This window comes from Lactobacillus kitasatonis DSM 16761 = JCM 1039, from assembly GCF_000615285.1.
GTDB classification, from domain to species: Bacteria; Bacillota; Bacilli; order Lactobacillales; family Lactobacillaceae; genus Lactobacillus; species Lactobacillus kitasatonis.
Window position 1 is genome coordinate 56,650 of the sequence record NZ_BALU01000005.1, and the last position, 57,455, is coordinate 114,104.

At 37.5% G+C, this 57,455-nt stretch carries 46 protein-coding genes and 7 pseudogenes (1 of these 53 running past the window's edge); 49 read left to right on the forward strand and 4 right to left on the reverse strand.

The window, feature by feature from the left end; translation table 11 throughout:
• The 6 genes and pseudogenes from xseA to JCM1039_RS04675 all read left to right on the forward strand — a co-directional run.
• A protein-coding gene (gene xseA, locus JCM1039_RS04650; RefSeq protein WP_025014842.1) for an exodeoxyribonuclease VII large subunit crosses the window boundary here: on the forward strand, positions 1–486 show its end. The gene continues 873 nt to the left of window position 1, outside the view; the window shows 486 of its 1,359 coding nt (coding positions 874–1,359); its start codon lies beyond the left edge, outside the window; its stop codon occupies positions 484–486.
• Positions 476–718 (forward strand): exodeoxyribonuclease VII small subunit, encoded by a 243-nt coding sequence (locus JCM1039_RS04655; protein ID WP_007125351.1) that lies wholly within the window; start codon positions 476–478, stop codon positions 716–718. Before xseA ends, JCM1039_RS04655 begins: the two co-directional genes overlap by 11 nt.
• A 2-nt stretch (positions 719–720) precedes the next feature.
• Positions 721–1,590: a polyprenyl synthetase family protein gene (locus JCM1039_RS04660; RefSeq protein ID WP_025014843.1), complete on the forward strand. Its 870-nt coding sequence runs from the start codon at positions 721–723 to the stop codon at positions 1,588–1,590.
• A pseudogene (locus tag JCM1039_RS10710) lies at positions 1,591–2,402 on the forward strand (TlyA family RNA methyltransferase). It abuts the gene before it with no gap.
• Between the two features lie 12 nt (positions 2,403–2,414).
• Positions 2,415–4,097: a DNA repair protein RecN gene (recN, locus tag JCM1039_RS04670; protein WP_025014844.1), complete on the forward strand. Its 1,683-nt coding sequence runs from the start codon at positions 2,415–2,417 to the stop codon at positions 4,095–4,097.
• Positions 4,090–4,530: an ASCH domain-containing protein gene (locus tag JCM1039_RS04675; RefSeq protein WP_025014845.1), complete on the forward strand. Its 441-nt coding sequence runs from the start codon at positions 4,090–4,092 to the stop codon at positions 4,528–4,530. Before recN ends, JCM1039_RS04675 begins: the two co-directional genes overlap by 8 nt.
• Here the strand turns inward: JCM1039_RS04675 and JCM1039_RS04680 are convergent, their stop codons facing one another.
• Positions 4,531–4,815 (reverse strand): hypothetical protein, encoded by a 285-nt coding sequence (locus JCM1039_RS04680; protein ID WP_025014846.1) that lies wholly within the window; start codon positions 4,813–4,815, stop codon positions 4,531–4,533.
• Positions 4,816–4,980: 165 nt separating this feature from the next.
• Between JCM1039_RS04680 and gmk the strand changes: the two genes are divergently transcribed.
• The 11 genes and pseudogenes from gmk (at position 4,981) to JCM1039_RS04735 (ending at position 15,882) form a co-directional block, all read left to right on the forward strand.
• Complete coding sequence (gene gmk / locus JCM1039_RS04685; RefSeq protein WP_025014847.1) at positions 4,981–5,595, forward strand: guanylate kinase; 615 nt, start codon at positions 4,981–4,983, stop codon at positions 5,593–5,595.
• A gap of 2 nt (positions 5,596–5,597) precedes the next feature.
• A complete protein-coding gene (gene rpoZ, locus JCM1039_RS04690; protein ID WP_025014848.1) occupies positions 5,598–5,822 on the forward strand; it encodes a DNA-directed RNA polymerase subunit omega in 225 nt (74 codons plus the stop codon).
• 50 nt (positions 5,823–5,872) lie between these two features.
• Complete coding sequence (gene priA / locus JCM1039_RS04695; protein ID WP_025014849.1) at positions 5,873–8,272, forward strand: primosomal protein N'; 2,400 nt, start codon at positions 5,873–5,875, stop codon at positions 8,270–8,272.
• A gap of 14 nt (positions 8,273–8,286) precedes the next feature.
• Positions 8,287–9,231: a methionyl-tRNA formyltransferase gene (gene fmt / locus JCM1039_RS04700; RefSeq protein ID WP_025014850.1), complete on the forward strand. Its 945-nt coding sequence runs from the start codon at positions 8,287–8,289 to the stop codon at positions 9,229–9,231.
• Positions 9,218–10,546 carry a 16S rRNA (cytosine(967)-C(5))-methyltransferase RsmB gene (gene rsmB, locus JCM1039_RS04705; protein WP_025014851.1) on the forward strand — a complete coding sequence of 443 codons (1,329 nt, stop codon included), beginning with the start codon at positions 9,218–9,220 and terminating at the stop codon, positions 10,544–10,546. Before fmt ends, rsmB begins: the two co-directional genes overlap by 14 nt.
• A gap of 4 nt (positions 10,547–10,550) precedes the next feature.
• Positions 10,551–11,306 (forward strand): Stp1/IreP family PP2C-type Ser/Thr phosphatase, encoded by a 756-nt coding sequence (locus tag JCM1039_RS04710; RefSeq protein ID WP_025014852.1) that lies wholly within the window; start codon positions 10,551–10,553, stop codon positions 11,304–11,306.
• Positions 11,296–13,324 (forward strand): annotated as a pseudogene (gene pknB, locus JCM1039_RS10715) (Stk1 family PASTA domain-containing Ser/Thr kinase). The gene JCM1039_RS04710 and the pseudogene pknB overlap by 11 nt, the downstream one beginning before the upstream one ends.
• Positions 13,325–14,214, forward strand: a pseudogene (rsgA, locus tag JCM1039_RS10720) (ribosome small subunit-dependent GTPase A).
• Positions 14,215–14,225: 11 nt separating this feature from the next.
• Entirely contained in the window at positions 14,226–14,876 is a 651-nt protein-coding gene (rpe, locus tag JCM1039_RS04725; protein ID WP_025014853.1) for a ribulose-phosphate 3-epimerase, read from the forward strand.
• The gene (locus JCM1039_RS04730) at positions 14,876–15,562 is read left to right on the forward strand and encodes a thiamine diphosphokinase (RefSeq protein WP_025014854.1); all 687 of its coding nucleotides are present in this window, start codon (positions 14,876–14,878) and stop codon (positions 15,560–15,562) included. The genes rpe and JCM1039_RS04730 overlap by 1 nt, the downstream gene beginning before the upstream one ends.
• Positions 15,563–15,681: 119 nt before the next feature.
• On the forward strand, positions 15,682–15,882 hold the full coding sequence (locus tag JCM1039_RS04735; RefSeq protein ID WP_025014855.1) for a hypothetical protein: 201 nt from the start codon (positions 15,682–15,684) through the stop codon (positions 15,880–15,882).
• 99 nt (positions 15,883–15,981) lie between these two features.
• Here JCM1039_RS04735 and rpmB read toward each other — a convergent pair whose 3' ends face one another.
• Complete coding sequence (gene rpmB / locus JCM1039_RS04740; RefSeq protein WP_005719372.1) at positions 15,982–16,167, reverse strand: 50S ribosomal protein L28; 186 nt, start codon at positions 16,165–16,167, stop codon at positions 15,982–15,984.
• 167 nt (positions 16,168–16,334) lie between these two features.
• On the opposite strand from rpmB, the gene JCM1039_RS04745 reads away from it, so the two are divergent.
• The 16 genes from JCM1039_RS04745 (at position 16,335) to JCM1039_RS10725 (ending at position 37,353) form a co-directional block, all read left to right on the forward strand.
• Positions 16,335–16,697 (forward strand): Asp23/Gls24 family envelope stress response protein, encoded by a 363-nt coding sequence (locus tag JCM1039_RS04745; protein ID WP_025014856.1) that lies wholly within the window; start codon positions 16,335–16,337, stop codon positions 16,695–16,697.
• Positions 16,698–16,718: 21 nt separating this feature from the next.
• Positions 16,719–18,380, forward strand: coding sequence for a DAK2 domain-containing protein (fakA, locus tag JCM1039_RS04750; RefSeq protein ID WP_025014857.1), 1,662 nt, complete (start codon positions 16,719–16,721; stop codon positions 18,378–18,380).
• A 1-nt stretch (position 18,381) separates the two neighbouring features.
• Positions 18,382–20,418: an ATP-dependent DNA helicase RecG gene (recG, locus tag JCM1039_RS04755; protein WP_025014858.1), complete on the forward strand. Its 2,037-nt coding sequence runs from the start codon at positions 18,382–18,384 to the stop codon at positions 20,416–20,418.
• Positions 20,419–20,437: 19 nt separating this feature from the next.
• Positions 20,438–21,439: a phosphate acyltransferase PlsX gene (gene plsX, locus JCM1039_RS04760; RefSeq protein WP_025014859.1), complete on the forward strand. Its 1,002-nt coding sequence runs from the start codon at positions 20,438–20,440 to the stop codon at positions 21,437–21,439.
• A 33-nt stretch (positions 21,440–21,472) separates the two neighbouring features.
• Positions 21,473–21,715 (forward strand): acyl carrier protein, encoded by a 243-nt coding sequence (locus tag JCM1039_RS04765; RefSeq protein ID WP_025014860.1) that lies wholly within the window; start codon positions 21,473–21,475, stop codon positions 21,713–21,715.
• A gap of 122 nt (positions 21,716–21,837) precedes the next feature.
• Positions 21,838–22,866, forward strand: a complete 1,029-nt coding sequence (locus JCM1039_RS04770; RefSeq protein WP_025014861.1) for an ABC transporter ATP-binding protein — start codon at positions 21,838–21,840, stop codon at positions 22,864–22,866.
• Positions 22,867–22,869: 3 nt separating this feature from the next.
• The gene (locus JCM1039_RS04775) at positions 22,870–23,856 is read left to right on the forward strand and encodes an ATP-binding cassette domain-containing protein (protein ID WP_025014862.1); all 987 of its coding nucleotides are present in this window, start codon (positions 22,870–22,872) and stop codon (positions 23,854–23,856) included.
• Positions 23,857–23,858: 2 nt separating this feature from the next.
• Positions 23,859–24,818: an oligopeptide ABC transporter permease gene (gene opp4B, locus JCM1039_RS04780; RefSeq protein WP_025014863.1), complete on the forward strand. Its 960-nt coding sequence runs from the start codon at positions 23,859–23,861 to the stop codon at positions 24,816–24,818.
• A 14-nt stretch (positions 24,819–24,832) separates the two neighbouring features.
• A complete protein-coding gene (locus tag JCM1039_RS04785) occupies positions 24,833–25,765 on the forward strand; it encodes an ABC transporter permease (RefSeq protein ID WP_025014864.1) in 933 nt (310 codons plus the stop codon).
• A 218-nt stretch (positions 25,766–25,983) separates the two neighbouring features.
• Positions 25,984–27,753 carry an oligopeptide ABC transporter substrate-binding protein gene (locus JCM1039_RS04790; RefSeq protein WP_025014865.1) on the forward strand — a complete coding sequence of 590 codons (1,770 nt, stop codon included), beginning with the start codon at positions 25,984–25,986 and terminating at the stop codon, positions 27,751–27,753.
• Between the two features lie 206 nt (positions 27,754–27,959).
• Positions 27,960–29,732 (forward strand): oligopeptide ABC transporter substrate-binding protein, encoded by a 1,773-nt coding sequence (locus JCM1039_RS04795; protein WP_025014866.1) that lies wholly within the window; start codon positions 27,960–27,962, stop codon positions 29,730–29,732.
• A 115-nt stretch (positions 29,733–29,847) separates the two neighbouring features.
• The gene (gene rnc, locus JCM1039_RS04800) at positions 29,848–30,534 is read left to right on the forward strand and encodes a ribonuclease III (protein WP_025014867.1); all 687 of its coding nucleotides are present in this window, start codon (positions 29,848–29,850) and stop codon (positions 30,532–30,534) included.
• 12 nt (positions 30,535–30,546) lie between these two features.
• Complete coding sequence (smc, locus tag JCM1039_RS04805; protein ID WP_025014868.1) at positions 30,547–34,116, forward strand: chromosome segregation protein SMC; 3,570 nt, start codon at positions 30,547–30,549, stop codon at positions 34,114–34,116.
• Positions 34,117–35,424, forward strand: a complete 1,308-nt coding sequence (gene ftsY / locus JCM1039_RS04810; protein ID WP_025014869.1) for a signal recognition particle-docking protein FtsY — start codon at positions 34,117–34,119, stop codon at positions 35,422–35,424.
• A gap of 42 nt (positions 35,425–35,466) precedes the next feature.
• Entirely contained in the window at positions 35,467–36,888 is a 1,422-nt protein-coding gene (locus JCM1039_RS04815; RefSeq protein ID WP_025014870.1) for a C69 family dipeptidase, read from the forward strand.
• A 117-nt stretch (positions 36,889–37,005) separates the two neighbouring features.
• A complete protein-coding gene (locus JCM1039_RS10725) occupies positions 37,006–37,353 on the forward strand; it encodes a winged helix DNA-binding protein (protein WP_051523210.1) in 348 nt (115 codons plus the stop codon).
• Positions 37,354–37,413: 60 nt separating this feature from the next.
• Here JCM1039_RS10725 and JCM1039_RS04825 read toward each other — a convergent pair whose 3' ends face one another.
• Positions 37,414–38,841 (reverse strand): APC family permease, encoded by a 1,428-nt coding sequence (locus tag JCM1039_RS04825; protein WP_025014871.1) that lies wholly within the window; start codon positions 38,839–38,841, stop codon positions 37,414–37,416.
• Between the two features lie 201 nt (positions 38,842–39,042).
• On the opposite strand from JCM1039_RS04825, the pseudogene JCM1039_RS10730 reads away from it, so the two are divergent.
• From JCM1039_RS10730 to JCM1039_RS10740, 9 genes and pseudogenes are all read left to right on the forward strand, one after another.
• Positions 39,043–39,762, forward strand: a pseudogene (locus tag JCM1039_RS10730) (GRP family sugar transporter).
• An 87-nt stretch (positions 39,763–39,849) separates the two neighbouring features.
• Complete coding sequence (gene ylxM / locus JCM1039_RS04835; RefSeq protein ID WP_025014872.1) at positions 39,850–40,191, forward strand: YlxM family DNA-binding protein; 342 nt, start codon at positions 39,850–39,852, stop codon at positions 40,189–40,191.
• A gap of 3 nt (positions 40,192–40,194) precedes the next feature.
• On the forward strand, positions 40,195–41,625 hold the full coding sequence (gene ffh / locus JCM1039_RS04840) for a signal recognition particle protein (protein ID WP_025014873.1): 1,431 nt from the start codon (positions 40,195–40,197) through the stop codon (positions 41,623–41,625).
• 89 nt (positions 41,626–41,714) lie between these two features.
• Positions 41,715–41,986 (forward strand): annotated as a pseudogene (rpsP, locus tag JCM1039_RS10735) (30S ribosomal protein S16).
• A gap of 66 nt (positions 41,987–42,052) precedes the next feature.
• Positions 42,053–42,568 carry a ribosome maturation factor RimM gene (gene rimM / locus JCM1039_RS04850; RefSeq protein ID WP_025014874.1) on the forward strand — a complete coding sequence of 172 codons (516 nt, stop codon included), beginning with the start codon at positions 42,053–42,055 and terminating at the stop codon, positions 42,566–42,568.
• Complete coding sequence (gene trmD, locus JCM1039_RS04855) at positions 42,558–43,277, forward strand: tRNA (guanosine(37)-N1)-methyltransferase TrmD (RefSeq protein ID WP_025014875.1); 720 nt, start codon at positions 42,558–42,560, stop codon at positions 43,275–43,277. Before rimM ends, trmD begins: the two co-directional genes overlap by 11 nt.
• A gap of 212 nt (positions 43,278–43,489) precedes the next feature.
• Positions 43,490–43,837, forward strand: coding sequence for a 50S ribosomal protein L19 (gene rplS, locus JCM1039_RS04860; protein WP_003629071.1), 348 nt, complete (start codon positions 43,490–43,492; stop codon positions 43,835–43,837).
• Between the two features lie 341 nt (positions 43,838–44,178).
• Complete coding sequence (locus JCM1039_RS04865) at positions 44,179–44,826, forward strand: uracil-DNA glycosylase (protein ID WP_025014876.1); 648 nt, start codon at positions 44,179–44,181, stop codon at positions 44,824–44,826.
• A pseudogene (locus JCM1039_RS10740) lies at positions 44,826–45,613 on the forward strand (SGNH/GDSL hydrolase family protein). Before JCM1039_RS04865 ends, JCM1039_RS10740 begins: the two are co-directional and overlap by 1 nt.
• A 34-nt stretch (positions 45,614–45,647) precedes the next feature.
• On the opposite strand, the gene lexA reads toward JCM1039_RS10740, so the two are convergent.
• Positions 45,648–46,274 (reverse strand): transcriptional repressor LexA, encoded by a 627-nt coding sequence (gene lexA, locus JCM1039_RS04875; RefSeq protein ID WP_013438156.1) that lies wholly within the window; start codon positions 46,272–46,274, stop codon positions 45,648–45,650.
• A gap of 151 nt (positions 46,275–46,425) precedes the next feature.
• Here lexA and JCM1039_RS04880 point away from each other — a divergent pair, with 151 nt between their 5' ends.
• The 7 genes and pseudogenes from JCM1039_RS04880 to JCM1039_RS12300 all read left to right on the forward strand — a co-directional run bounded on the left by JCM1039_RS04880 (position 46,426) and on the right by JCM1039_RS12300 (position 57,348).
• On the forward strand, positions 46,426–46,689 hold the full coding sequence (locus JCM1039_RS04880; RefSeq protein ID WP_081775143.1) for a DUF896 domain-containing protein: 264 nt from the start codon (positions 46,426–46,428) through the stop codon (positions 46,687–46,689).
• A 65-nt stretch (positions 46,690–46,754) separates the two neighbouring features.
• Complete coding sequence (locus JCM1039_RS04885) at positions 46,755–46,973, forward strand: YneF family protein (protein ID WP_013438154.1); 219 nt, start codon at positions 46,755–46,757, stop codon at positions 46,971–46,973.
• An 83-nt stretch (positions 46,974–47,056) separates the two neighbouring features.
• Positions 47,057–48,823: an ABC transporter ATP-binding protein gene (locus tag JCM1039_RS04890; RefSeq protein WP_025014878.1), complete on the forward strand. Its 1,767-nt coding sequence runs from the start codon at positions 47,057–47,059 to the stop codon at positions 48,821–48,823.
• A complete protein-coding gene (locus JCM1039_RS04895; RefSeq protein WP_025014879.1) occupies positions 48,816–50,612 on the forward strand; it encodes an ABC transporter ATP-binding protein in 1,797 nt (598 codons plus the stop codon). The genes JCM1039_RS04890 and JCM1039_RS04895 overlap by 8 nt, the downstream gene beginning before the upstream one ends.
• 92 nt (positions 50,613–50,704) lie before the next feature.
• Positions 50,705–52,648: a M13 family metallopeptidase gene (locus JCM1039_RS04900; protein ID WP_025014880.1), complete on the forward strand. Its 1,944-nt coding sequence runs from the start codon at positions 50,705–50,707 to the stop codon at positions 52,646–52,648.
• 446 nt (positions 52,649–53,094) lie between these two features.
• Positions 53,095–53,190, forward strand: a pseudogene (locus JCM1039_RS12590) (YSIRK-type signal peptide-containing protein); the annotation flags it as partial.
• A 3-nt stretch (positions 53,191–53,193) separates the two neighbouring features.
• Complete coding sequence (locus JCM1039_RS12300) at positions 53,194–57,348, forward strand: mucin-binding protein (protein WP_034532995.1); 4,155 nt, start codon at positions 53,194–53,196, stop codon at positions 57,346–57,348.
• The last annotated feature ends 107 nt before the right edge of the window (positions 57,349–57,455 follow it).

The following is a 57,455-nucleotide window of genomic DNA, read 5'->3' on the forward strand; positions in this document are numbered from 1 at the left end:
AAGCGTGATCGTTTAAAGAGAATAGAAAACTCAGTTATTATGCGTGAGCCAACTCGTTTGTATGATCAACAGATTGAGACAGTAGATCGTCTAAAGGATCGCTTGCATAATAGCATGAAAAATAAGGTAGATCGCTCAAAACAAAGTTATCTTTTATTGAAACAAAGATTGTTTAGTGCAAGCCCTGATAAGCAGATGCAGCAAATGCAGCAACAAGAGCACTTTTTGGCTAAGCGTCTAGCTGACAACATGAATCATTATTTGAAAGATAAGCGCAATAGTTTTAGTAAAATTGTGCAGCAGCTTGATGACTATAGTCCGCTTAAAACCTTAGAGCGCGGCTTTGTCTATACCACGGACGCTAATGGCAAAACTGTTAGCTCAGTCAAGCAAGTAAAGAAAAATGAAAGATTGAATTTGCACTTTAAAGATGGTCAAGTTGAAGCAACTGTTACAAAAATAGAGGAAGAAAATAATGCCAACTAAGAAAAATAATTTTGAAGAACAATTAAACAATTTGGAACAAATCGTAACTAATCTTGAAAATGGCAATGTTCCATTGGAAGATGCATTGAAGCAATTCCAAGAAGGCGTAAAAATTAGTCGTGACTTGGATAAAAAGTTAACTAGTGCCGAAGAAACTGTCGCTAAATTGATTGATAGTGATGGCACCGAACATAAATTGGATCCTAATAACGCATCAGCACCAGAGGAATAAAAATGACAGCATTTACTTACTTTAAAGATGATTGGACACCTGTTATTGATGATTATTTAGCTAAGCATTTGGCTGACGAAGTTGATAGTAAGAAGCTTAGTCAAATTATGTCATATTCAGTAATGGCTGGTGGCAAGCGACTTAGACCACTTCTTTTCTTAGCTACTTTGAACGCTTTAGGAAAGAAGATCGAAGAACCAGAAATTCGAATTGCCTGTGGAATTGAGCTAATCCATACTTACTCATTAATTCATGACGATTTGCCTGCAATGGACAATGATGATTACCGTCGTGGCAAGCTTACTAGTCATAAAAAATGGGGTGAAGCTGAAGCTATTTTGGCTGGGGATGCACTTTTACCTTTAGGAATTCAATGGATCGCCGAAGGCAGCAACTCCGCTGATTTAGTTAAGATTATTACGCAAGCAGTTGGCCCTAATGGCATGGTAGGCGGTCAATATTTGGATATAGATTCAACTAATAATGAAAGTGTTGCTGGGGATGCCAAGTTCATCAATAAGATGGAATGGCTTAAAACTGGCTGCTTAATTAAGGCTAGTGTTGAACTGGCTGCTGTTTATGCTAAAGCTACAGATATTGAGCAAGTTAAATTAATCGACTATGCCAAGGCCTTGGGCCGTTCTTATCAAATTTACGATGATTTGGTTGATGTGGTTGAAACTAGTGAAGAAGCTGGAAAGGCAACGCATAAAGATAAAGAAGAGGGCAAAAACAATACTTTGACTCTTCTTGGTATTGATAAGAGTCGTAAAGAATTGAAAGATTTGATTAAGCAAGCCAAAGATGATTTGCACGGCTTAAATGGTGAAGTTTTGGCAGGATTTTTGGATCTATATCAAAAGGTGTTATAAATGACAAAGCAAAGAGCGGATATTTTATTAGCAGAGCAAGGAATTTTCCATTCTCGTTCTGCCGCACAAAGAGCGATTATGGCGGGTCTTGTTTCTGATCATAATCATCAAAGAATTGATAAGAGCGGAACTAAATTTCCAGAAGGCGAAAAATTTTACGTTAAAGATGATGGTAAAAAGTACGTTTCGCGTGGTGGCTATAAGCTAGAAAAAGCTTTGAAAGTCTTTGATATTGATTTAAAAGATGAAATCTGTCTAGATATTGGTGCTTCAACTGGTGGTTTTACTGATGTTGCTTTGCAAAACGGCGCTAAGATGGTTTATGCATTAGATGTTGGTTACAATCAACTCGCTTGGCAACTTCGTGATGATCCAAGAGTTGTTGTAATGGAAAAACAAAACTTCCGTTACTCCAAGCCAGAAGATTTTGATCAAGCTTGCCTGATTTTGCGATGACTGACGTATCATTTATTTCACTTGATTTAATCATGCCACCAATGTACGCCATTTTGAAAGATAAGTGTGATGCAGTTTGTCTGATTAAGCCACAGTTTGAAGCTGGTCCTGAAAACGTGGGTAAGCACGGTATTGTGCATGACCATGAGATTCATAAACAGGTCATTGAACACACCATGCAAAAGGCGTTAGATATCGGCTTCAATGTTTTAGACGTTGATTATTCACCTATTAAGGGTGGCAAAGGCAACATTGAATTCTTAATTCATTTGCAAAAAGATGAAGCAGATGGTGGTCACAATTTATGGCAAGGTACCCCAGTAGAAGTAGTAGAGCGTGCTGTAAACGGACTTTAGGAGTGATATAACATGTTAGTCGAACTGGATATTAAAAACTTTGCGATTATTAAAAGTCTGAAGGTTCGCTTTCAAGAAAAGATGACGGTCATTATCGGTGAAACTGGTGCTGGTAAATCCATTATTATTGATGCGGTTTCACTGCTGATGGGTGGCCGTGGTCAAAAAGAAATGATCAGATCAGGTGAAAAGAAGGCTGTCATTACAGGTCTATTTGAACTTGATGATCAAAAAGAAAAGATTGCTCAACTATGCGATCAGTATGGTTTGCCTCACGATGATGATCAATTGGTAATTAGTCGTGAACTTGCTGTTAAAGGAAGAAACGTTGTTCGAATCAATGGTCAATTAACAACGATCAATGTTTTGCGTGATATTGGTCATTATTTGGTTGATATTCATGGCCAACATGATCAGCAGATTTTGATGGATCAAGATCGTCAAATTGATTTGGTTGATAATTATGCGCCTGCTTCCTTTAAGGATGATTTAGCAGACTATCAAGCTGATTTTGAAAAATGGCAAAAATTAACAAATCAATTGCGTCATTTGCGTCAAGATGCGCAAGAATTAGCACAAAAGCAAGATATTTTGCAATTTCAAAATAATGAACTGGAATCTGCTGATCTAGAAGATCCTGAAGAAGATGAAAAGCTCGAAGAGGAATATAACGAGTTAAATAATTATCAAAAGATCGCTGATACGGCTAATTATTTTATGCAGCTTTACGATGACGATGAGCACGGTATTGCTACGCTGTTGGGGGATGCACAAAATGCGGCCACTGATTTAACGGAATTTGGTTCTAAGTTTAAGGACTTTGCTAAAACTGTTGATGACGGTGTCTATGCTTTAAATGATGCTCGTAGCGAATTATCCAATTTGATGGATCAGATGGACTTTGATGAAGAGCGTTTCCAATATGTAACTAATCGTCTGGATACTTTGAATTCTTTGAAGAAAAAATACGGTCCTACACTGAAAGATGTGTTTGATTTTTACAGCAAGGTGCAAAAAGAACTCAGTCAATTTGAAACTGGCGGACTTGATGAAGAAAAGATTCAAGCTGAAGTTGCGGAAGTAGAAAAACGCTTGACGCAAAAGGCTCGTAAGTTGCACTTAACGCGTGAAAAAGTAGCTCATTCGCTAGAAGAACAAATTAAGCAAGAACTTGCTGATTTGTATATGGAAAAAGCACGTTTTTCAATTAATTTTGATGAAACGAAGACTTATACCAAGAAGGGCACTGATGAAATTGTCTTCTTGATCGCACCTAACCCAGGTGAAGATTTAATGCCATTAGTAAAGATTGTATCTGGTGGTGAACAGTCAAGATTAATCTTGGCTTTGAAGGCAATCTTTAGTCGAGTTGAACCAGTAGGAACTATGATTTTTGACGAAATTGATACCGGTGTGTCTGGTCGTGTTTCTGCTGCTATCGGTAAGAAGATGCATTCTATTGGTAAAAATAAACAGGTTATTGCGATTACGCACTCACCTCAAGTAGCAGCTGCTGGGGATCAACGTTATCTTGTAGCTAAGCAAGTAAAAGATGGTTCAACATTTACTCAAATTGGACCATTGAGTAAGGAAGAAACAATTACTGCCATTGCCCAAATGATGGCTGGACAAGATGTTACAGATGCAGCCAAGCAGAATGCGGCTGATTTAATTAAGAGCATAAAAGATGAATAGTATTAGCAAATTTTGGAATGAATTTTGTCAAAAAAATAAAATAGCTCCTTCAGCATTAGAAGGAGCTTATGCATTCGGTTCCAATAGTTATGATGCAGATGTTTTAAGTGATTTGATTAATAGAGGAATCAAGACAGCTACAACTAGCATTTATACTTCTGCAGATGATGTTCCTGTAGTAGGGATGTATTCAATCGTTTTAGATGGAAATAATCAACCAGTATGTGTGATTAAGAATGAAACTGTAGAAATTATGCCATTTAAAAATGTAACTGAAAAACATGCCTATTTAGAAGGTGAGGGCGACCGCAGCTATGAATATTGGCGAAAAGTTCATGAAGCTTTTTTCACGTGGGAATGTAAGGAAGAATTAGGTAAAAAATTTACCGAAGACACCGAAGTGGTTTGCGAGACCTTTACTAAAGTAGGCTAATTAAAGATCAACGCGGAAAATATCATCGATATCGACTATCCGCAGTATCTTTTTGTCGACGTCGCGTAAAACATATCTTCCGATAGATATTCTTTTAGAAATCTGGCCTATTTCGTGACTGCCATCTTGAAAGGTAATTAAAATAAAGTTCTTGTGTAAAATAGCATAAGAAATACTTGCTAAAATTTTGCCATTAAATTGGCTATAAATACTAAGCTTATCAGTATTGTATTCAAACAAATAGTGGTAAGCTTTTTTTAGTTGTGTGGTTAAAAAATTAGTCATATTAATCATCCTTTGTTGAACCGTTGTTCGATAAAACAATTATACGAACTTTAGTTCTATAAAACAAGTGTTTGATACATACAAAATAATAAAAAGTGAAAACTTGAAAATCTCGCGATTTTAGTGCAAACTAGATATATTAATAGTTACTAAGAGGAGTTCAGCATGGCAGATAAAGGTTTATTACTTGTACTTTCCGGTCCCTCAGGTGTTGGTAAAGGGACTGTAAAAAGTGCTATTGTGGAGAACAAAGTCTTTCCGTTTGAATATTCAGTCTCAATGACTACTAGAAAACCTCGTCCAGGTGAAGTAGACGGCAAGGATTATTTCTTTGTTAGCGAGGAACGTTTTCAAGAAGCTATTAAAAATGGGGAGCTATTAGAATATAATGAATATGTTGGACATCATTATGGCACACCCCTTGGTCCGGTGAAGAAGATGCTTCATGAAGGCAAGGATGTTTTACTTGAGATTGATGTCAATGGGGCACAAAAAGTACGTGAAAAAATGCCAGATGGCGTATTTATCTTTTTAACCCCACCTGATTTGCATACATTGCATTTACGACTAGAACATCGTGGTACAGAACCAGAAGAAGTGATTCGTGGACGTATCAAACAGGCCAGAAATGAAATTTTGGAAATGGCAGACTATGATTATGCAGTAGTTAATGATACAGTAGCTAATGCAGTAGATCATATTAAGGCAATTGTTGATGCAGAACATGTCAGTGTTAAACGTGTAATTGATGACTATCGCAAGATGGTCAAGGAGGATTAATTATGAGAATTACTTACCCATCAATTGATAAATTATTGTCACGTGTTGACTCACGCTATTCATTATCTGTTCTTGCTGCTAAGAGAGCACATGAACTTGAAGCAGGTGATCCCCCAACACTTGAATACTTTAAGTGTGATAAGGCCGTTGGTAAGGCACTTGAAGAAATCGCTGCTGGTAAAGTTACAGTTGACCCAGCACATGCCGAGGTTAACCTCGAAGATTAATTGATTGACCTTCATCCTATGGGGTGAAGGTCTTTTTTACAGGTGATTAGATGATTGCTCAAGTGATTGTAGATGTTGCGGCGCGACAGACTGATCGCGTTTTTGAATATCATGTTCCTTCAGATCTTGAGAAGGAAATTAAGGTGGGTTCAAGAGTCGTTGTGCCTTTTGGACCAAGAAAAGTGCAAGGCTTTGTTGTCGGCCTATCTGAAACTAGCAATTTTAAAGGCAAAATGAAGGATTTGTTGGTAGTGGTTGATGAAATGTCGCCACTAACGCTTGAATTAGTTAAATTATCTGCAGATTTAGCACAAAATATTTATTCATACCGGATCAAAATTTTACAGGCTATGCTGCCATGGGTGATGCGGGCAGGCTATCGTAAACTATTGCTCCCTGCTAGTTCAAAGGCTAAAGAGATGCCGTTTTTTCAAGGCGATCCCATTGATTTAAATAAAATAACAGATTCAACACAAATCAAGAAAATCCGCAGTTTGCTAAAAAATGATGATGCCAAGATTGAGTATGTTGTCGACAATAAGGCTAAAAAGAAAAAGGAAAATCAATATGCATTGGCTCTGGCACCAGAAGAATATACTAAAATCTATAATACTTTGCGGCAAAATGCGGTAAAGCAAAAGCAGCTTTTGATGGATATCATTGAACATACCGATGCTTATCCCAAAACACAAAAGGAATTAGAAGCTGGATTGGGTTTAACCGCTGCAGTCTTGAATTCGGCTGTTAAAAAAGGTTGGCTAAAGAAAAAGGCAGTTGAAGTTTATCGTGATCCTTTAGCCGGCTTTAAAGATGATGAAAAACCAGCTCCAATCAAGTTAAATGATGAACAACAACATGCTTTAGACGAAATTGCCAAAGCTATCGATGAGAAAAAAGCTGAAACATTTTTGCTTGAAGGAATTACTGGTAGCGGCAAGACTGAAGTTTATTTGCATGCCATCAGTAAGGCTTTAGCCCAAGGCAGAACCGCCTTGATGCTGGTGCCAGAGATTTCGCTTACCCCACAGATGGTGCGTCAGGTAAAGGCCAGATTTGGTCAAGAAGTTGCTGTCTTGCACAGTGCGTTATCTGAAGGAGAAAAATATGATGAATGGCGCAGAATCCGCCGCGGCGAAACCAAAGTAGTAGTTGGTGCCAGAAGTGCGGTTTTTGCACCGCTTAAAAATATCGGCTTAATCGTGATCGATGAGGAACACGAGTCATCATACAAGCAAGAGTCTGATCCGCGCTATAACGCTCGAGATGTGGCTATCTGGCGCAGTAAATACCATCACTGTCCACTTGTATTAGGCAGCGCAACGCCGTCTTTAGGAAGCCGTGCAAGGGCACAAAAGGATGTCTATCATCTTTTACGACTAACCAAGAGAGCCAACAATAAGAAGCTGCCTAAGGTGCGCTTAATTGATTTAAAGCATGTTCAATTTGCGGGTGGTCAATTTGACTTGTCGCTTGAGTTAGTCGATGCGATTAAAAAGCGCCTCGAGAAAAAAGAACAAATCATTTTAATGCTTAATCGTCGTGGCTTTGCTAATTTCATGCTTTGCCGAGAATGTGGTTTTGTCTTAAAGTGTCCTAATTGTGATGTATCTTTGAACTTGCATAAAGATACTAATTGTATGCAATGTCATTATTGTGGTCATACTGAGCCAATTCCTACGCGTTGTCCTAATTGTCAAAGTTCTCAAATTCGTTTTCTGGGAACAGGAACACAAAAGGTGCAAGAAGAATTAGAGGAACTTTTACCAGGTGCTAGAATTTTACGAATGGACGTAGATACCACTCGCAGAAAGGGTAGCTATAAGAGAATTCTGAATGCGTTTGGCAATCATGAAGCAGATATCTTATTAGGAACGCAAATGATTGCGAAGGGACTAGATTTCCCTAATGTTACCTTAGTAGGAGTAATTAATGCTGATACAGGCTTATGGCTGTCAGACTACAATGCTTCTGAAAAAACTTTTGAACTTTTAACGCAGGTTGCTGGACGTGCCGGTCGAGCAGAAAAAGAAGGAGAAGTTCTGATTCAGACTTATAATCCGGAGCACTATGCCATTCAATTAGCCCAAACGCAGGATTATGAACGCTTTTACGGCTATGAAATGAACGTCAGACATGCCGGAAACTATCCACCATACTTCTTCACTGTTTTGATTTCGATTGCCGCTAAGAAAGAACAAAATGCTGCAAGAGAAGCTTTTAAAATAAAGCGTTACTTAACAAAGCAGCTTCATGCAGAAGCAATAATTTTAGGACCAACACCAAGTGCAATTTCTCGAGTAAAAAATCAATATTATTATCAAATACTGGTAAAATATAAAAAAGAACCAAATTTGAATAAATTATTGCACCATGTTCAAGACTCCGCCCAGGAAGCGAAGAAATATGGCTTAAGTATTATTATTGATAATGAACCAGAAAGAATAATGTAGAGGAGATGCTGCTAATGACATCAGTAATATTCATGGGGACACCGGAATTCTCAGTTCCAGTACTTGAAGGTTTAATTGAAAATAATTATGAAATTAAGGCTGTAGTAACTCAACCAGACAAGAAAGTTGGACGCAAACAAAAGATTACTAAGAGTCCTGCTAAGATTGCTGCAGAAAAGCATAATTTACCTGTTTATCAACCTGCAAAATTATCTGGCTCTGAAGAAATGCAAAAGTTAATTGATATGCACGCTGACTTAATTGTTACTGCAGCTTATGGTCAATTTTTGCCAACGAAGTTTTTAAACTCAGTTAAGATTGCGGCTGTAAATGTTCACGGCTCACTTTTACCTAAATATCGTGGCGGTGCACCAATTCAATATTCTTTGATTAACGGCGATAAAGAAACTGGTATTACCATCATGGAAATGGTTAAAAAGATGGATGCCGGTGATATCTATGCACAAGAAGCAATTAAGATTGAACCAGATGATAACGCTGGTACCTTGTTCGCAAAACTAGCAATTGTTGGGCGTGATCTTTTGCTTAAGACTTTACCTTCAATTATTGCTGGCACTGTAAAGAAAACGCCACAAGATCCTGAAAAGGTGGTCTTTTCACTAAATATTACTAAAGAACAAGAAAGAATCACGGTTGATATGACAGCTACCGAAGTTAATAACATGATCCGTGCACTTAACCCAGATCCAGGTGCCTACATGATGGTTGAAGGCAAACGTTTCAAAGTTTGGAAGGCAGAAGTTGCTGATGAAACTACAGATTTAAAGCCAGGTTCAGTTGTTGCAAATAAGAAGTGCTTTGCAATTAGTTTTGCTAATGGTACTGTCTTGAATTTGCTTGAAGTACAACCGAGCGGCAAGAAGCGCATGAATATTAAGAACTTTTTGAACGGTCAAGGTAGCAAGTTTACACCAGGAGAAGAAATTGTCGACAAGTAAAAGCGCTCGTGCAATCAGCTTAGAAACATTAATTAAGGTTTTACAAGATAAATCCTATTCAAATATCAGCTTGAACAACAGTCTTAATCATTCAGACTTATCACAAGCTGATCAAAACTTAGCCACAAAAATAGTGTATGGAACGATTCAATATCGACTCTTTTTGGAATATCAGTTAAAGGGATTAGTAAGAACTAAATTAACTGAGAAATATTTAAAGCCGCTTTTATTGATGTCCATTTATCAAATTGTCTTTTTGGATAAAGTGCCTAATCGTGCAGTTTTGGATGAAGCTAATAAACTTGCTAAGCAATTTGGTAAGCATCATTCATCAGGTTATCGTGTAGTAAACGGAATTTTACGTTCATTTATTAGACGTGGCGTAATTTTGCCTGATGTTAAAGATGAAATAAAATATTTAAGTGTCAAAGAAAGCATGCCGGAATGGCTAGTTAAATATTTTGCCAATCATTGGGGCATGGATCGTACGAAAAAATTGCTTGAAAGCATCAATCAGCCAGCTAAAAATAGCGTTCGTATTTCATCTTTGTGTGATAAACAGCAAGTTTTTGATCAGCTAAAGGCTGAGGGTTACGAACCAGCATGGTCTAACTTATCTGACAATAACGTGATTTTGGGTCATGGTGGCGTGAGTCAAAGTGATTTATTTAAGCGCGGAAAATTGACAATTCAGGATGAAGCCGCTAGTTTAGTTGTAGAATCTTTTGATTTTGGTCCCAATAAAGAGCATATTTTAGATGCATGCAGTGCTCCAGGCGGTAAAACTGTGCAGATGGCAGAACGAATTGTCGCTGGCGATGCGACAGCTTTAGACATTCATGAAAAGAAGCTACATTTGGTTAAAGAAAATGCTAAAAGAATGAATGTAGCTGATAAAGTTAAAACTAAAGCTTGTGATGCACGAAAAGTACAGGATATTTTCAAGCAGGGAGAATTTACTAAGATTTTGGTAGATGCACCTTGTTCTGGATTAGGTTTATTAAGACGTAAGCCTGAGATTCGTTATACTAAGACTGAACGTGATTTGCATAATTTACAAAAAATTCAATTGGCAATTTTAGATTCAGTTAGTCCTTTGTTAAAGGAAGACGGCGAGTTAGTTTACTCCACTTGCTCTATTTCAGTAGAGGAAGATGAAGCCGTTGTCGAACAATTCTTAAAGCAGCATCCTAATTTTGAATTAAAGCCATTTAAGCTCAGCAAATTGGAATCAAAGACAGGGATGCTAAAAATAATGCCTGACCAAGATAATAATGATGGATTTTTCATTGCTAAATTTAAGATGCGAGGTTAGATTTTTGATTGAAACAGCATACGCTTCTAGTATCGGTAAGGTACGAAAAAGCAATCAAGATTTTGTACAAGTTTTTAAAAATCGCAAGGGTATCACTTTAGCGGTCGTATGCGATGGCATGGGTGGACATCAAGGCGGAGATGTAGCTTCAACTATGGCGGTTACGCACCTGGGGCACAACTTCGGAATAACTGATTTCACAGACGCCAACATTGCGCACAAATGGTTGGATGTTCAGTTGAATTCTGAAAATGAAACTATTTTAAAGACGGCTGATAAGTTTCCTGATTTAAATGGAATGGGAACCACCATTGTTTTAGCCTTTGCTTTTGACGACAATGCTTTAATTGCCCATTTAGGTGATTCACGTGCTTATAGCTACTCAGAAGGAAAGTTTGTTCAACTTACAGAAGATCATTCTTTAGTTAACGAATTGGTTAAAATGGGACAAATTACCAAAGAACAAGCTAAGCATCACCCACAAAAGAATATTATTACTCAAGCTTTAGGTGTATCTAGCACGATTGACCCAGAAATTAATGAAATTAAATTGGGCGATAATGACATTATTTTGCTTTGTACTGATGGATTAACTAATTCTCTCAGTGACCCACAAATTCAGCAAATTCTTGCAACTAAAGAATTGAGTTTGAAAGAACGTTGCAATAAGTTAATTAGTGAGGCTAATCGATTAGGTGGTGGTGACAATATTACTGTCTGCCTAATTTGGAATAAGGAGGACGAAAGCAGTGATCGATAAAGGTTATCTGCTTGGAGAGCGCTACCGCATTATTGATACTTTAGGCGAAGGCGGGATGGCCAATGTTTATCTGGCTGAAGATATTATTTTGCAGCGTAAGGTTGCTGTAAAAATTTTACGCCTAGATTTGCAAAATGAGCCTCAAACTCAAGCTCGTTTTCAAAGAGAAGCATTAGCTACCAGTGAACTCAGTCATCCTAATATTGTCTCTGTTCTTGATGTAGGTACGGATCATGGACTTCCTTATATGGTAATGGAATATGTCGACGGTCCTGATTTAAAAGAGTACATCCGTAAGAATTCTCCATTGGATTTACCTGAAGTAATTCGGATAATGGATCAAATTTTGAGTGCGGTTGCTCTGGCTCACAAGCATAATGTGATTCACCGTGACTTAAAACCACAAAATATTCTGATGGATAAAAGAGGCAATATTAAAATCGCTGATTTTGGTATTGCAGTTGCACTTAACCAAAGCTCAATTACTCAAACTAATTCGGTGATGGGGTCTGTTCATTACATGTCTCCAGAGCAAACAAGAGGTGGATTGGTTACTAAGCAATCCGACATTTATTCTCTTGGTATTATTCTTTATGAATTAATTACAGGAACTGTGCCATTTAATGGAGATACGCCTGTTTCCATTGCTCTAAAACATGCGCAAGAACCTATTCCATCTATCAGAAAGAAAGATAAAAGTGTTCCGCAGGCGTTAGAAAATGTTGTTTTAAAGGCAACCGCTAAGGATCCGCGCGATCGTTATGCTTCTGCTCAAGCAATGAAAGCAGATCTTGATAGTAGTCTTGATCCTGAAAGAAGCGATGAACCTGTCTTTGTTCCGAATCATGGAAATAGTGATGATGAAACAATAGTTTTATCAGGTTTCAAGCCGCAAAAAACAAATTCAAAAGAGCCGCAGAAAGAAGAAAAGGCGGAAGCAGAAAAAGAACCTGCGAAAAAGAAAAAGAGTTTTTGGCAGAATGTTAAAGCTCATAAATGGTGGTGGATTTTCTCCATTATTGCTGCTGGTTTAATTATTTTCATTATGATTTTTGCTTTAAGTGGCAATGATAATAAGCTAAGCAGGTTAATGTGCCTGACGTAACTAATATTGCGGAAAAAGCCGCAGAAGATAAGCTAGAGGCGGTCGGACTTCAAGTGGGCAGAATTATTCGTCGGCAATCTGATGATGTCAAAAAGGGTTATGTCATAGCCACAAACCCAACTGCTGGTAATTCACTTGATCAAGGGAAAACAGTTAACTTAATTGTTTCTAGCGGAACCAGCATGGGGAAAGTACCTGACGTGGTCGGTGATGACTATGATAAGGCTGCCGAAAAACTTGAAAATCAAGGCTTTGATGTAGTCCGGGAAGATCAATTCTCTAACAAGATCCCTCAAGGCAACATTATTTCACAGAGTATTGCAGCTGGCGTAGAAGTAAAGCAACACAAACTACAATTACTTTGGTAGTGTCTAGAGGTAGAGCTCCGCGTCACAGAAGCAATACGGTTACATTGAAAGATCTTCATAATTACTCTTTAAAGAGCGCACAAGATTATGCTAGAGAACATGGATTAACTTTGCAGATTAATCAAGAATATTCTGATGATGTCGAAAAGGGCATGATCATTTCAATGGATCCAGGTCCTGGAACCAAAGTTGATCGTGGATCAACTGTTGCAATTAGAGTTTCGCGTGGACCTAAGGAAGAAAAGGAAACTACGATAACTAAGAACTTTACTGTAAGTTACGTTGGATCGGTAACCGACGGCTCAGATAAGACTGATAATGATAAAGATGAAGATAGCTCATCCAGCAAATCAAGCGAGAATAAGGGTGATCATGTTCAGATTTATATCAAGGATGACGATCACTCATTAAGTAATATTTATCGTGATCTTTATATTAAGCGTGATATGAGCTTCTCAATTCCATTTTCAATTAAAAATGGTCCTGGACAATTAAGAGTAGTCCGCAATGGAGAAACTATCTTGAATGAAAAGGTGACTAAATAAATGAAACTAGCACAAGGAACCGTTATTGGTCTAATTGCTGGTTATTATGACGTAGAAACCGCTACGGGTATCGTGAGAACGCGTGCTCGTGGCGTTTTTCGTCAAAAAAAGCAAAAACCAGCGGTAGGAGACAGAGTAGAAATACAAATTGATGATAAAGGCATGAGCTATCTGGTTAAGATTATGCCGCGTTTAAACAGAATTGGCCGACCAGCTGTAGCCAATGTTAGCCATGTTTTGCTGGTGATTTCTGCAGTTGAGCCAGATTTCTCATTAGAATTGTTAGATCGCTTTTTGACTTTCTTTTCTTGGCAAAAAGTCAATGTAACTATTTATTTGTCTAAAACAGATTTGCTTAATAATGATAAACTTACTGAAATAAAAAGATCTTTAGCATACTATCAAGAAATCGGCTATCCTGTCTTTACTGATTACCATGATGTACAAGCTAAGATTCCAGAAATGATTGGCAAAGACCAAATTTGGACTCTAGCTGGGCAGTCTGGTGCAGGTAAGTCAACTTTGCTTAATCATCTAAAAGAAGACGCTCATCAAGCTACAGGAGCCATTTCAACTAGTTTAAACCGTGGTAAGCACACTACTAGAAAAGTTGAATTATTTAAATTGGGTGAGGCTTTCTTGCAGATACGCCAGGCTTCTCTTCGATTGATTTAACGCCGATTAAACTTAATGAATTATGTAATTATTTTGTTGAGTTTAAACGTGCTAGTGTGAAATGCAAGTTTCGCGGCTGCCAACATTTGAAAGAGCCAGGCTGCGAAGTCAAGAAACTTCTTGAAGAAGGAAAAATTTTAGCTAGTCGATATGATGATTATTTAGCAATACGAACTGAGATTAGTGAAGGTCGTATCCCTGAATATCTAAAATAACGGAGGAAATAATGCTTATTGCACCATCAATTTTAAATGCAGACAATCTAAATTTAGAAACTGATATTAAAGATGCCATTGCTGCAGGAATCAGTCGTTTCCATATTGATATTATGGATGGTCATTTCGTGCCTAATCTTTCCTTTGGTCCACAATTAGTTGAAGATTTTAAGCGCGAATTTCCGATGACAGATGCAGAAATTCATTTGATGAGTGATAATCCAGATGATCTTGTGCCAGCTTTTGTCAATGCTGGTGCAGATTTGGTTGAGCTTCACTATGAAGCTATGAGTGAAAAGAAGCTTGATTACTGGCTTGATTACTTAATTTCTAATGATGTAAAAACTTCTTTAGCAATTAATCCTGACACTCCTAGTGATGTTGTAAGTAAGTTTGCATCAAAGCTTGATCAAGTATTGGTTATGACAGTTCGTCCTGGCTTTGGTGGACAAAAATTTATTACAGACTCTGCTGAGAAGATCAAGCAAGTTCGAGAAATCGTGGGACCTGATACAGCAATTGAAGTAGATGGCGGTGTTAATGATCAAACTATTAAGATAGCTAAAGATGCCGGTGCCGATATCTTTGTAGTAGGTTCATATTTATATAAAGATGGCGATATAGCTAATCAAGTACGTAAATTAGAAAAAGTCATTGAATAATGAAGGCATATGCATTATTAGGTGGACCAACTGATTTATGGCCTAAGGATATTAAAAAACAATTGCTAACTGCTAAGCAAAATGATGAATTGATCTTTGGCGTAGATCGTGGCGCACTATTTTTAAAAGAGCTGGGCATCACGCCTGATGTAGCAATTGGCGATTTTGATTCGCTACAAGCTAAAGATTTGGCGTTAATTGAAAAGAGTGTAAAAGATATTCGCTATTCTAATCCGGTTAAAGATTGGACAGACTCTGAATTAATGCTTCAAACGGTTTTTAAGGACTATCAAGCGGATAGATTAACTATCCTAGGTGCAACTGGTGGCAGAATTGATCATTCCCTGATTAATTTATTGATGCTGCTCAATCCATCAATTAATCAATTTGCTCAAAAAGTAGAATTGCTCGATCAACAAAACAGTATTGAATTTTTTAATCCAGGGATGCACGTGATTAAGAAAAAGGAAGAATATTCCTATATTGGTTTTGCTTTGCTTTCAGCAACCAAGGATTTTAATATAACTGGCGCAAGATATGATTTGAAACATTATTCAGGCAAGTACCCGCGAGTATTTTCTTCAAATGAATTTTTGCCCAATAGTGATCATTTTAAGATCTCTTTTAAGCAGGGAATGATTGCTGCAATTTATTCTAAAGATGTAGATCGCTTTCATAATCTTTAGAAAAACGTGTAAAATAGGGTAAAGAAAAAGAAACTAGGAAAAACTATGAAGTATACTGATTTTGAAATGGTCGTTATGAATCAAGACTTGATCGTGCTAAGAGAAATGTAGAAGACTACATGCACAAGAATCACGTTCATGTTTTTGATAAAAAGAAGCACAAGGAAGTTGCTACAATTAATAGTGCAGCAAGAAACGTTACTTACCAAGATTTAGGCTTGCCAACTAAGCTTGGTGAAATGATTACTGAATATGCTTATACACTAATCGATGAAAGAAACATTCCAGATGATGACAAGCATCACAACATTATGAAGTAAAAGAAAAAAGGACAGCTTTAAGCTGGCCTTTTCGTTTACTTATTTTTATGCAAAAAAATAATCTATCAGATCAAAGATCCAATAGACTCTTTTTGGTTATTAGGCACGAGTAACTTTACCAGACTTTAAAGCCTTGGTTGAAACCCAAACGCGCTTTGGCTTACCGTCAACAAGAATGCGAACTTTTTGAAGGTTTGGCTTCCAAGCACGACGAGTTGAGTTCAATGAGTGTGAACGTTTGTTACCGAATGTAGTCTTCTTACCTGTTACGTAATCTTTTGCCATTTGCTAAACCTCCTTTATTTGTGGTGTCATACTTAATTAGATTATCATATGTTTTGGAGCAATTCAACTCTAAAAGGATTTTTTTAACACGTATTTTGTTTATTGGTTAAGTAAGTACTATGATAAAATAATAAACGTATACATAGATAATGAGACGGAGGACAAACATGGCTGTTAAGATCAAGACAAAAGATGGTTTGATTGATATTTCAAACGGTGTAATTGCAACTGTTGTTGGTGGCGCAGCTACGTCTAATTATGGCGTTGTAGGAATGGCATCTAAGAATGCTATTCGCGATGGCTTTGACGGAATTCTTAACCGCGCCAACTATAAACGTGGCGTTGTCGTAAAATCAGAAAATAATGAAATTACTGTTGACGTGTACATTATTGTTGGTTATGGACTTAAGATTTCTGAAGTAAGTAAGAATGTTCAAGACAGTGTTAAATTTAACCTTTCAAATCAATTAGGAATTAACACTAAAGCCGTTAATGTAATCGTTCAAAGCGTGAAAGTACTTGACGAATAACGTAAGCGGAGGTTTTAAATAGTGGTTTTAAATGAAATAGATAGTAAGCAATTTAGAGATATGGTGCGTGTTGCCACCCACAGAATTGGCAAGAATGCTGAATTTGTTAACTCATTGAACGTGTTCCCAGTTCCAGATGGTGATACTGGTACCAACATGAACTTAACTATTGAAAGTGGTGCTAGAGCCGTTTCTGAAAATCCTAGCAGCAATGTTGGTGATTTGACTGAAAGTTTAGCTAAAGGAATGTTGATGGGTGCACGTGGTAACAGTGGTGTTATTACTTCACAATTGTTCCGTGGCTTTTACAAGGCAACTCAAGGCATGAAGACTTTGACTGCTCAAGAATTAGCTAATGCTTTTTCGAACGGTGTAGCTACTGCTTATAAGGCAGTTATGAAGCCAGTTGAAGGTACCATTTTGACAGTAGCTCGTGTTGCTGCTCAAGAAGGTGCTTCTAAGGCTAATGATACTGACGATGTTATTGAAGTAATGAAGGCTGTTGTCGAAGGTGCTAAGAAGGCCCTTAAGTCAACTCCAGATTTGCTTCCAGTATTGAAGCAAGTTGGTGTTGTTGACTCCGGTGGTCAAGGACTTTTGTTCATTTATGAAGGCTTCTTAGAAGGTCTTCTTGGTGAAAACTTTGCTGATCAATATCAACCTGATGAAAATGAAATGGACGAAATGATCAATGCAATGCACCACCAATCTTCTGTACAAAGTCAATTGGCTACTCAAGATATTAAGAATGGCTACTGTACTGAAATCATGGTCGACCTTAACGCTGATGTGCCAAACAAGAAGAAGTTTGACTTGGAAGAATTCAGAAAGCACTTATCAAGCTTAGGTGATTCACTTTTGGCTGTTTCTGATGGTGAAATTGCTAAGGTTCACGTTCACACTGAACACCCTGGTGATGTCTTTAAGTACGGCAGTCAATTTGGTCAATTAGGCAAGATCAAGATTGACAACATGCGTATTCAACACGAAAGCATTGTTGATCAAGATGAAGAACAACAAGAATCAGTAGACTTCGCTGTTATTGCCGTAGCTTCAGGTAACGGTATTAGAAAGTTGTTTGAAAGTGAAGGCGTCAACCGTATTATCTCTGGTGGTCAAACAATGAATCCATCAACTCAAGACTTCATTGATGCTATCAAGAAGTCAGGTGCTAAGAAGGCAATCGTCTTACCAAACAACGGTAATATCGTAATGGCCGCTAAGCAGGCTGCTGAAGTTAGTGATATTCCTGTAGGTATCGTACCAAGCAAGACTATTTCACAAGGTCTTACTGCAATGCTTTCATTTAACCCAGATGCTTCTGTTGATGACAACGTTGAAGCTATGTCGGAAGATCTCGATACTGTAGTTTCAGGTGAAGTAACCCAAGCTACTCGTGATACTGAAATCGATGACGTAGAAATTCATAAGAATGATTATCTTGGTATTGTTGATGGAAATATTAAAGTTGACAATCCCGATTTAATCAAGACCACTACCAAAATGATTGAAAAGATGCTCGATGACGATTCAGAAATCATCACAATCATGTACGGTCGTGACTCAAGTGAAGAAGAAGCACAAGAAGTGGTTAGCCAACTTGAAGAAAAACATGATGATCTTGAATTTGAAATTCATGATGGTGGTCAACCAGTATATCATTTCTTAGTATCAGTTGAATAAAATGATAGATAATGCATTATTTGCTCCGGTAACAGATTTAAAAGGCGTAGGGACAAAGACTGCAGCTGATCTAGGAAGCTTAGGCATTTATAGCATTTATGATTTACTCTTTTATTTTCCTTTTCGATATGACGAACTTCAAACTTTACCATTAGATCAAATCATGGATGGTCAAAAGGTAATGTTGAAAGGAATTGTGGCAACTGAGCCTTTTGTTAGTCGGTTTGGATATAAAAAGAGCAGATTAAGCTTCAAAATTAGAATTGACCATGATATTGTCATGGTCAATTTTTTTAATCAACCTTGGCTAAAAAGTAAGATTGAGATCGGGCAAGAAGTTGCAATTTATGGTAAGTATAATGTTGCTCGGCAAAGTCTTTCTGCATTTAAATTTGTGGCTGCTAAAGAAAATGATAGCGGTATGGCGCCAATTTATCCTGTTAACCGACATGTTAAGCAGAAAAAGCTGGTCAGTTTAATTAATCTGGCAATTGATAGTTTTTTAGATCAGGTTCAAGATATTGTTCCTAAAGAAATTAGAGAAAAGTATCGTTTGTTGCATGATCAAGAAATTATTCAAAAAATGCATCATCCTAAGAATGGTTGCGAAGCTGAAGTAGCTAAAAGAAGTGCAATTTTCCGTGAATTCTTTATTTTTGAATTGCAGTTAACTTTATTAGCCAATCATGATGGTAAACAGCAAGGTTATCCTAAGAAGTACGATTTAAAGGAAATTGCTAATTTGACTAAATCATTACCATTTGAACTTTCAGATGATCAAAAAAAGGTGGTAAATGAAATTTATGCAGATATGCATTCAGATGGTCAGATGAAAAGACTGCTTCAAGGTGATGTAGGTTCTGGTAAAACCGTTGTAGCCGTTTATGCAATTTTTGCGGCAATTACTGCAGGTTATCAAGCCGCTTTAATGGTGCCGACTGAAATTTTAGCTACGCAGCATTTTAAAAAGATTGATGAACTGCTGCGACCACTTGGTGTAAGAGTAGCATTGCTTACAGGTAATACTAAAACACTCGAGCGGCGCGAGATTTATCGTGAGTTGACAGATGGCACGATTAACGTTGTTATCGGTACACATGCTTTGATCCAGAAAAATGTAATTTTTAAGAAATTAGGCTTGGTTATTATCGACGAGCAACATAGATTTGGTGTTGGTCAAAGACAAGCTTTGGTTAATAAAGGTGATAATCCAGATATTTTAGCAATGACGGCGACACCAATTCCTCGAACTTTAGCTTTAACTGTTTATGGCGATATGACAGTATCTGAAATTCACCATATGCCGGCTGGTAGAAAGCCAATCATTTCTGCCTGGAAGACAAGCAGTCAGATGAAAGATGTTTATAAATTAATGCATGAGCAGCTAGATCAAGGTTTCCAGATTTATGCTGTTACGCCATTAATTACAGAATCAGAGACCTTGGACTTAAAGAATGCTGAAGAATTGCATAAAAAACTAAGTCATGATTTTCCGGATAAAAACGTAGTTCTTTTACATGGTCAAATGGCAGGAGCTAAAAAAGATGAAATTATGTCTGTCTTTGCTAGTGGCGAGATTAATATCTTAGTAACTACCAGCGTAATTGAAGTCGGGGTTGATGTAGCTAATGCTAATATGATGGTCATTTACAACGCTGATCGTTTTGGTTTAAGCCAGTTGCACCAACTTCGAGGAAGAATTGGTCGTGGCAAGACACAGAGTTACTGTGTCTTTATTGCTGATCCTAAAACAGATTCAGGTAAGGCGAGAATGAAAATTATTGCCGAAACCAAAAATGGCTTTAAGTTAGCTGAAGAAGACCTTAAAATGCGTGGTGAAGGTGATTTATTTGGTAAAGCACAGTCTGGATTGCCAGAATTTCGTGTTGGTGATGTTGTAAACAACTACAACACGCTGGTAGTGGCACAAAAAGTGGCCCGTGAGCTTGTTAAACAAGATCCAGAATTATCTAGCCCAGAACATAATTCGTTAAAGCAAGTGTTAGAATATAAACAATTAGAGCAAAATAGAATTTAAAAAGATGTGGTGAAAGTATATGAGAACAATTGCAATTGATGCAATGGGCGGTGAAAATGCCCCAAAAGCAATCGTCAAGGCTGTTTTAAAAGCTAAAGGCGAAATGCCTGACACTAAATTTTTACTATTTGGTGATAAAGAACAATTGCGTAAATTAATTCCAGCTGATCAGATTAATGATCAATTGGGCGTTGTACCTACAACTGAAGTTATTGCAGATGAGGATGAACCTGTTAAAGCTATCAGAAGAAAGAAAGATTCTTCAATGGTAGTTGCCGCAAATTATGTTAAAGAAGGGAAAGCAGATGCACTTCTTTCTTTAGGTAATACCGGTGCACTTTTATCATGTGGTATTTTTATCATCGGTCGAATTAAAGGAATTGTTCGTCCAGGTTTGATGCCAACTTTGCCAGCTCAAAATAGTGACGATGGCTTTAATATGGTTGATGTTGGTGCTAATGCTAAAAGTAAGCCAGAATATTTATTGCAATGGGCTCAAATGGCTTCTTACTATGCAGAAAAGATTCGCGGAATTGAAAATCCAAGAATCAGTCTTTTAAATAATGGTGCAGAAAGTGATAAAGGTGATGACGTTCACCAACAAGCTTATCAATTATTAAAAGACAGTTCATTGAATTTCCAAGGCAATATTGAAGGTAATGAATTATTACTTGGCAACACCGATGTAGTAGTTACTGATGGCTTTACCGGTAATGCCGTTCTTAAAAATATTGAAGGTACTTCAAGCGTGTTATTGCATCTGCTAAAAGACAGTCTCCTAAATGGTGGCGTAATGACCAAGCTAGGTGCTTTAATGGTAAAGGGATCTTTGTCTAGTCTTAGATCTAAGTTTGATACTGCTAAATATGGTGGTGCCGTATTGCTTGGCGTAAATGCGCCAGTAGTAAAGACTCATGGACGTTCAGATGAAAGACCGATTTACTACACTTTGAAGCAAGTTGATAAAATGATTAAAGAAAAACTTGTTGAAGATTTTAAAGACGAATTTGCTTCAAAATAGTAAAATGATTTATTAAAAAGGAGGATTATTTATATGTCAGAAGAAGAAATTTTTAATAAGATCAAAGATTTAATCGCTGATAATTTTGACGTTGATAAAGATAAGATTACTGAAAGTACTAGCTTTACCGACGATTTAGATGCTGATTCAATTGACTTGGTAGAATTCATTTTGCAACTTGAAGATGAATTTGGTTCAGAAATTCCTGACGATGATGCTGAAAAAATTAAAACAGTTGGGGATGCAGTCTCATATATCAAGTCACACCAAGGGTAATTCCTTAAAAAAAAAGCCGTGTCGTTATTTACATACGACCGGCTTTGTGTTTATAATTAGAAAATAAATAGAAAAGATTAAACGGCTTTTAATGAACAAAGCCATAAATGGAGGAATGACCTTTGGAAAAGCAGAGTGATCTATTATTAGATATTCAGCACCTGCATACGGCGTACCGTTTGCAAGGGAAATTCTATGATGCTGCAGATGATATTAATTTGACTTTGAAGCGTAACGAAATTTTAGCTATCGTAGGCGAATCTGGTTGCGGTAAGAGTACTATCGCTGCAAGTATTATTGGATTGTATGACCATAAAAACACCAAAGTTACAGGCGATATTCTTTACAACGAATTGAACCTAGTTGGTTTGAATGAATCATTGTTTAATAAGATTCGTGGCGACAAGATCGGTATGATCTTCCAAGACCCACTAGCCAGCTTGAATCCTTTGATGCGTGTTGGTGATCAAGTAGCTGAAACGTTATACTACCATACGGATATGAATGAAAAGGCACGTCATGCACGGGTTATTGAATTGTTTAATCAAGTAGGTATGCCTAAGCCTGAAGAAATGTACGAAATGTATCCACACGAATTATCAGGTGGTTTGCGTCAACGTGTCGTTATTGCGATGGCTATCGCATGTAAGCCTGAAATTATCATTGCTGATGAACCAACAACAGCTTTGGATGTAACTATCCAAGCTCAAATTTTGGACTTGCTTGAAGACATTCAAAAGCAATCACACTCGGGCATTATTTTGATTACACACGACTTGGGCGTTGTGGCTGAAACTGCAGATGAAGTTGCTGTTATGTACGCTGGGCAAATCGTAGAAAAATCAGATGTAAAGACGATTTTCGAAAATCCTCTTCATCCGTACACAAGATCATTGCTTAATTCAATGCCTCAATCTGATGATTCAGATGAGGACCTCCATGTTATTCATGGTACTGTGCCATCACTTAAGAATATGCCACGTGCGGGTGATAGATTTGCTGCTAGAATCCCATGGATTCCAGCAAGCGCTCATGAAGAGAATCCACAAGTACACGAAGTAGTCCCAGATCACTGGGTAAGATGTACTTGCTGGAAGACCTTCCATTTTGAAGGCGAAGACGAAACGCAAAAAGCGGCAAGTGGGGAGTAGTATATGGGCAAAGAAATAATTCAGATTAAAGACTTAAAAGTATATTACCCAATTCGTTCAGGCTTTTGGAACAGAATTACTGATTATGTTCGTGCCGTTGATGGGGTTAACTTCTCAATTGGTGAAGGTGAAACCTACGGTTTAATTGGTGAATCTGGTTCTGGTAAGTCAACGACCGGTAAGGCAATTGTTGGTGTTGAAAAAGTTACAGGTGGGCAAATCCTGTACAAGGGTTTGGACGTAACTAAGGCAAGCAACCGTAAGAGACTTGACTACAACAAGGATGTTCAAATGATCTTCCAGGATTCAATGTCAAGTTTGAACCCAAGAAAGAGAATCGAAGATATCATTGCTGAGCCAATCAGAAACTTCGAAAACTTGACTACTGATCAAGAAAGAGATCGTGTACAAGAATTGCTTGATATTGTAGGGATGCCAAGTGATGCTATTTACAAGTATCCACACGAATTCTCTGGTGGTCAGCGTCAAAGAATTGGTGTTGCACGTGCCGTTGCCACTAATCCTAAGTTGATTGTTGCCGACGAACCTACTAGTGCTTTGGACTTGTCAGTTCAAGCTCAGGTTTTGAACTTCATGAAGCACATTCAACAACAATACAACATCGCTTATTTATTCATTTCTCACGACTTGGGTGTTGTTAAGCACATGTCAGAAAACTTAGCTATTATGCACCGTGGTCGTTTGGTAGAATTGGGTAGCCGTGATGAAATTTACAAGCACCCAATTCATATTTATACTAAGCGACTTCTTTCCGCAATTCCTAAGGTAGACGTAGAACACCGTGAAGAACACAAGAAGCGCCGTGAACAAGTCGAAAGAGAATTTAAGGAAAACCAAAGCAAGTGGTATGACGAAAATGGTCGTGTTTACCCACTTCAAAAGGTAGCTCCTAACCACTGGGTAGCTTTGCCAAAAGACATGGCACAAGAAGCTAAAATTGAAGAACGAGAAGAAAAGGAGAGTGATTAAGCATGTGGAAAACAATCTTACGTCGTTTGTTAATCATGATCCCTCAATTGATCATCTTGAGTTTGCTCGTCTTCCTTTTAGCTAAGATGATGCCTGGTGACCCATTCAGCGGATCAATCAACCCTAACACTGACCCAAAGCAAATTGAAGCTTTAAGAAGAGCTGCAGGTCTTTATGATCCATGGTACGTGCAATACTGTAGATGGGTAGGTAACTTATTCCATGGTGACCTTGGTACAAGTTACATCCAACACGTTCCAGTAGTTTCATTAATTGCCGATCGTGCAAACAACACCTTCTGGTTATCACTTTTGACTACTATCTTGACTTATAGTATTGCGATTCCTTTGGGTATCACTGCTGGTCGTCACCAAGATGAATGGCAAGATACTGGTGTTCAAATCTTTAACTACATTACTTTGGCAACGCCAGGGTTCGTATTCTATATCTTAGGATTATGGCTCTTCGGCTTTACTTTAGGTTGGTTCCCAATCTCAGGTTCAGTCTCAGCTAACGCGTCAGGATTCTTGGGTGTGCTTGGCAGTAGACTTTACCACATGATTTTGCCAGCAATCTTGTATGCTTTGATTACTACTACTGGTATTGTTCAGTACTTGAGAACTGGTATCGTTGACAACAAGGTTGAAGACTACGTCAGAACAGCCCGCAGTAAAGGTGTTCCTGAAAATGTCGTTTTCCATAAGCACATTTTGAGAAACTCATTATTGCCAATCGCTGCCTTCCTTGGTAATACTATTACTGGTCTTCTTAGTGGTTCAATGATTATTGAAAGTGTCTTCAGTTATCCTGGTATGGGTAAGTTGTTCCTTGACTCAATCAGTCAACGTGACTACACCACTTTAACTGCTTTGATTCTTATCTTCGGTATTTTGACTTTAATTGGTAACTTATTGTCAGATATCATTATGAGTATTATTGACCCACGTATTAGAATTCAATAGGGAGGAGAGAAGAAATGGCTGATAAGAAGAAAAATACTGCTACAAAGAAAGCAAGTAAAAAAGACGCTACACCAAAGGCTACTCTCCCACCTTCTGGATTCAAGGTGGCTGTACGTGAAATTTTACGTTCTAAGTCTGCTTTAACAGCGTTGATTATCATTATTTTAATTTTGTTATTCACTTTTGGTGGTTCACTGTTCTTGAATAGAGCACAAATTACTGAAATGAATATCGTTGACGCATATTACGGTTGGGGCCAAGGTGGTCACCTTCTTGGTACTGATGATGGTGGTCGTGACATTTTGAAGCTACTCATCATGGGTGGTCGTAACTCAATCATGATCGGTATCTCTGTTACTGTAATTACTGAAATTGTTGGTTTGGTAGTCGGATTAGTTTCTGGTTACTACGGTGGTGTAGTTGATGTCATCATCATGAGAATAGTTGACTTCATCCAAATTTTGCCACAAATGCCAATTATCATTGTTTTGACTACAGTTATTCCTAACTACAACGCTGTAACTTTGGTATTCTTGATCGCGATGTTCGGATGGACGTGGGCGGCACGTTATTACCGTTCATTCATTCTGTCACAACGTGATCGTGACTACGTTTTGGCATCAAAGACTTCAGGTTCATCTAACTTACAAATCATGTTCCGTGAAGTTTTGCCAAACATTACTTCAATGATTATCATCGACGTTGTTTTAACTATTGCTGGTAACATTGGTATTGAAACTAGTTTGTCTTTCTTGGGCTATGGGTTGCCAACCACTACACCATCACTTGGTACTTTGATTGGATTTGCTGATGACCCAGTTAACGTTATTAACCGTCCATGGTTATGGCTTCCAGCTACTATCTTGCTTTTGGTAATTTCCTTAAGTATTAACTACGTTGGTCGTGCTCTTCAACGTGCTGGTGACGCAAGACAACGTGAAAATTAATAATTTAATAAATATATTAAAACAGCTCTATCGCTTGATAGAGCTGTTTTTGTGCCTGCATAATAATAAAGTTATGCAATTCTAATAAAATAAAAATTAAAATTAATTTCATAAAACTATTGAAAAACTAATATAACGTGGTATTATTTAACTATCAACTTGATTCAAAGATTATTAATAAAAATCATAAAAGATGTCCTAGATGGAGGAATAATTATATGAAATTAGCAAAGATTTTAGGTTCTGTTGGAGTAGTTTCCGCGGCCGCATTAGCATTAGCTGCTTGTGGTCAAAGCGGTAACAGTAATAACCAAGGAGCAAAGGATGCTAAGAAGTTTCCAGATTCAACTCCTAAGAAAGCTACCAAGCAAGGTGGTACCGTTTCTGTAGCATTGGAAACTGATACTCCATTTACTGGAATCTTTTCAGATGAATTATCAACTTCCGCAATTGACTCAAGTGTAGCTGCACCTGGTGAAGAATCATTATTCGATACTGATGATCATTACAGAATTAACAATAAAGGTGCCGCAACTATGAAACTTGACCGTAAGGCCAAGACAGTAACCATCACTGTTAAGAAGGGTGTTAAGTGGTCAGACGGTAAGCAAGTAAATGCTAAAGACCTTGAATATCCATACGAAATCTTGGCAAACAAGAAGACTCAAGCACAACGTTACGATTCAACTCTTGAATCAATTCAAGGTATGAAAGAATACCACGAAGGCAAGGCTAAGACTATTTCTGGTATTGAAATGCCAGATGGTGAAAATGGTCGTACTATTGTAATTCACTACAAACAAATGAGACCAGGTATGTACTTCTCAGGTAACGGCTACTTCTGGGAATCAGCTGCACCATACCACTACTTAAAGAATGTTCCATTTAACAAGCTTCAATCATGTGACCAAATCAGAAAGAAGCCATTATACTTTGGTCCATTTAAGCTTGATAAGCTTGTTCGTGGTCAATCAGTAACTTGGGTACCAAACAAGTACTACTGGAGAGGTAAACCAAAGTTAAACAAGGTTGTAATCCAAGTAGTTAACCCTAACTCAGCTTCACAAGCTATTAAGAGTCACAAGTTCGATATCACTGGCGTAATTAATTCACAATGGGATCAAGTTAAGAACACCAAGGGTGTTAATTGGGTTGCTCAAGTTCCATTGGCATACAGCTACGTTGGTTTTAAGATGGGTAAATGGGACGCTAAGACTGGCAAGAATGTCATGGATAAGAACTCCAAGGTTGCCAACAAGTCATTGCGACAAGCTATTGGTTACGCAATGAACATTGATGCCGTTAACAAGCGTTACACCCAAGGCTTGAGCTTCAGAGTTAATACTTTAATTCCTTCAGGCTTCGGTGCATACCACGACAGCAGCATCAAGGGCTACAACTACAACTTGAAGAAAGCTAACCAATTATTGGACAAGGCTGGCTACAAGAAGAAGGGTAAGTGGCGTGTACAACCTAACGGTAAGCCATTAGTACTTCACTTTGCTACTATGTCAGGTTCACCAAACGCTGAAGCTATTGCTCAAAACTACTTACAACAATGGCACAAGATCGGTTTGAACGTTAAGCTTACTGGTGGTCGTTTGATGGAATTCAACTCATTCTACGACAAGGTTCAACACGATTCTAAGGATATCGACTTCTTCCAAGCAGGTTGGAGCTTAGCTTCTGAACCATCACAAGGAAGCATGTACGGTGAAACTTCACCAATGAACTACGAACGTTTCGTAACTCCAGAAAACAACAAGTTGCTTGCTGAAATGGACTCAGAGAAGTCATTTAACACTAAGTACCGCGTAAAGGTCTTCCACCAATGGCAAAAGTACATGTACGATGAAGCCTTTGTAATCCCAACCAGCAACTCATACAGTATCAATGCTGTAAACAACAAGATCACCGGTTACTCAACTAAGCCATCACAAAACAACAACGGGCACCAATTATGGTACCAAGTAGGTTACGCTAAGTAATTAGGCACACTAGTAAAAATCTCCAAAATTCTAAACAATAAATAATCCTTTACATAAACTTTCATATTAAAAATCTAATAACTAACATAAAAAAGCGACAGATATCTTAAAAAAGATACCTGCCGTTTTCATGCTGTTGTAACTTTTTTGTAATAGTGATATTATGGATAAGTCAACTTGTTCCAAGTTATGGAGGATTTTTACTAATGAAAAAGGCAAAAGTTTTTGCTGGCATTACACTTTTATCAGGTGTTGCCCTTACACTAGCAGCTTGTGGTAAGCCATCTAATCAAAACGCTAACGAAGCTTCAACTGCTGCTAAGTTTAGTTCAGTTGTACCAACCAAGGCTGCTAAGAATGGTGGTACTGTAAAGGTTGCTGTTGAAACTGATACCCCATTCACAGGTATTTTTAATGATGAACTTTCAACTTCAGCAACTGATACCGAAGTTATGCAATATGGTGCTGAATCACTTTTCTCAACTGATGATCATTATGTCTTCACTAATAAGGGTGCAGCTACCATTAAGATTGACCAAAAGGCCAAGACTGCAACTATCAACATTAAGAAGGGCGTTAAGTGGTCAGATGGTAAGCAAGTAACTGCTAAGGACTACGAATACGCTTACGAAATTATTGCTAACAAGGATTCTAAGTCACAACGTTACACTGCAAGCTTAGCTGACTTGGTAGGTTTGAAAGAATACCACGAAGGTAAGGCAAGCACTATTTCTGGTCTTGAAATGCCAGATGGTGAAAATGGTCGTAAGGTTGTTCTTCACTTTAAGACTATGAAGCCAGGCATGAACACTAGTGGTAACGGCTACATCTGGGAAGCTGCAGCACCTTACCACTACTTAAAGGACGTTAAATTCTCAGACTTAATGTCAAGCGACAAGATCCGTAAGAGGCCTTTGTTCTTTGGTCCATACAAGCTTCAAAAACTTGTTCGTGGTCAATCAGCTACTTGGGTACCAAACGAGTACTACTACAAGGGCAAGCCAAAGCTTAGCAAGATTACCGCTACTGTAATCAACCCTAACTCAGTTGCTCAAAGTATTAAGTCACACAAGTTTGACGTTATCCAAGTTATCAACTCACAATGGCCAAACGTTAAGAATACTAAGGGCGTTAACTTCATTGCTACTGTTCCACTTTCATATTCATACCTTGGCTTTAAGGTGGGTAAGTGGGACGCTAAGAAGGGCGAAAACGTAATGAACCCTAAGTCTAAGATGAACAACAAGGCTCTTCGTCAAGCCATTGGTTACGGTATGAACGTTAACCAAGTTGCTAAGCGTTACTCATACGGCTTAAGCTTTAGAATTCCTACTTTGATTCCTAAGCAATTCGGTGACTACTTCGACAAGGATGTTAAGGGATACTCATACAACATTAAGAAGGGTAACGAAATCTTGGACAAGGCTGGATACAAGAAGAAGGGTACTTACCGTGTACAACCTAACGGTAAGCCTTTGACTATTCATCTTGCAGCTATGAGTGGTAATGCTAACCAAGAACCAATTATCCAAAACTACATCCAACAATGGAAGAAGGAAGGTTTGAATGTTAAGCTTACTGGCGGTCGTTTAATTGAATTTAACTCATTCTACGACAAGGTTCAAAACGATGACCCATCAGTTGATATGTTCATGGGTGCATGGTCACTTTCAAGTGAACCATCACCAAACGACCTTTACAGTCAAACAGCTTCAATGAACTACTCACGTTTCGTAACTAAGAAGAACACTCAACTTCTTGATGAAATGGACTCACAAAAGGCCTTCAACCACCAATACAGAATTGATAAATTCCACGAATGGCAAAAGTACATGGATGACGAAGCTTACGTTCTTCCTGTATCAAACAGCTACACTATTACTGCAGTTAACAAGAAACTTACTGGCTACTCACTTAAGCCATCAGCTTCAATGGGTAACGGTTTCCCTAACTGGTACAATATAGCTTACGCTAAGTAATAGAAAATAATTAAGCTTAAAAGACTACTTCATTTTTTTGAAGTAGTCTTTTTTTCGCATTCAAATTTTACTAGTAAAACTGGTATAATTTATTAAGTATAAAAGGGGCAATTATATGGTAAGTACAAAATTTTTAAAGAAATTAAAAGACGAATATGATGTTGAGTTTAATGATGAAAAACTACTAGAAGAAGCATTTACACATTCTTCATATTCTAATGAACACCCTGATGATGGGATTCGTGATTATGAAAAACTAGAATTTTTAGGTGATGCCGTTCTTGAACTGGCCGTATCTAATTATTTATATCGTCATTACCCTAAATTAAATGAAGGTGAATTGACTAGATTAAGATCTAATATTGTTAGAACTGAAGGGTTCTCTGAATTTGCGATTGAATGTGGTTTTCAAAAGGAAATTCATTTAGGAAATGGTGAAGAAAAAGCTGGAGCTAGAAGTCGGAAAACTTTGCTAGAAGATGTTTTTGAAGCCTTTAACGGTGCTTTGTATCTTGATCAAGGGATGCCGGCAGTTGAACATTTCTTGCATCTAACAGTCTATCCTTTAATTGATAAAGGTGAATTTGATGATTCACGTGATTATAAGACAGACTTACAGGAACTTTTGCAACAAAATGGTCCCGTTAATATTGAATATTCAGTAATTAGTGAATCACAATTGCCATCACATTTTGTGGTTGAATTGAAGATCAACGATGAGGCTAAGACTCGCGGTGAAGGCCATAATAAAAAAGCGGCTGAGCAACAAGCTGCTAAGGCTGCTTTAAAAGAATTAGAGTAAGGGGACGAAAAAGTGCCATTAACAGAATTAGTGCTCGATGGTTTTAAATCATTTGCGGAAAAGACAACTATTCACTTTAATGACGGAATAACTGGCATCGTTGGACCTAACGGTAGTGGTAAAAGTAACATCACTGAAGCTATACGCTGGGTAATGGGAGAATCAAGTGCTAAATCCCTTCGTGGTACTAACATGAAGGATGTCATTTTTGCGGGAAGTCAATACCGTAAACCACTGAATAAAGCAGAGGTTACTTTAGTATTTGATAATAAGGATCATGAATTGGCTTTTGATGCCGACCAAGTTTCAATTACTAGAAGAATCTTGCGTTCAGGTGATAGCGAATTTCTCATTAATAATCAACAAGCAAGAATGCGCGATGTACGTGCACTTTTCCTTGATTCTGGAATTTCACCAAATAGTTTGGCAATTATTTCTCAGGGGCGCGTTGATCAAATCTTAAATTCTCGTCCAGAACAAAGACGACTTATTTTCGAGGAAGCAGCTGGTGTGCTTCACTTTAAGCAGCAAAAAGAAGAAGCACAGACGCAACTCAAAAAGACACAAGATAACTTAATTAGAATTAATGATTTAGTTAAAGAACTCGAAGGTCGTCTTGAGCCGTTACATGAACAAAGCTCACTGGCTAAAGAATATCAATTTCAAAAGGCAGGTTTAGACAAGAAATTAAAGAGTCTATTGGCTTTTGAAATTGAAGATATCAACCGTCAAAAAGAAGATGTAGAAAAGTCTGCTAAGAAGAGTCAAGTTCTTTTATCTAAATTAGATAATGAAGTTAAGGACTCTCAAGATGCAGTTTCTGAAAAACGAGGCGAGTATAAGAAACTGCAAACTGAGCGTGATAATACGCAAAAGCAACTGCTTGAATTAAGTAAGAAATTGTCCGATTTGGATGCTAGCTTGCAAATGGCAGAGCAATCTCGTCAGTTTGATGATGCGACTAAGGTCGAGTATCAAAATCAAGTTAAGAGTTTGAAAAATAGCCTGGTTAAATTAAATGAAGACTTGGCTTCTTTGCAAAAGAATGCGACAGAGTTAAAGGATAAGCAGGCTGTTTTACAAAAGCAACGTGATGAATTAACTGCAGAATTAAAGGAAGATCCAGAAGAATTAAATAAGAAACTGGAAAGCTGCAGAAATGATTATATTCAATTGCTTCAAGATCAAGCGACGACTAATAACCAAATCGTTAACTTGAATACTGAATTAAAGCGAAGCAAAGCCGATACTAGTTATCAAAATAGCGATGTCTCAAAGCAATTAAGTGAGGCAAAGACTGAACTCGAGAAGCTCCGTGCCGAAGGAAAAACTTTAACTGAAAAGCGCAAGAGTGAAAAGATCAAGTTAGCCGAAGTTGGCGATCAAAATAGCGACTTGACTAATAAGGTTAATCAATTGCGTCAGACAGTTGCCGACGAGCGAGGAAAATTAGAAAAAATTGAGGCTCGTCATGAAGCTTTAGTTAACATCCAAAAACGTCACGAGGGTTATTACTATGGAGTTCGTAATGTTTTAAACAACATGAATGCCTTTCCTGGCGTAATTGGTGCAGTAGGTGAATTGATTTCCTTCCCAGTTGAACTAGAAGCTGCAATGACCACTGCTCTTGGGGGCGGCGTTCAGGATTTAATTACCGATAGCAGAATTAGTGCTAGAAACGCAATTAACCAATTGAAGCGCAATCGTGCAGGTCGTGCCACTTTCTTGCCATTAGACGGTTTGCGTCAATATGGCATCCCTCAGTCAACCGTAACTACACTTGAATCATATGAAGGTTTCAAAGGTGTAGCCAGTGACTTAGTTGAAAGCAAAACAAGTCATAATATTAGTGCCGCAATTAATTATTTATTAGGTAGTGTAATCATCGTAGACAATATTGATACTGCATTATCTATTTCTAAGCGGATTAATCGCTACCGAATTGTTACTTTAGATGGGGATGTAATTTCACCAGGTGGTTCAATGACCGGTGGTCAAAGAAACCAACGTAATAATTCTCCACTTCAAACTGCAACTGAGATCAATCAATTAGAAAAGCAAATTAAATCTTGGACTAAGACGTTAGACGAAGATCAGAAACAGCTAGAAATTTTAATTGAACAAGAACAAAGAGTAAATACTGAATTACAAAAGCTTCAAAGTTCTTTGCAAGAAACTAACCAATCAATTAATGAAGCTGCTATTTCTTTCCAAAGCCAAGAAAAAGAAGTTAAGCGTTTAACTGATGCTAATACTTTGTATGAATCCAGAATTAAAAAACGCGCTTCACGAATCAAAGATTTACAAAAACAAATTGAAGAAGCTCAAACTAAGCAGAATCAACTAACTAAGCAGGGCGAAGAGCAAAGAACTGCAATGAATCAGTTGCAAGAAAAAATTAGAAATTACAATAGCTTAAGTCAAAAGGTACAGGATAAGCTTTCCAAGTTAGATCCTGATATTGCTGTTTACACCAACAAGTTAGAAAATTTGCGTAGTCAAGAAAATGAGAAAAAGTTGCAAATTGATAACAATCAAAAACAAACTGCAGATTTGACTCAAAAATTGCAAGCTCTGACTCAAAATAGTGAGCGTTCAGTTAAGAAGAATACTGATCTGAAGAACCAAAAGACAGACATTAAGCACCAAACTGATAAATTGCAAACTAAGTTGAATGAACTCAGTTCACAATTGGGTCAATTCGATGCGCAAATTAACCAATTAGATCAAGTGGCTAGTCGTAATTATGAATTACGTAAAGATGCCGCTCTTGAACAAGAAGGCTATTCAGTCCAACTTGCCAAGTTTAATAGTTCAATTAATCAGCGTCTTGAGACTTTGCGGGATGACTATTCATTAACTTATGAAGCGGCTCTTGCTCAAGCCGAAGGCGAAAATAACGAAGATACAAGAAACGAACTAGCTAAGAGCGTTAAATTACATCGCATGTCAATTGAAGATATTGGGCCTGTTAACCTTGATTCAATCCAAGAATATGAAGATGTAAAGAAACGTTATGACTTCTTAAGTGGACAACAAAATGACTTGCTTAAGGCACGTGATGACCTTGAGAAGTCAATGAATGAGCTTGATGAAGAAGTTAAAACTCGGTTTAAGAATACGTTCAATACTGTTGCAGCCAGCTTTAAACAAATCTTCCCTGTAGTCTTTGGTGGAGGAAAGGCTAAGCTTGAATTAACTGATCCAAACAACCTACTAGAAACAGGAATTGAAATCATTGCGCAACCACCTGGCAAGAAATTACAACGCTTGAGTTTGCTTTCTGGTGGTGAAAGAGCTTTGACCGCCATTACTTTGTTATTTGCTATGTTACAAGTAAATCCAGTGCCATTCTGTGTGCTAGACGAAGTAGAAGCTGCCCTTGATGATGCAAATGTAACTCGATTTGCACAATTCTTGCTTAAATATGACATGAAGACACAATTTATCGTGATTACTCATAGACGAGGCACTATGCGTCAGGCAGATCAGTTGTATGGTGTAGTAATGCAAGAATCTGGTGTTTCTCAAGTATTGTCTGTATCATTAAAAGAACTGAAAAACAAACATGAGGTGAGATAATTGGGATTATTTGATCGAATTAAAAAATCTCTCTTTGGTAAAAAAGATGAAGACGAAGAAGAGAAAAAAGAAGAACAACCCAAGCAAGAGGAAGAAAAGCAAGAACAGGAATCGGAAGAATCTACTGAACCTGAAAAAGTAGAATCAATTGAGGAGCAAGAAGAGACTTCTTCAGATAAAAACGAAGAAGAAACTACCTCTGAAGCTGAAATCGAATCAGAAGAAAAAGAAGAACCTGAGGAACAACCAGCTGAAGAAGAAAACTCATCAGAAGAACCTGAATCAGTAGATGAAAATTCTGAAACAGAGTCTGTAAGTGGACCAGAATTTGATACTGAAACGGAAAAATCATCAGAGGAAGAAACTGAAGAAGATTCTCCAGAAAAGCTTTATGAAAAAGGCCTAGAAAAAACCAATAAAGGTTTTGGTGCTCGTTTAAATGCCTTCTTTGCTAAGTTCAGAACAGTTGATGAAGACTTCTTTGACGATCTTGAAGATTTGTTAATTGAATCAGATGTTGGTTTTGAGACAGCTGAACAATTGACTGATGAATTACGTGAAGAAGCTAAATTGCAAAATGCAAAATCACGTGATGATTTGAAACAAGTAATCGTTGAAAAATTGGTTGACCTTTATGATCAGGGCGGTCAAGGTAAAGACGAAAAGTTAGCTTACAATCCGGATGATAAGCCTAATGTTTATCTTTTTGTAGGTGTTAACGGTGCCGGTAAGACTACCACTATTGGTAAGTTGGCTAAGCGCTTTAAGGATGAGGGTAAATCAGTAATTTTAGCTGCCGCAGATACTTTCAGAGCCGGTGCGGTTGAACAGCTAGAAGAATGGGGCAAACGCGTTGGTGTTTCAGTAGTGACTGGTAAAGAAAAGGCTGACCCAGCTTCAGTTGTTTATGATGCAACTGAACGTGCCATTAAAGAACAAGCTGATTATCTTTTGGTCGATACAGCAGGTCGTTTGCAAAATAAGAAGAACTTGATGGCCGAACTTGAAAAGATTCAAAGAACGATCAAGAAATTATTACCTGATCAACCAACTGAAACCTTGTTGGTATTAGATGGCTCAACTGGACAAAATGCCCTTTTGCAAGCTAAGGACTTTGACAAAACTACTAAGTTAACAGGATTAGTTTTAACCAAACTAGACGGTTCTTCAAAGGGTGGGGTTGTTTTAGCAATCCGTAACGAAATGAAGTTACCAGTTAAATTAGTTGGTTTAGGCGAAAAGGCAGAAGATTTGGCAGATTTTGATGCCGCAAATTATGCTATTGGTCTTTTCCATGGCTTAGTCTAGTGATAAAGTTAGAGTATATACTATATTAATAAGGAGAATTTTATGAAAGAATATAGCGCTTGTACTACTATTTTGGTAGGTAAGAAAGCATCAATCGACGGCACTACTATGATTGCTCGTAACGACGATACTTTTCGTCCTATTACCCCACAAAAGTTCATTATTGAACCAGCTCGTCATGGTGAAAAGAAACACATTAAGTCATGGCTTAACAAGTTTGAAATGGATCTTCCAGAAGATGCTCAACGTGTTCCAGCTGTTCCTAATGTTGATTACAAGCACCGTGGTTACTACGATGAAAGTGGCATTAACCAAGAAAACGTTGCTATGTCATGTACTGAATCAACTTACGGTAACGAAAGAACTTTAGCATTCGATCCACTCGTTAAGGATGGTTTGGACGAAGATTGTATGCAAACTTCAGTATTGCCATACATTCACTCAGCTCGTGATGGTGTTAAGTACTTGGGTAAATTAATTGCTAAGTATGGTTCACCTGCAGGTAACTCAGTTTTATTCAGTGACAAAGACGAAATCTGGTACATGGAAATTGTTACTGGTCACCACTGGGTAGCAGAACGTATCCCAGATGACTGCTACGCTGCAACTGGTAACCGTGTTGCTATTGAACAAGTTGACTTCGATAATCCTGACTACTTCATGTGGAGTGAAGGTATTCAAGAATTCGTTGAAGAACATCATTTGAACCCAGATCACGAAGGTTGGAACTTCCGTCACATCTTCGGTACTTACACTGAACAAGACCGTCACTACAACACTAACCGTCAATGGTACATCCAAAAGTTGTTCAACCCAGAAATTGAACAAGACCCACAAGATGGTGACATTCCATTCATCCGTAAGGCTGCTAAGAAGATCACCAAGGAAGATATCGAATTTGCTTTGGGTTCACACTACCAAGATACTCCATACGATCCATTTGGTAAGGGTACTGATGAAGAAAAGCACCGCTACCGTCCAATTGGTTTGAACCGTACACAAAACGCCCACATTTTGCAAATTAGAAGCGATGTTCCAGAAGATCGTGCCGCAATTATGTGGTTATGTATCGGTGGTCCAACATTCACTCCATTCATTCCATTCTTTGCTAACATGAACGATACTGATCCTTCATTTAACAACACTTCAATGGACTACAACATGAATGATGCATGGTGGTACTACAAGTCATTTGCTGCACTTGTGGAAAGTCACTACCCACAATTTGTACAGCTTGACACCACTTACCTTACTGAACTTAACCGTTACTTTAGAGGTCGTGTTGAAGAAATTATTAAGGACTCAGAAGGTAAATCAGGCGAAGAATTGACTGAATTCTTAACTAAGGAAAACCAAAAGACTGTTGCTCATACTCGTAAAGAAACTGAAAAGTTATGGGGTCAAATGATAATTGACTCAATCAACATGTCTAAGTTAACTTTCAACATGGATGAAAACCTTTAATATAGACTAAAAAGCAGCGTAATGCTGCTTTTTTGTGAATTTAAAAGGAAGATATAGATGGCAGAAGGTAGAATTGGCTTATTTCTGACTAAGATCAGTAATGAAGTTGAAAAATAAATGGATGACGATTTAAAGAGCTTCGGTATTAGTGCTAATGAACTTGAAGTTTTAATTGAATTACGTCATCATAAGAATGGTAAGTCTTTTAGCAAGTTAGCTAAAGAAATTCATGTAACTGATGAAAAGCTTAAGCAATTAATTTCTGAGCTTGAACAAAAGAATTTGATCACTGTTTCAGATAATACGGCCGTTGAAACTGATAAAGGTATCTATTTGTGCAAGAAGGTTGAAAAGTACCGTGAAGATACTGATCAAACAATTACAGGGATGTTAAGCAAAGATGAAACTTTAGGCTTAGTAAAAGTATTAAAGAAGATGCTTAAATCAAGCGAAGATAAAGATTAATTGATGGCATTAAAAAAGTGACTAGGAATTTTTCCTAGTCACTTTTTGTTTACAGAATAATTATTTCTTTTTATCTAAGGTAGAGTGATGGATACCGTAGCCGAAGTAAATAATTAATCCTAAAATGAACCAGATACCAGCGTAAAGCTTAGCTTGATAGTCTAATCCTAAGAAGACGATTAAAGCAGCTAAGAAGCCTAAAGCAGGCAATACTGGGTAAAATGGCATCTTAAATGAAGGATCATCAATATCTTTACCTTCACGTGGACGTAATTTGTAAATACCTAATGATACAAACATAAATGCAATTAAGGTTCCCGCAGAAACAAGTTGTGACAACATTGAGAATGGGAAGAAGGCACCAAGCAAGATGGCAACGACAGTTAAAGTCCATAATGCATTGTTTGGTCGACGATCTGCATTTAATTTACCTAACCATTTAGGAAGCATTCCGTCACGGCCAAATGAATAAATCAATCTTGAACCTGCCATGCTCATTCCAATTAAAGCAGTAAACATACCAAGTACTGCAATGGTTTGTACAGTGATTGCTACGATTGGATGTCCGGCATAACGAAGGGCAAGTCCAACTGGTTCAGCTGAGTTAGCATATTTTTGGTATGGCATCATTCCTACAAGGACAAGACTAACGCCAACAAATAAGGTAACGGCAATAGCCAATGAACCTAAGATACCACGTGGCATCGTCTTTTGTGGATCAATGGCTTCAGCTGAGTTGGCCGCAATTGAGTCAAAACCGATATATGATAGGAAGATCATTGAAACACCGGCATAGATTCCTTGCCAACCACCAAATGGTCCGTTAGATGTTATACGGTATTTTGGAATAAATGGAACGAAGTTTGAGCCTTTAATTGCAGTTAAACCTACCACAATAAAGAGTAAGATAGCTAAAACTTTTAAGATAACCAAGCCATTTTCTACACGAGCTGCACGTGATACACCGCGACTAATCAAGATTGAAACTAATAGGATAGAAACCAGCGAAATGATATCGATAATTCCGCCGTTGTTACCAAACGCATTTGATAAAGAGTTTGGTAATTTAATTCCCATTGGGGCAATTAATGCCCGGAAGTTAGCGGAAAGTCCTGAACCAACGAAAGCCAAGGCGATAAAGTATTCTGCAAGCAGCGCCCATCCGGCAACCCAACCCCAGAATTCACCAAAAACAACGTTGATCCATGAATAAGCTGAACCTGCAAATGGCATAGCCGCTGCCATTTCTGCATAAGCAAAGGCCACAAGACCAGCGGCAACCGCGGCTAAGATAAATGAAATTGCGACAGCAGGACCGGTGTGCATAGCTGCAACTTCTCCCGGCAAGGTAAAAATTGAAGCAGAAACGATCGTTCCGACGCCTAATGCTAAGAAGTCTTTTACTTTTAATGAGCGAACCAGGTGTCCATCCTTGTTTTCATAGACGCGTGGATCTTCTTTTTTGTTCATTCTTTGCCAAAGATTCACAACGTAACTCCTCCTTAAAATAATATAGTATGTAATTAATTATAATTAAAAATACGTTAAAACATCAACTGTTTAATTTTGAAAATCTCGCTTTAATAATATTGAAATCGTTTACTTTTAGTTATAAGCAAAAATTATAGTTATAACAAGAAAAGGATCTTTATTTTAAGAAAATAACTTTTTATATGGAGAGGGAGATTTATGGCTTTATTAATCGCTTTAGTTAACTGGAGCATTATCCCATTAACTGTTAAAGATTTGCCTCAAAGCCAGATTGCAGGAATAGGGATTGGTGCTTCAGTCACCGCTTTGATTATTTATTTGTTCACTAGACCAGCATTTGATGCCGCAACATGGGCAGTTGCTTTTATAGCGGAGATGCTATGGACTATTGGACAAATGGGACAGTTCATTTCATATACTCGAATTGGTGTTAGTGGTACTATTCCACTTTCAGCCGGATTCCAATTAGTAGGTAACTCATTGATTGGTGTTTTAATCTTTGGCGAGTGACCAACAGCTCAAGCCAAAGTCATTGCTTTCTGGATTTATTCAAGTTTCCCAAAGCTGATTGCTAAGGATATCAATCCAGGCGTAAATGGCTTAGATTATATTTTCCCAGAAATGCTTGGTGTTTTAGTTGGTACTGTAATTTATGTTATTGGTTCACATTCAACTGCAGTTTATCGCAATAAGATGATCTGGCGAAACAGTCTTGCTGGTGTTGAATTTGGTATTGGTACACTATTTTATATATTCTCTGTTAAGCAAAATGGTGTGACTAATGCGTTTATTTACAGTCAACTTTGCTCAGTAATTTCTACATTCGGTGATATTTGGTTCTTGCACGAAGAAAAATCTAAACGTCAAATGACCTATATTATTATTGGATTGATTTTTATCGTTGGCGCAGTATTTTAACTGGCTTTGCTAAGTAAATTATAAAAGAAGGGTCTTGATATTTTGATCAAGGCCCTTTTTTGATATACTAAAGGCTGGTGAAACTTAATGGATGAATTAACTAAAAACGAAGAGCTTGGCGATTTGTATGCCTATTACGGCACGCTATTAACTCAGGGCCAGCAATCATATTTTGAAGATTATTACTATAATGATTTGTCTTTGGGTGAAATAGCTGTAAATCATCATGTGTCAAGACAAGCAGTTTATGATAATTTAAAACGGTCAAGCAAGATTTTGCAAAATTATGAAGATAAACTTCATATGCGTAGAGATAACGACCATATTGAAAATGTATTGGCGGACGTCTTATTGTCGATTGATAATGACGATAGTCAAACTGCTAAAAATGAGATAACGAATTTATTAAATCAATTGAGGGGAGAGTAACCCATGGCTTTTGAAAATTTAAGTGAACGAATTCAAAAAGCATTAAAAAATTTAACTGGTAAAGGTAAAGTTTCAGAAGAAGATATTAATAAGGCTAGTCGTGAAATTAGATTGGCTTTGCTTGAAGCTGACGTTAACTTCAAGGTCGTTAAGGACTTTATCAAGACGATCAAGAAAGAAGCATTGGGTAAGGAAGTTCAAGAGAGCTTAAACCCAGGCCAACAAGTAATTAAGATTGTTAATGAACAATTAACCAAGATGATGGGTGAGGAAGCTGTTCCTCTTAACAAGTCCAAGCACATTCCTACAATTATTATGATGGTTGGTTTGCAAGGTACTGGTAAAACTACTACCGTTGGTAAGCTTGCCTACCATTTGCAAAAGACCGAAAAGGCTCGTCCACTTTTAATTGCTGGCGATATTTATCGTCCAGCTGCTGTAGATCAGCTTAAGCAAATTGGTGAACAATTAAAGGTACCTGTCTTTAGTGAAGATGGAGAAAAAGATGTCGCTAAGATCGTTCAAGATGGTTTAGCTGAAGCAGATAAGAACAAAAATGATTATATTTTAATCGATACGGCTGGTCGTCTTGAAATCGATGAACCTTTAATGGAAGAACTTGAACGAGTAAAGAAGGTCGCAAATCCAGACAATATTTTACTTGTTGTTGATGCCATGACTGGTCAAGCAGCTACTGATGTGGCTAAGGGATTTGATGAACGCTTAGACGTTACTGGTGTCATCTTAACCAAACTTGATGGTGATACTCGTGGTGGTGCCGCACTTTCAATTCGTGCTGTTACTGGTAAGCCAATCCTCTTTACCGGTCAAGGTGAAAAATTAAGCGATTTGGATATCTTCCATCCAGATAGAATGGCATCAAGAATCCTTGGTATGGGTGACATGCTTTCTTTGATTGAAAAGGCACAACAAGATTATGATGCCAAGGAAGCACAAAAAGTTGCTGAAAAGATGCGCGAAAACACATTCGATTTCAACGACTTTGTTGATCAACTTGAACAAGTACAAAAGATGGGACCCTTGGATCAAATTATGAAGATGATTCCTGGTCTTGCTAACAATCCACAACTTAAGAATTTGAGCGTTGATCAAAAGCAAATTGACCATACTGAAGCTATTGTTTACTCAATGACTGAAGAAGAAAGAGAAAATCCAGATATCTTGAATCCTAGTCGTCGTAGAAGAATTGCGGCAGGTTCTGGTCGTCCAGTTGTTGAAGTAAACCGTATGATCAAGCAATTTAAACAAATGCGTGAAATGATGAGTAAGGTTTCTAAAGGCAATATGAAGGGCTTGAGCAATTTGCCTGGTATGGACTCACCAATGGCTAAAATGGCTATGCGCCGTATGAATAAGAACTTTAAGAAGAACAAGAAGAAGCGTTTACGTAAGGTTAAGAGATTCCATTCATAAAAAATGAGAGGTGTTAAGGAAAAACACTTTACACCTTTTTGTTTTGGTGGTATATTATTAATCGTTAAGTTTTAGGAGGAAATTAATTTATGTCAGTTAAAATTCGTATGCACGCGCTGGTGCCAAGAGAAAGCCATTCTACAGAATCGTTGTTGCAGACTCACGTATGCCACGTGACGGTCGTTTCATCGAACAAGTTGGTTACTACAACCCAGTTTCACAACCAAAGGAATTGAAGCTTGACGAAGACAAGATCTTTGAATGGTTACAAAAGGGTGCACAACCTTCAGACACTGTTAGATCACTTCTTTCAGGTGCTGGCTTGATGGCTAAGTTGCACGATGCAAAATACAACAAGTAATTTGCTATTAGAGAAAGCTTGATGCCTAGTGCTTCAAGCTTTTTTTGTTACTAAAAAGGAGAAACAATGCAATATTTTGATGTTGCAAAAATTTTAACTACGCACGGCTTGAATGGTGAAGTTAAGGTTAACGTAATTACCGATTTCCCAGAAGATCGCTTTGCAGAAGGGATGCAACTAGCTTTAAAGTCTGATACAGATCGAATTTTGACTGTAAAAAAGAGTCGTCCATTTAAACAATTTTGGCTACTTCAATTTGAAGAAGTAACTAACATTGATCAAGCAGAGAAACTTCGCGGTCAAATTTTGGTGGTTAGTGAAGACAACCGTGGTGAATTGCCAGAAGGTGTTTATTACTATAAAGATATTTTTGACTGCGATGTCATTGATAATGAAACTGGCAAACGCTTAGGAAAAATAACTGATATTCAATCACCTGGTGCTAACGATATTTGGCTTGTTCACGAAGATGATGGTAAGGAATATTGGATTCCTAATATTGCAGATGTAGTAAAAAAAGTCGATGTTCCTAATAAAAAAGTTTATGTTGAATTAATGGAGGGATTACGAGATGAAGATTAATGTTTTAACCCTTTTTCCTGATATGTTCACTCCATTGCAAGTTTCAATGTTGGGTCGCGGACTTGAAGATAAAAAGTGGGATCTCAATTTAGTTAATTTCCGTGATTTCACTACAGATGTTCATCACCACGTTGACGACACTCCATATGGTGGTGGCGCCGGTATGGTTTTACAAATTATGCCAATTAAAAAGGCGCTTGATTCACTTCCTTCAACTGGTAAGGTGATTATTACCGCGCCTCAAGGTAAGACTTTTAATGAACAGATGGCACAAGATTGGGCTAAGGAAGACGAATTAACCTTTATTTGTGGCCATTATGAAGGCTTTGACCAACGTGTTTATGACTTAGCTGATGAAACAGTTTCAATCGGTGATTATGTTTTAACAGGTGGAGAATTGCCAACGATGAGCATGATTGATGCTACTGTTCGTTTGATTCCAGGAATTTTAGGTAATGCAGCCAGTCCTGTAGAAGAAAGTTTTTCTCATGGCTTGCTTGAATACCCACAATACACTCGTCCAGCTGATTTTGAAGGGCAAAAAGTGCCAGAAGTTTTAACCAGTGGTAACCACCAAAAGATTGACGAATGGCGCCATTATCAAGCTTTAAAGGCAACTTATCTTCATCGACCTGATATGCTTGAAAAGCGTGAGCTTTCAGATGAAGAAAAGAAGATGCTGGCTGACATTAAAGCTGAAGCAAATTAAAATAAAAACAGCAAACTAAAAGACATGATAACTTGGATTTAAGTGATCATGTCTTTTTATTGTTTATCTTTTTGATAATTGATTTTTAACTTGAACAGTTAGTCTAACCTTGTTATACTAGTAAGCGTGGATTTTCCACGGAATTTATAAGTTATGGGTGTTCCGCTGGCGCTGGTGCGTTGATGAAGACCGAAGAAGGAGAAAAATATATTATGGATCCATTAATTCAAGAATTAACTAAAGAACAAATTCGTGACGATATTCCTGCTTTCCGTGCAGGTGATACTGTTACTGTTCACGTACGTGTTGTTGAAGGTACTCACGAACGTATTCAGTTATTCGAAGGTGTTGTAATTAAGAAGAAGGGTACTGGCATCGGTGCTACTTACACTGTTCGTAAGATTGCTTCAGGTGTTGGTGTTGAAAGAACTTTCCCAGTTAACGACCCACGTGTTGCTAAGGTAGAAGTTAAGCGTCATGGTCGTGTACGTCGCGCTAAGCTTTACTACTTACGTGAACGTCACGGCAAGTCAGCAAGAATTGCTGAAGCACGTCGTTAATAAAATGAAAAATGGTCGATTCGTAAGAATCGACTATTTTTTTACATTAGTTTGTGAAAATAATTAAATGTGAAACTGCTGTGTAACATATAAATTATATCACAAAGTAGTAAAATAATACTTATAATTGCTGATATAAAGATATTTACAGCTTGTGAAAGCTAATTTTAAAAGATCAACATTCTATGTGGAATTAAAACAAAAGCCGCCAGTTATCCACACCGGCGGCTTTTGTTTAGTATTAAATTGTGTTTATTATACTCTAAAAAGCAAAAAAGTGAAATAGCGGTCGGCATTACTTATAATGTAAATGTTAGAAAAAATGAAGGGAGGAAAAGTGGTTGAACTATCCTCAAGAGTTGATAGATGAAGTTAAAAAACGTTCTGCAGGTATGCGACTTGAAGGAATCAATTCAGGTAGTGGACCTAAGCATCCTAAGTTGATGATTATTGGTGAAGCACCCGGCAGAAATGAAATAGTTAATAACATTCCTTTTAGTGGGGATGCAGGCAAAGAATTAAATAAATCTTTAGCACAGATCGGCTTAACTAGAGATGATGTCTACATTACTAGTGCAGTCAGAAGCAGACCATATGCAATTAAAAAGGTCTTTAGTAAGCGTGAGAATAAGGAAGTTACTAAGTATCCCAATCGCAAGCCAACCAAAAAGGAAGTTTTAGCACATGCACCTTTTTTAGACTATGAAATGGATTATGCGCAACCTAAATTAATAGTTGCTTTAGGCAATACCGGATTGGAACGTTTGCTTGGTCCAGGACATAAAATATCGGAAGAACATGGCAAAGTAATTGAAAATACGCCAATTTTACGGCTCAATCGACAAAAAGATGGTTATGTTTGGTCAAAACAAAAATACACGATCTTTCCTGAATATCATCCAGCTGCTGTTTTTTACAATCGCAAACTGAGTGATGATATTATTAAAGATTGGAATATAATTAAGCCTTATCTAGAAAAGGAAAAATAATGAGTAACGAAACTTTTTTAATACCTATTAGACAAAATAATGATTTATCTGATGTTGCCTTAAATGAGTTGAGAATGGATTTGGATGAGCATCCCCTAAATCAACGTAAATATACTGAACTTGCATATTTACCTGGCAACAGCCGCAAGTATAGTTTGAATAGTGTTAAAACGATTGAAAGTCCATTGCGTCATAAGAAGATTTTGTTCTTAGGTTCATCAGTTACTTTTGGCTTTGGTGCTTAGGTGAATCATTTGTAGATTATTTATGGAAGAAAGACGGAATCGAAGCTATTAAAGATGCTGAAAATGGCACGACTTTGGTAGATCAAGATACAAGCTATCATGGTGACTCATACGTTGCCCGTTTTAAGGAAGAGCTTACAGAAGATAAGCCAGATATGCTTGTCTTGCAACTGTCAACTAATGATGCCAATACCAATCAAAAACTGGGTAAAATCAGTTCAGATGATACTTTTGATACGCAAACCATTACTGGTTCTATCGAGTATATCATCAATGAAGCACACAAAAAGTGGGATTGTCCTATTTTGATTTATACCAATCCATACTTTGAAAGTGATCTGTATGAACAAATGGTAGATAGTACGCTTGAACTTGCTAAAAAATGGGGAGTTCAAGTACTGGATCTTTATCATAATTCCGAATTTAAAAAGCAAGATTCACTTTATATGGCTGATGAAATCCATCCAACGCGTGCCGGCTATTTAGAAAAGTGGATGCCATTGTTTGAAGAGCAGCTAAATAATTTATTGCTAAAAAAATAAGCTAAATTCAATTTAGCTTATTTCGTGAATATTATTAATCAATATTGTTACGGTAAAGGCTAACAACCTTACCCAAAATGCTTACCTTTGGCAAAATGATTGGATCCATAGTATCATTTTCAGGTTGGAGGCGGTAATGACCGTTTTCCTTGTAAAAACGCTTAACTGTGGCTTCATTTTCTTCGGTCATAGCAACTACAATTTCACCGTTGTTAGCTGAATTTTGTTTTCTGACAATGACGCTATCGCCATTAAGAATACCAGCGTTGATCATGCTTTCACCGTGAACCTTAAGCATGAAGAGTTCACCAGCATCATTTTCCAAATCTGGTGGAAGTGGGAAGTATTCATCAATGTCCTGTACTGCAAGGATTGGTTGACCTGCGGTAACCACGCCGACAACTGGAATTTCCTTTGGCTTAATGCCAAGGGCATCTTTACCTTCAGGGGTAATTTCCAAGGCACGTGGCTTAGTAGCGTCCTTAATTAATAAGCCCTTGCGCTCAAGACGAGCTAAATGTCCGTGAACAGTTGAAGTTGAAGATAGATTAACTGCGGTACAAATCTCACGCACTGTAGGTGGGAAGCCGCGATGTTCGACAGTGTCATAAATATAGCGTAAAATTTCTAATTGTTTAGTTTCACTATTCTTTTTAGGCATATTTTTTCTCCGTTTATGAAAAATATTATTTTATTCTTTAAAATTAATTTTAACAGAAAAGCCTAGCAATCTCAAACAGGCGTTCTTTGAAAAGTGCTTTTTTTTGAGAGAAAAATACGGTAGACTAGGAATGTTATGTGAGGTGGATATTATGAATAAGGATATTATGAGCAAAGAAGAAGAAAAAAAGGTAACTGACCGTATTAACGAACTTTACCACAAGAAGGTAAAGGAAGGTCTAACTCCTGAAGAAGAAGCTGAACGTAAGGAACTTCATGAGAAGTTTATTGCCAACTTTAGAGCAGCCTTTAAGCAAGACGTTGAAGATATGGTAATTATCGATAAAAACGGTAAAGAAGTAACCTCAGAAAGAGCAAAACGTGCTCAAAGAAGAAAAGGTCTTAGAAAAGATTAATTAAGCCTTTTAAAAAAGTGAAAAATTATGTAAGATATTATTGTTAGTTAGATGGAGGATATAATATGAATTTAGGTTTAGCAATATTTTTGATTATTATTGCACTTTTAGTTGGTGCAACAGCAGGTTTTTATGGTGCAAGAGCATACATGAAGAAATACTTTAAGGAAAATCCTCCTATTAGTGAAGATATGATCGTTGCTATGATGTCTCAAATGGGACAAAAGCCTTCTAACAAGAAGGTTCATCAAGTAATGAACATGATGAAGCATCAACAAAAGTAATTATTAGATTATTTTGTGGTGTTAAGGCGAAGGATTATTCCTTCGTCTTTTTTGGTGCTCTTTTTAAAGAATGGAGTGAGTAAATGAACATATTTAAAAAACTGGGTTGGTTTTTTAAACAAGAAAGGAAACGTTATATTATCGGAATTACTTTTCTTGCTTTAACCTCTTTAGCCAACTTAATTCCGCCAAGAGTATTAGGACTGATGGCGGATCAGCTGGATCAAGGTCACATCTCATGGGGGCAATATGGGATGTTGATTCTAGCTGTTTTGGCTGCCGCCTTCGTTTTATATATTTTGCGCTACTTTTGGCGTAAGCAAATTTGGGGTGGGGCCGCAGAACTAGAACGACAAATGCGTTCTAAACTGTTCGACCACTTTATGATCATGGACAGAACATTTTATCAGCGCCACCGAACCGGTGACTTGATGGCCCATGCAACTAACGATGTGACAGCAATTCAAAACGTAGCCGGTGATGGTGTTTTAACCTTGGTTGACTCACTTGTAATGGGCTTATCAACAATGATTGCCATGATCATTTTCGTTGATTGGCGACTAACCATCGTGGCCTTATTGCCACTGCCATTTTTAGCATTAGGTGCATGGAAACTCGGTGATCGTTTGCATGGTGCATTTGATAAATCACAGGCTGCCTTTTCTCGTTTAAATAATAAAACACAAGAATCTGTATCTGGTATTAAGGTGCTTAAGACCTTTGGTCAAGGAAAGGAAGATACCGAAGCCTTTGACAAAATGGTCGATGACACAATTAACATCAATAAGAAAGTATTTGTATGGGATTCATTATTCGATCCATTAGGTACAACTATTATTGGTGCAACTTATGTGATTACCATTATTTATGGTGGCCTTTTAGTTACAAATAAAGTGCTATCGATTGGTCAGCTCGTTTCCTTTATTGCCTATATTGCCAACATGGTTTGGCCGATGTTTGCGATTGGTTATTTGTTCAATATTTTGGAAAGAGGTAGTGCGAGCTACGACCGTGTAGAAAAGCTACTTTATGAAAAACCGTTAATTACTGATGCCCACGCTGATCAAAGTATTAAGGCTCAAGACTTACAAGGTGATTTGCATTTTGATATTAAATCGTTTGCTTATCCTGATGAAAAGGATATTTCAGTGTTAAAGAACATCGATTTCACCTTAAAACCTGGTCAAACTTTAGGTTTAGTAGGTCGTGTAGGTGCTGGTAAAACGACAATCATTCAGCTGCTATTGAGAGAATTCGACCAATATGACGGTGAAATCACCTTAAATGGCATCAGTATCAAGAAAATTCCGCTTAAAGTTTTACTTAGCCAAATATCTTATGTTCCCCAGAACAACTTCCTCTTTTCAACGAGTATTGGTAGAAATATCGCTTTCTCAGAGGCAGATGCAGGCAAAAATGAGATTGCGGTAGCTGCTAAGAAAAGTGATTTGCACGATGATGTTTTACAAATGCCACATGGCTATGAGACTTTAGTCGGTGAAAATGGACTTTCACTTTCTGGTGGTCAACGTCAAAGAATGTCCATTGCCCGTGCTTTGCTTAAAGATAGCCAAATTTTGATTTTGGATGATGCTTTATCAGCAGTTGATGCAAAGACTGAAACCGAAATTCTAACTTCTTTGAGAAATGAAAGAAAAGATAAGACCACGATGATTGCGGCACATAGATTGACATCGGTCATGGATGCCGATTTGATCTTAGTCTTAAAAGACGGTCAAATTATTGAACGAGGCAATCATCAAGATCTGCTCAAAGAAAATGGCTGGTATGCGGAAATGTGGCGTAGACAAGAAATGCAAGCAAAGGTGGGTGAAGATGTAGATGAATAATGAAGAAAAGCAAGAATCAGTGTGGTCTAAGGCAATCCCATTTAAAGAACAGGTAGCGATTTTTAAACGTTTGATGGGCTTTGTTAAACACTTCAAGTTTGAAATGACCATTGCCTTGATTGGTGCCTTCTTAGTCAGCATTATCAATATTTTGCTTCCGCGTGGATTGCAATATTTCTTAGACAAATTTTTGCTTAAACAAAGTGCAACTGTCCAAATTATTCTGTTTGCGGGTTTGCTTTATGCAGTAGGTTCAATTTTAAAAGCGGTAATTCAGTTTACTTACCAATATTTCTTTGCTTTGGGTTCTGAAAAGACTTTGGAAAGCATTAGAAGAGCGCTTTATCGAAAATTGCATAAGTTAGGGATGCGCTATTTTGACCAAACTCCTGCCGGCTCAATTGTGTCAAGAGTTACTAACGATACGATGACTTTGAGCAACTTCTTAACTGTACTTTCAACAGTAGTAATTGGTGCCTTTTCTGTGGTTACGGCATTGGTGGCAATGTTTACGACTAATGTGATTGCCGGCTGGATCGTTTTAGCATTTGTGCCAATTTTGCTCTTTGTTATTTGGCTCTACTCACAAAAGAGTTCACGTCTTTATCGTAACTATCGTGAACGATTAAGTAGAATCAATGCTAATTTGAATGAATCAATTGAAGGCGTATCAATTATTCAGCAGTTTAATCAAGAAAAGAGAATGACCAACCAATTTGAGGGTGAAAATGGTGGGTTGATGAATACGCGTTTCAACATGATTCGTATTAACTCATTGCTTCTTTCACCTTTGACTAGTTTGCTTTATTCATTGGCCTTAGCTGTGACATTGATGTACTTCGGTTTTCCATTGCAGGCAACATTTGTGCCAGCTGGTGTGGTATATGCTTTCTCACAATACTTGTCACAATTGTTTAATCCAATTTCAACTATGATGGACCAGATGACCTTCTTCCAAGATGGTATCGTAGCCGGTAAGAGAATCTTTGCTATTTTAGATGATGAGCAATATGAGCCAAAGCAAAATGCTCAAGAAGGATTGACTATCAGTCGCGGCAAGATTGAATTCAAGCACGTTAGTTTCTCATATGATGGTAAAAATGAAATCTTGCATGATATTTCATTCGTAGTAAATCCAGGTGAAACTTTAGGTATTGTGGGTCATACTGGCTCTGGTAAAAGCTCGATTATCAATGTAATGATGCGCTTTTATGAATTTGGTAAGGGCGAGATCTTAATTGATGATATAGATATCAGAAAATACCCTAAAGAAGAACTGCGTAAAAAGCTGGGGCTTGTTTTGCAGGAACCATTCATGTTTTATGGTGATATTTCTTCTAATATTCGTTTGTATAATAAGAACATTACAGATGAGCAAATTAAAGATGCGGCTAAGGCAGTTCAAGCGGATCAATTTATTGAAAAGATGCCAGGTAAGTACCATGCTAAGGTAATTGAAGGCGGCGAAGAATTAAGTCAAGGACAGCGTCAGCTGATCTCATTTGCTCGAACTTTGGTAACAAATCCTAAGGTCCTTGTTTTGGATGAAGCTACGGCTAACGTTGATACTGAAACCGAGACTTTAATTCAGCAAGGCTTAAAGCAATTGCGTAAGGGTAGAACCACTTTAGCGATTGCCCACCGTTTGTCGACGATTGCTGATGCGGATCAAATTATTGTGTTGGATAAAGGTAGAATTATTGAACGTGGAAACCATGAGCAGCTCCTGGCTAAGAAGGGTTACTACTATAATTTGTATACCTTGCAGAATAATGAAAATAAAGAATAGCTAATAAAAGACGTTTTGCACGAATGCATACGTCTTTTTGTTATAATGATTAAAAAGAATGAAATAATTATTAATATTAATAAGGAGGAAAAATGAGAAGATTTTACGCTGTTCGTGGTGGTGCGGGCGATGTTGCTGAACCTGACATTGATGCTAAGCCACAAGATAATTTATATTTAGCAGTTAATTCGGAATGGCTTTCTAATGCCGAAATTCCTGCTGATCGTACTTCAACTGGTGTCAACTCAGAACTAGATATCAAGATTGAAAATAGAGTAATGAAGGACTTTGCCAATATTGCTGCAGGCAAAGAAAAGATGGCTGATATCAAGGACTTTGATAAGGCAATTGCTTTGTATAAGATTGCTAAGAATTTTGAGAAGAGGGATGCAGAAGAAGCAAACCCAATTCAACATGATTTGGAGCAATTGTTGGCATTGAACAATTTTGCTGATTTTGGTAAAAAAGCTAAAGACTTGTACATGGGTTCATATATCTTGCCATTCGTCTTTGGCGTCGATGCCGATATGAAGAATACCGATGTCAATGTCTTATACTTCGGTGGTCCAAGTACCTTCTTGCCAGATACAACAACTTATAAGACAGAAGATGCTAAGAAGCTATTAGACATTTTGCAAGAGCAAAGCATTAATTTGTTAATGATGGCTGGCATTGGTAAAACAGAAGCTAGAGTATATGTTGAAAATGCTTTGGCTTTTGATGCTAAGGTAGCCAAAGTTGTTAAGTCTACTGAAGAGTGGGCCGACGATGCTGCTATTTATAACCCAGTTTCCTACGACGAATTTATTGCTAAGTTTAAGTCATTCGATATGGCAAAATTCTTAGATGAACTTTTACCTGAAAAACAAAAGCGTGTAATTGTGATGGAACCACGTTTCCTTGACCATGCAGAAGAATTGATCAACGCTGAAAACTTTGATGAAATCGAAGGCTGGATGCTAGTTAAATACATTAACAGCGTAGCTAAGTACTTGTCACAAAAGTTTAGAGAAGCAGCCTTTCCATTTAACCAAGCAATTACTGGCGCACCAGAAATGCCATCACAAATTAAGCAGGCTTACCGTATTGCTAACAGTGCCTTTGACGAAGTGGTTGGTATTTTCTATGGTAAGAAGTACTTTGGTGAAAAGGCTAAGCATGACGTTGAAGATATGATTCACAACATGCTTAAGATTTATGAAGAAAGAATCAACCATAATACTTGGCTTTCTGATGAAACTAAGAAGAAAGCAATTGTTAAATTAAATGCTTTGGTTCTTAAGATTGGTTACCCAGAAAAAATCGAAAAGATTTTTGATTTGTTACAAATAGATCCTGAAAAGAGCTTATATGAAAATGAAGCCGCTATGGATAAAGTGCGTACCAAGTACGAACTGGACAAATTAACCCAACCTGTTGATCGTTCAGTATGGCTCATGCCAGGTAACTTGAACAATGCTTGTTACGACCCACAAAGAAACGATTTAACTTTCCCAGCTGGAATTTTGCAAAAGCCATTCTATGATATTAACCAATCAAGAGGTGCCAACTATGGTGGTATTGGTGCTACTATTGGTCACGAAGTTTCTCACGCCTTTGACAACAACGGTGCTAAGTTTGATGAAAACGGTAATATGAATAACTGGTGGACTAAGCAAGACTTCGCTGAATTTAACAAGCGTGTAGGCCAAATGATCGACATTTTCAATGGTTTGCAATATGGTCCAGCTAAGATTAATGGTAAGCAAGTTGTATCTGAAAATATTGCTGATCTTGCTGGTTTAGCTTGCGCCGTTCAAGCAGGCAAAAATGATGGTGCAGATTTGAAAGATTTGTTTGAAAACTACGCTAGAAGCTGGATGGAAAAACAACGTCCTGAGGCAATTAAGACTGAAGTTCAAACTGATGTCCATGCACCACAACCAACTAGAGTAAATATTCCCGTTCAATGCCAAGATGAATTCTATGATGCATTCGGTGTTAAGCCAGACAATGGTATGTGGCTTGACCCAGAAGATAGAATTGTGATTTGGTAAAAAACATAACATAAAAAATATAGTTAATATAAAAAAGCAAGATTTCCTAGTAAAAGGAGTCTTGCTTTTTGTGTATGTAAATAACTAAGTTTATTTACATATTTGCAAGTAAAATTATTTTATTTACATTAGAGGCATGCATAAAAGAAATGACTTTATTTATATGGCAGGCATTTAGAAAAGTAACAAATAAAATAAGGCCATGTTATTAAAAGATTTTACGTATTGCGGATTTAAAAGCTTACATTTATACTATCTGGGAATAGAAAATATCATTATATGACGATTATGTATAACTTATAATAGTGAAAAAACATAATTCTTCGGTTCAAACATAACATTTGTGTTTGGGATGCAAACTTAGTAAAAATATTTCAAACGAATTATAGGGAATAAATGTTGTTTGAATAAAATGATTTAGATTTGGTGTAGAGAAAAAGAGAATAATGGGAAAAAGAATTGTTACTGCGGTTAAGCAGAGATTTAGTATCCGTAAACTGAGTATAGGTGCAGCAAGTGTATTATTGGGGACCTCTTTGTATTTTATGGGGGGATCGGCCACTATTGTACACGCTGGTACTAACGTATCAGGGGATGTTCCTCAAACTGGAACTACCAAGGCAGATGTCCAAGTTGAACCTGCGTCGGGACAAACTGGTGAAGAAAATGGATCAACTGAAGTAAAAGATCCAGTAAAAGTTGCTAAGGACCCTACTAAAGATGATACAGACGTAAACCAAGCTATTGATGACTATGCCAATCAAAAACAAAAAGAGCAAGATGAAGCTGGTAATAAAGTAGTTATTCGTCCTAGTGGTAAACAACCTGAAAAAGCTGCCGATAATGCTACTGATCGTGGTACAAAAGTAGAAGACATTAAAGATAGCATTGATGACGGAATTGCTGCAGCTAATAATGATAAAGCAGCTATCGAGGATTATAAGAATAAGCATCAAAATCAACAAATTTTACAGGGTGAAGAATCTGGAGCTTTTAAAAATCAAGGCTTAAGTGTTGATGATGAAAAAGGTTCCGAGATTAAAAATATTACCATCACTGATAAGGATAAGAAAACAGTATATACTTATACTCCAGCAATAGACGGTCCTTCCCACAATATTGAAATTGATGGTAAAAAAGACGCTATTGTCATTACCCATACCAATAATAAGACTGATAAAGAGACAAATACTATGAAAATCAATAGTGATAATAAAGTCATTGTTGATTTTCAACATGATCAATGCCAAGGTAAAGAAATTACAGTCACTTATGATAATTTAAAGAATTCTTATTATCTAGAGAACATCGATAATAAGACTAATAAAATTAAGATTTCTAAGATTGAACGAACTTTTTTAGGTATTCACGCTGGTGATACCATTTTTACATCTGATGGTCACACACCTACATCTGATGGAGTTTATGATAAATGTTACGGTCCACAATTAATTATTTATAATGATCCGTATGATGGATTTTTCTATAATAATATTAAACAAGTTTCTGTTAAAGATATTTATTATGATGACAAGGGTAATCCAATTACCTTTAAAGATGGTGATAAAAATAAGGCTTGGATTTTTGTTACTAGTTTAAACTCTGATGGTGTAGGTAATAATAATCATCGTGGAGACGGTAAAGAATATCTAGAAAAAGTTAAAGCTGAAAATCCTGATGATACTCCAGCAGAAATGAAAAAAATTGCTGGCTCTACAGTAACTGGACCAGTTGATGAGAATACTACTAAAGATTTTACTAGAACCGTTGAATTAGTTGATGGACATAGCAATGGAGATTATTTAAGAAATTATTTACGTACTAATGCAGATGATTTAAAAAACCAGGGGTGGATTTGGCAAGAAAATTCTTCTGAACTTACACAAACAGTAACTTTACATGTTAAAAAAACTAATGACGGATATGTTTATGATAATGCAGATGCTTTCTTTAAGGGCTTAACTTTACCTCCAATAAGTGAGAATGGAACTGAGAAATATCCTGATATTGAAATTCCTGAAGTTAGAGTTGGTACCAAGACAGCTGTCAGAATAAGAGTTAGTTATAGTGCCAACTCTAGTACACAAAAGCCACTAGATAAGCCTGAGGTTGACGTAGATGAGGAAGAAGTTCCAGATAAACATGATGGTTGGTGGTATTCTGATGAGAGCAATAGTCCTCAAAATAATTATCCAGACTGGGATAATAAATCTGAAGATAACAGATATGCTTTTGTGGGTGCTGTTGCGATTCAATATCAACCAGGGATGACCATAACTTATGGTGCTGATGATACTGCGTGGGGCAGTCACTGGGCATGTACGCAAACACAAGTTGTTTCAAGTTTGAATGAACGAGTTATTATTTATAACCATATTAAAGACGGCATTATTCCTGTCACTCCGGATAACCCAGGTGACCCAGGTAAACCAATTGATCCTCCAATTGATCCTAAAGATCCAGATCCTAAGAGACCCGTATGGCCAAAAGGTACGGACAAAGATAGTTTAAGTAAGGATGTAACTGAATACATCACTTATACAGGCCTTCCAGCTACAGAGACTAAAGTAACACACGTACTTCACTTTACTGGTAGTGGCTACCTTGACAAGGTAACTGGCAAATGGACAGATAAGGATGGAAATGATCTTGAGGACCAAAGTCTTGATAAGGCTTTGGAATGGACAGCTCAAGAAGGTAATCACTTTGATGCAGTAGCAAGTCCAAGTAAAGCAGGCTACTATGTAGACAGGGTAGACGTTAAAGTCGGTGACCAGCAACTTGACAAAGACACAGACGAATATTCAGCATATACGGATGGTAAAGATGTTAAGGCAGTAGAGAATATTACTCATAATCATGAAAATATCGTGATAACAGTAATATATGCCCCATACCAAAAAGCCGGTTTAACAATTATTGATGAAGATGATATCAGAGCAGCAGAACCTAACGGTCACAAGCTTGGTTCTTACAGTGATACAGGCAAGTCTGGTAAGGATATTGCATTTACAGGAGCCCAAGCTGCCGTTGATGCCTACCTTAAGGCCGGTTATATTTGGGATAGTGCTAAGACTAAGGCAACTGACGGTACTAAGGCAGACAACTATGAAGGCTTGAAACTTGGTAAACTTGATAAGGATGCAAGTAAAGATCAAAATTGGACCATTTACTTAAAGCACGGCACCACAACATTTGATCCAGATAAGCCAAATCAACCTAAACCAGGTGCTAAGCTCAACCCTGATGATCCAAATCAAGATGGACCTAAAGTAACAGAGGACATGGTTGACGACAAGAAGCAAGTAACTTCAACAATTAACTATATCGTTTCTGATAGCAAGAGTAATCCTGCGGCACCTGCAGCACCTACAAAGAATGTTCAAACTGCAACTTGGAAGAGAACCATTACAGTTGATAATGTAACTGGTAAGATCATTTCTTCAACTGATTGGAAGACATCAGATAACTATACTAACGTAGATACGCCAGATTTGGTTGGCTACTATGCAGATAAATCTAGTGTTCCGGCACCAGAAGTTACACAAGAAAATGTAACAACCGAAGTAACTTACTATCCATACCAAAAAGCCGGTTTAACAATTATTGATGAAGATGATATCAGAGCAGCAGAACCTAACGGTCACAAGCTTGGTTCTTACAGTGATACAGGCAAGTCTGGTAAGGATATTGCATTTACAGGAGCCCAAGCTGCCGTTGATGCCTACCTTAAGGCCGGTTATATTTGGGATAGTGCTAAGACTAAGGCAACTGACGGTACTAAGGCAGACAACTATGAAGGCTTGAAGCTTGGTAAACTTGATAAGGATGCAAGTAAAGATCAAAATTGGACCATTTACTTAAAGCACGGTAAAGTCACTGTAACTCCTAAGAACCCAGGTAAGCCAGGTGAACCAATCAATCCTAACGGACCTAAGTGGCCAGCGGGTACTGATGCCAACAGTTTAACTAAGACTGGTACACAAACGATTCACTACGTAGGTGCAAGTGACAAGACTCCAGCTGATAACACACAGACATATACCTTTATTAAGAGCATGGTAATTGATAAAGTAACTGGTAAAGTCTTAGATCTAGGTTCTTGGAATATCGATAGGTATACCTTTGGTACTGTTAAAACTCCAGTAATTCCTGGATACCACGCTGATAAGGCTGTAGCCGGCGGTGCAACAGTTACCCCAGATGATTTGGACAAGGTAATAACTGTAACTTATATTCCAGATGGTAACCCTGGTAATTCTGGTGATCAAGGCGATACCCCAACGCCTGAACCTACTCCAGAACCAGAGCCAACTCCAAGACCAACCCCAGATGATCAACCTGATTCTGAACTATCTTCTGATGGACATTTTGGAAATGTAAAAGCTAAGAATAAATTAGATAAAACTAATCCAAAGAAGGTGGATGCGTATAAGAAGGAAACAAAGATTATTAAGACTAAGATTGCAAAGCAAGGCCATACTGAAATAGCAGAGCCTATTGAAGACAAAGTAACAAGAGAAAATAATGTTAAAGTGGTTTCAGATCCAGTTGAAAATAAGGCTGCAGAGCCTAAACTCCCACAGACTGGTGAAGCCGATAATAGCTTTATTGTTTTACTCGGAATGTTATTAGCAAGTTTTGCAGCAATGTTTGGTTTTGATAGTCTTCATAGTCATGATAAGAAACACAAAAACTAAATCTTGATACTAGTCAAAAACAAGACTTCCTTTATTTAGGGAGTCTTGTTTTTTGAACTTTAGATTAAAATGATTTTTACTTTAAATAGAAAACAGACCTGCATCGT

Bases quoted from the DNA above. Each gene is read 5' to 3' on its own strand.
- JCM1039_RS04655 (WP_007125351.1), top strand. From the start codon at position 476: ATGCCAACTAAGAAAAATAATTTTGAAGAACAATTAAACAATTTGGAA.
- JCM1039_RS04660 (WP_025014843.1), top strand. From the start codon at position 721: ATGACAGCATTTACTTACTTTAAAGATGATTGGACACCTGTTATTGAT.
- recN (WP_025014844.1), top strand. From the start codon at position 2,415: ATGTTAGTCGAACTGGATATTAAAAACTTTGCGATTATTAAAAGTCTG.
- JCM1039_RS04675 (WP_025014845.1), top strand. From the start codon at position 4,090: ATGAATAGTATTAGCAAATTTTGGAATGAATTTTGTCAAAAAAATAAA.
- JCM1039_RS04680 (WP_025014846.1), bottom strand. From the start codon at position 4,815: ATGACTAATTTTTTAACCACACAACTAAAAAAAGCTTACCACTATTTG.
- gmk (WP_025014847.1), top strand. From the start codon at position 4,981: ATGGCAGATAAAGGTTTATTACTTGTACTTTCCGGTCCCTCAGGTGTT.
- rpoZ (WP_025014848.1), top strand. From the start codon at position 5,598: ATGAGAATTACTTACCCATCAATTGATAAATTATTGTCACGTGTTGAC.
- priA (WP_025014849.1), top strand. From the start codon at position 5,873: ATGATTGCTCAAGTGATTGTAGATGTTGCGGCGCGACAGACTGATCGC.
- fmt (WP_025014850.1), top strand. From the start codon at position 8,287: ATGACATCAGTAATATTCATGGGGACACCGGAATTCTCAGTTCCAGTA.
- rpe (WP_025014853.1), top strand. From the start codon at position 14,226: ATGCTTATTGCACCATCAATTTTAAATGCAGACAATCTAAATTTAGAA.
- JCM1039_RS04730 (WP_025014854.1), top strand. From the start codon at position 14,876: ATGAAGGCATATGCATTATTAGGTGGACCAACTGATTTATGGCCTAAG.
- JCM1039_RS04735 (WP_025014855.1), top strand. From the start codon at position 15,682: ATGCACAAGAATCACGTTCATGTTTTTGATAAAAAGAAGCACAAGGAA.
- rpmB (WP_005719372.1), bottom strand. From the start codon at position 16,167: ATGGCAAAAGATTACGTAACAGGTAAGAAGACTACATTCGGTAACAAA.
- JCM1039_RS04745 (WP_025014856.1), top strand. From the start codon at position 16,335: ATGGCTGTTAAGATCAAGACAAAAGATGGTTTGATTGATATTTCAAAC.
- recG (WP_025014858.1), top strand. From the start codon at position 18,382: ATGATAGATAATGCATTATTTGCTCCGGTAACAGATTTAAAAGGCGTA.
- plsX (WP_025014859.1), top strand. From the start codon at position 20,438: ATGAGAACAATTGCAATTGATGCAATGGGCGGTGAAAATGCCCCAAAA.
- JCM1039_RS04765 (WP_025014860.1), top strand. From the start codon at position 21,473: ATGTCAGAAGAAGAAATTTTTAATAAGATCAAAGATTTAATCGCTGAT.
- JCM1039_RS04775 (WP_025014862.1), top strand. From the start codon at position 22,870: ATGGGCAAAGAAATAATTCAGATTAAAGACTTAAAAGTATATTACCCA.
- opp4B (WP_025014863.1), top strand. From the start codon at position 23,859: ATGTGGAAAACAATCTTACGTCGTTTGTTAATCATGATCCCTCAATTG.
- JCM1039_RS04785 (WP_025014864.1), top strand. From the start codon at position 24,833: ATGGCTGATAAGAAGAAAAATACTGCTACAAAGAAAGCAAGTAAAAAA.
- JCM1039_RS04790 (WP_025014865.1), top strand. From the start codon at position 25,984: ATGAAATTAGCAAAGATTTTAGGTTCTGTTGGAGTAGTTTCCGCGGCC.
- JCM1039_RS04795 (WP_025014866.1), top strand. From the start codon at position 27,960: ATGAAAAAGGCAAAAGTTTTTGCTGGCATTACACTTTTATCAGGTGTT.
- rnc (WP_025014867.1), top strand. From the start codon at position 29,848: ATGGTAAGTACAAAATTTTTAAAGAAATTAAAAGACGAATATGATGTT.
- JCM1039_RS04815 (WP_025014870.1), top strand. From the start codon at position 35,467: ATGAAAGAATATAGCGCTTGTACTACTATTTTGGTAGGTAAGAAAGCA.
- JCM1039_RS10725 (WP_051523210.1), top strand. From the start codon at position 37,006: ATGGATGACGATTTAAAGAGCTTCGGTATTAGTGCTAATGAACTTGAA.
- ylxM (WP_025014872.1), top strand. From the start codon at position 39,850: ATGGATGAATTAACTAAAAACGAAGAGCTTGGCGATTTGTATGCCTAT.
- ffh (WP_025014873.1), top strand. From the start codon at position 40,195: ATGGCTTTTGAAAATTTAAGTGAACGAATTCAAAAAGCATTAAAAAAT.
- rimM (WP_025014874.1), top strand. From the start codon at position 42,053: ATGCAATATTTTGATGTTGCAAAAATTTTAACTACGCACGGCTTGAAT.
- trmD (WP_025014875.1), top strand. From the start codon at position 42,558: ATGAAGATTAATGTTTTAACCCTTTTTCCTGATATGTTCACTCCATTG.
- rplS (WP_003629071.1), top strand. From the start codon at position 43,490: ATGGATCCATTAATTCAAGAATTAACTAAAGAACAAATTCGTGACGAT.
- lexA (WP_013438156.1), bottom strand. From the start codon at position 46,274: ATGCCTAAAAAGAATAGTGAAACTAAACAATTAGAAATTTTACGCTAT.
- JCM1039_RS04880 (WP_081775143.1), top strand. From the start codon at position 46,426: ATGAATAAGGATATTATGAGCAAAGAAGAAGAAAAAAAGGTAACTGAC.
- JCM1039_RS04885 (WP_013438154.1), top strand. From the start codon at position 46,755: ATGAATTTAGGTTTAGCAATATTTTTGATTATTATTGCACTTTTAGTT.
- JCM1039_RS04890 (WP_025014878.1), top strand. From the start codon at position 47,057: ATGAACATATTTAAAAAACTGGGTTGGTTTTTTAAACAAGAAAGGAAA.
- JCM1039_RS04895 (WP_025014879.1), top strand. From the start codon at position 48,816: ATGAATAATGAAGAAAAGCAAGAATCAGTGTGGTCTAAGGCAATCCCA.
- JCM1039_RS04900 (WP_025014880.1), top strand. From the start codon at position 50,705: ATGAGAAGATTTTACGCTGTTCGTGGTGGTGCGGGCGATGTTGCTGAA.
- JCM1039_RS12300 (WP_034532995.1), top strand. From the start codon at position 53,194: ATGGGGGGATCGGCCACTATTGTACACGCTGGTACTAACGTATCAGGG.